Genomic DNA, 56,733 nt, shown 5'->3' with positions numbered 1-56,733 from the left:
GATAGGTCAATTGCCGTCCCGTCTGGCGGATCACGCCGTACCCGGTGACGCGCGAACCCGGATCGATACCGAGAATGATCGCCATTATGCGTCTCCGGTTACATGCGTATTAATCAGCGACATTAGAGTGTCGCCGCAACCTCATCAGAGATCTCACCGTTGTGATAAACCTCCTGCACGTCGTCGCAATCTTCCAGCATATCGATCAGACGCAGCAGTTTCGGCGCGGTTTCCACGTCCATGTCGGCTTTGGTTGACGGGATCATGGAGACTTCAGCGTTGTCCGCTTTCAGGCCCGCAGCTTCCAGTGCATCACGCACTGCGCCCATCTCTTCCCACGCGGTATAAACGTCGATTGCGCCATCGTCAAACGTCACCACGTCTTCAGCACCGGCTTCCAGTGCTGCTTCCATAATGGTGTCTTCGTCACCAGCTTCGAAGGAGATCACCCCTTTTTTGCTGAACAGATAGGCGACAGAACCGTCAGTACCGAGGTTCCCACCGCATTTGCTGAAAGCATGACGCACTTCCGCCACGGTACGGTTGCGGTTGTCACTCAGACACTCCACCATCACCGCCGTGCCGCCAGGACCATAACCTTCATAAATGATGGTTTCCATGTTCGCGTCATCATCACCACCCACACCACGTGCGATAGCGCGGTTTAAGGTGTCGCGGGTCATGTTGTTAGACAGCGCTTTATCAACCGCCGCACGCAGGCGCGGGTTAGAACCGATATCGCCGCCGCCCAGGCGAGCAGCCGTTACCAGTTCACGGATGATTTTGGTAAAGATCTTACCGCGTTTAGCATCCTGTGCCGCTTTGCGGTGTTTGGTGTTGGCCCATTTACTATGACCTGCCATAAAAAACTCTCCAATAAAGCCTTTTCCCGGCGGCTTTCAGCCCTCTGGTGCGTTGGCTGCTCCCGTTCGCACCCGTTGCTTACCACAGTAAGCACCTGGCGACGCGGGGGTTGCCACCTTCCTGAGAACTGAAATTCCAGGGAAATTAGTCGGCGTTAATAACAAATTCTTCAATCGCCTGCCGGTTGCTCCACGACTTGGTTAATGCCGCCGCTGCCGGGGCATCAAGCCAGCGGTACGCCAGATGTTCAGTAAAAACAATCTGGCGTTCATGGGGCAGCGCAAGACAAAACCAGGATTCGGTATTGTGCGTAACGCCCGGCGCATAGCGATGACGTAAATGACTAAATATTTCAAACTCCACCGTGCGCTGACAGTCGATTAAGGTCAGTTGCTCGAAAGCAATATCGATCTCGACCTCTTCCTTTACTTCACGCATGGCGGCTTGCGACGCTACCTCTCCTGCTTCAAGACTGCCGGTCACCGACTGCCAGAAATCAGGATCGTCGCGTCGCTGCAACATCAGCACCCGTTTCGTGTCCTCGGCGTAAATCACCACCAGCACAGAAACAGGGTGCTTAAAGGCCATCTTATTTATTCTCCGGCGTCTCTTTTTTGACGACAGAAATACCCAGCTCAGCCAGCGACGCCGGGTTGGCGAAACTTGGCGCTTCCGTCAGCAGACAGGCCGCAGCTGTGGTTTTCGGGAACGCAATCACGTCACGGATGTTATCGGTGCCGGTCAGCAGCATGGTCAGACGATCCAGACCAAATGCCAGGCCCGCGTGCGGCGGCGTACCGTACTTCAGCGCATCCAGCAGGAAGCCGAACTTCTCACGCTGTTCCTGCTCATTGATACCCAGAATGCCGAACACTGTCTGCTGCATTTCGCCGTTATGGATACGCACCGAACCGCCGCCCACTTCATAGCCGTTAATCACCATATCGTAGGCGTTAGCCACAGCGTCTTCCGGCGCCGCTTTCAGCTCGGCGGCGGTCATATCTTTCGGCGAGGTGAACGGGTGGTGCATCGCGGTCAGACCGCCTTCGCCGTCATCTTCAAACATCGGGAAGTCGATCACCCATAGCGGCGCCCATTTGGCTTCGTCGGTCAGGTTCAGGTCTTTACCGAGTTTCAGACGCAGCGCACCCAGCGCATCGGCAACCACTTTTTTGTGGTCCGCGCCGAAGAAAATCATGTCGCCATCTTGCGCGCCCGTGCGCTCAAGGATCGCGCCAACAATTTCAGCGTTCAGGAATTTCGCCACCGGGCTGGTGATCCCCTCCAGTCCTTTTGCCGCTTCGTTGACCTTAATATAAGCAAGGCCTTTCGCCCCGTAGATTTCGATAAACTTGCCGTAGTCGTCAATCTGTTTACGGCTAAGTTGTGCGCCACCTGGCACACGCAGCGCAGCAACGCGGCCTTTCGGGTCGTTTGCCGGGCCGGAGAAGACTTTAAACTCGACGGCTTTCAGCAAGTCGGCAACGTCTACCAGCTCCATCGGGTTACGCAAATCAGGTTTATCAGAACCGTAACGGCGCTCGGCTTCGGCGAAGGTCATAATCGGGAAGTCGCCCAGATCCACACCACGAATTTCCTGCCACAGTTCGCGTACCAGCGCTTCCATTACTTCTCGCACCTGCGGCGCGGTCATAAAGGAGGTTTCCACATCGATCTGGGTGAATTCCGGCTGACGGTCAGCACGCAGGTCTTCGTCACGGAAACATTTGACGATCTGATAGTAACGGTCGAAGCCGGACATCATCAGCAGCTGTTTGAACAGCTGCGGAGATTGCGGCAGCGCGTAGAATTTGCCTTTATGCACGCGCGAGGGCACGAGGTAGTCACGCGCCCCTTCCGGCGTTGCTTTGGTCAGCATCGGGGTTTCAATATCGAGGAAACCGTGATCATCCATAAAGCGACGCACGAAGCTGGTGATCTTTGCGCGGGTTTTCAGGCGCTGGGCCATTTCCGGGCGGCGCAGATCGAGGTAGCGGTATTTCAGACGCGCTTCTTCGGTATTGACGTGGTTAGAGTCCAGCGGCAACACGTCGGAACGGTTGATAATATTCAGCTCGGTGGCAAACACTTCAACTTCACCGGTTGCCATATCTTTGTTGACGTTTTTGCCGTCGCGCGCACGCACGGTACCGGTAATCTGAATGCAGAACTCATTACGCAGTTCAGAGGCGAGCTGGAACGCATCCTGACGGTCCGGGTCGAAAAACACCTGCACGATGCCTTCACGATCGCGCATATCAATAAAGATAAGGCTACCGAGGTCACGACGACGATTGACCCACCCACAAAGCGTTACTTGCTGTCCCACATGGGACTGATTGAGCTGCCCGCAATATACTGTACGCATGAGATATCCCTTAATTAGCTGCGCGCGACCCGCCGCCTGCGGGGCAGGCACTCTGGTGGCAGCTATTTTCGTATGTCACAACTGGATGAAAAAAGGGGGCTATTATACTGGAAATTCTGACTGACGATAAGCCCGCGACCGACTGTACGCGCGTTTGCTGCGCGCTTATTGCGCATTCTCACAAAATTTAACAAAATTTGTAAACCGTCCGCAGCTACATAACGCGTAAGGTATCCGCCGACGTCATTCATTTTTCAGGAGTTATTATGCTGGAACTCAATGCTGAGAAAACCGCACTGGTAGTGATCGATTTACAGGAAGGCATTTTACCTTTCGCCGGTGGCCCGCACACAGCGCAGGACGTGGTTCAACGCGCTGCAAAACTTGCGGAGAAATTTCGTGCCAACGGTTCGCCGGTAGTATTCGTGCGCGTTGGCTGGTCAGAGGGTTTCGCCGAAGCGCTGAAACAGCCGGTTGACGCGGCAACAGGCGGTCATACCCTGCCAGAAAACTGGTGGGTTTACCCGCAGGCACTGGGTAAAAAAGCGAGCGATATTGAAGTGACCAAACGCCAGTGGGGCGCGTTCTACGGTACCGATCTTGAGTTACAACTGCGCCGCCGCGGCATTGACACCATTGTGCTGTGCGGCATTTCCACCAATATCGGCGTGGAATCCACCGCGCGCAACGCCTGGGAATTGGGTTTTTCGCTGGTGATTGCAGAAGATGCTTGCAGCGCTGGCAGCAACGAGCAACATCAGGGTAGCCTGAAATATATCTTCCCGCGCATTAGCCGTGTTCGCACCACGGACGAGATCCTCAGCGCGTTATGATGTATGTCGGCTTGCCGCAATGGTCGCACCCTAAATGGGTGCGCCTTGGCATTACCAGCCTCGAAGAGTACGCCCGTCACTTTAATTGCGTCGAAGGCAACACCACGCTTTACGCGCTGCCAAAAGCTGAGATCGTGGCGCGCTGGCGCGAACAAACCACCGATGATTTCCGCTTCTGCTTTAAATTCCCCGCCACCATTTCGCATCAGGCGGCGCTGCGTAACTGCCGCGATCTGACAGACGAGTTTTTTCAACGAATGTCGCCGCTTGCCAACCGGATAGGCCAGTACTGGTTACAGCTTCCGGCAACCTTTGGCCCGCGCGATCTCCCCGCGTTGTGGGCATTTCTGGACGCGCTGCCTGTAGGTTTCACCTATGGCGCTGAAGTGCGCCACCCAACGTTTTTCGCTAAAGGCGAAGAGGAAAAAGTGCTCAATCAGGGCTTACATGCACGCGGCGTGAACCGGGTGATCCTTGATAGCCGACCGGTGCATAGCGCCATTCCCCACAATGAAGCGATCATCGAAGCGCAGCGCAAAAAGCCGAAAGTACCGGTACATGCGCTGATTACCGCCGGTCATCCAATGGTGCGTTTTATCGGCAGCGACAATATGGAACAAAATCGTCAGCTGTTTGCCGTATGGCTGCAAAAACTCCCGTTATGGGAGCAGACCACCACCCCCTATTTGTTTTTGCACACGCCGGATATCGCCCAGGCACCGGAACTGGTAGAAACCCTGTGGCAGGGTTTGCAGACCGCCATCCCGAGCGTTGGCGACGCCCCTTCTCTTCCGCTGCAATCTTCTCTTTTCTGAACGAACCACCTATCATTGTTAAGCGGTCACCAGAGCCTTAAAGGGAGTTAGTATGGTTAGCGCGCTTTACGCCGTGCTGGGTGCATTGTTACTCATAAAATTTTCTTTTGACGTTATTCGCCTGCGCACGCAATACCGTGTTAGCTACGGCGACGGCGGGTTCAGCGAGCTGCAAAGTGCGATACGCATTCACGGCAATGCGGTCGAGTACATTCCCGTCGCCCTTATTTTGCTGCTTTTTATGGAGATGGACGGTGCACAAACGTGGTTAGTGCATGTTTGTGGGCTGCTGCTGATCGCCGGTCGCCTGATGCATTATTACGGCTTTCACCACCGTCTGATCCGCTGGCGTCGTTCCGGTATGGGCGCAACCTTTTGTTCCCTGCTGCTGATGGTGCTGGCAAATCTGTGGTACATGCCCTGGGAGTTGGTTTTCTCCCTGCATTAGCGCACAATACGCCCCTTTGTTTTCCCGGATATTTACACTATGTCTCACCGCGACACGCTTTTTTCTGCGCCTATCGCCAGCCTGGGCGACTGGACTTTTGACGAACGGGTAGCCGAAGTCTTCCCGGACATGATCCAGCGTTCTGTACCGGGTTACTCCAATATTATCTCGATGATCGGCATGCTGGCGGAGCGCTTTGTCCAGCCTGCCACGCAGGTCTATGATCTCGGCTGCTCCCTGGGCGCGGCAACGCTCTCGGTGCGTCGCAACATTCACCACGCTGATTGCAAAATTATCGCCGTCGACAACTCGCCTGCCATGGTGGAACGCTGCCGTCGTCATATCGATGCCTATAAAGCGCCAACGCCCGTTGAAGTGATTGAAGGCGATATTCGCGATATTCACATTGAAAACGCCTCGATGGTGGTGCTCAACTTCACCTTGCAATTTCTGGAGCCAGACGACCGCCTGAAACTACTGCAGAAGGTTTACCAGGGGCTCAATCCTGGCGGCGCGTTAGTGTTGTCGGAAAAATTCAGTTTTGAAGACCAGACCGTCGGCGAACTGCTGTTCAATATGCACCACGATTTTAAACGTGCTAACGGCTACAGCGAACTGGAGATCAGCCAGAAACGCAGCATGCTGGAAAATGTGATGCTGACGGATTCTGTTGAAGCGCATAAAACCCGCCTGCGCACTGCCGGGTTTGAGCACTGCGAATTATGGTTCCAGTGCTTTAACTTTGGTTCGCTGGTGGCACTGAAGGCGGTTGAAGCATGATTGAGTTTGGCCGTTTTTATCAGCAAATTGCCACCGGTACGCTCGCGCACTGGCTGGAAACCTTACCCGCACAAATCTCCGCCTGGCAGCGTGAAGCACTGCACGGGCAGTTTAAGCAATGGAACAACGCGGTAGAATTTCTGCCGACCATCACGCCTGCAAAGCTGGATCTGCTGCACAGCGTCAGCGCGCAGAGCGACGAACCGCTCAGCGCCGGTCAACTCAAAGGTATGGAAACGCTGCTGCGTAATCTGATGCCGTGGCGCAAAGGGCCGTTTTCTCTGTATGGCATTGATATCGATACCGAGTGGCGTTCCGACTGGAAATGGGAGCGCGTCCTGCCGCACCTTTCCGATCTGAAAGGCCGCACAATTTTAGATGTCGGCTGCGGCAGCGGTTACCACCTGTGGCGCATGGTCGGCGCGGGTGCGCAGCTTGCCGTTGGTATCGATCCGACGCAGTTGTTTTTATGCCAGTTTGAAGCCGTGCGTAAATTGTTGGGCGACGATCGTCGCGCGCATCTCTTGCCGCTTGGCATTGAACAGCTTCCGGCGCTGAACGCCTTCGATACCGTGTTTTCCATGGGCGTGCTCTATCACCGCCGTTCACCGCTTGAGCATCTGTGGCAGTTGAAAGATCAACTGGTGAAAGAGGGCGAGCTGGTACTGGAAACGCTGGTGGTGGACGGCGATGAAAATACCGTGCTGGTGCCCGGTGACCGCTACGCGCAAATGCGTAACGTCTACTTTATCCCTTCTGCGCTGGCGCTGAAGAACTGGCTGGAGAAGTGCGGTTTTGTCGATGTACGCATTGCGGATACCAGCGTTACCAGCACCAAAGAGCAACGCCGCACGTCGTGGATGGTCACAGAATCACTGGCCGATTTTCTTAATCCGGCGGATAACAGTAAAACCGTTGAAGGTTACCCGGCGCCAGTTCGCGCGGTGCTGATAGCCCGGAAACCCTGAGTCGCTGCCCCCAGCCTGACGAGGGGGTTTCTACAGACAAAAAAAGGCCCCTGTTAATGGCAGGGGCCTGGTACAAGCAAGCATCATATTGGGCGACATGATGCGCGGTAAAAACTGTTACGGGCGATGGTGCAAAATCATCTCTTTCATCACCGCCACCGCATCGCCATCCACACCGTAGCGGGCATATTCATCCGCACTGGCATCTGACGACATCGATAATCCTGGATTGCGATAGCGCATCGGCGACGCTGTCCAGCGGCCTGCCGAGCTATGCACCTCTTTGATACCCGCATGGAGAAAGGTTTCAAGATTATCCGGACGCACCCCTGCGCCGGCCATAATGATTGGAACACCAGACCGGGCATTTAGTTCCGTGATTAATGAAAGTCCTTTTGCTGCCGACGGCTGCTGACCGGATGTGAGAATACGTGCGATGCCTAATTCCGCTAAATTATCAAACACCTGAAGTGGGTTGGCACACATATCGAACGCGCGATGAAAAGTTACCGCCATCCCCTGTGCGGCCTGCATAATTTCCCGCATGCGCACAATATCGACATCGCCCTCTTCCGTCAGCACGCCGGTGACCAGCCCGGGGAAACCCAGATCACGGAGCATCGCAATATCGCTCAGCATGGAGGCAAACTCATCGCCCCGGTAGCAAAAATCCCCACCGCGCGGGCGCACGATCGGGTGTACGGGAATGGTCACCGCCTGGCGAATCGCTTTTAACGCGCCAAAGGAAGGGGTTAATCCGCCCTCTTTCGGCGCGGCGCAAAACTCAATACGATCGGCGCCATATTGCTCAGCAATCACCGCGTCATCGACGCCATAACAACAGATTTCCAGTAAGGTCATTTCATCTCCCTCGGTTCAGCATGGCTTGTTTTCACAAGCGCTGTCGCCCGTTCGTTTCACTGCTCGCTCGCGACAATCTCTTCAATGGTCCACGGATGAAACTTCACGGTGACTTTGCCATCCGTCACCGCCAGCGTAGGATTGGGCAGCCGTTCACGTTCGCCTTTTGGTGAACTGGTTTTCACCGAAATACCCGGCTGGCTTAAACCCTCATCAGCCAGCAGCGCCAGCGCACGCGCGTTGAGCGTGGCGATATCGCCCGGAAGCACGATTTCAACATGCTCCCACCCTTCGTGCGAGTAGCGCTTTTCACCCGGCCATGGCAACTCGATCACCGTAAACTGCCAGTGGGCGACGCACACCGGCTCGCGCAGTTTGAACAGGCAAATCGGCCGACCATTAATGATGTTTTCCGACAGCAGTTCGCCGCATTGCTCAAAGCCACGCCGCCAGCGCTCCGCCGTGGTGTTCTGGTGACAGCGCAACGAGATGTGATCCGCATTTAAGGGTGCAATATCCAGCCCCAGACGGGTAGTTAAATTTTGCAAATCTTGGGTAAACCGTGGCAAATCTTCCACGATATCCTGCAACTCTTCGATGGTTTGCCAGGTACGCATAACAGTGCTCGCAAGTCATAACAAAGCGCATAATCTACCGTGTTATGCAGTGCTGACGCCACCGGGCATTTGCAGTATACTCCCGCCTTTATTAAACACCCGGACGCCGCCTCAGCGACGCGGTGTCCTAAAAGTAAGGTATCCCGGTGAATATTCAGGCTCTTCTCTCAGAAAAAGTCAGTCAGGCCATGATTGCAGCAGGCGCGCCAGCCGATTGTGAAGCGCAGGTTCGTCAGTCAGCAAAAATTCAGTTTGGCGACTATCAGGCTAACGGCGTGATGGCAGTGGCGAAAAAACTGGGCATGGCGCCGCGACAACTGGCCGAGCAGGTTCTGTCTCACCTTTCTCTTGACGGGATTGCCAATAAAGTTGAAATCGCCGGTCCTGGCTTTATCAATATTTTCCTCGCGCCTGAATTTCTCGCCTCGCAGGTAGATGCGGCGCTGAAATCCGCTCGTCTGGGCGTAACAACACCGCAGCCGCAAACCGTGGTTATCGACTACTCCGCGCCGAACGTGGCGAAAGAGATGCACGTCGGCCACCTGCGCTCAACCATCATTGGCGATGCGTCGGTTCGTACGCTGGAGTTCCTCGGCCATAATGTGATTCGCGCCAACCACGTCGGCGACTGGGGCACCCAGTTCGGCATGTTGATTGCCTACCTTGAGCTGCAGCAGCAAGAGAATGCCGGTGAAATGGCGCTGGCCGATCTTGAAGGTTTTTACCGCGAAGCCAAAAAACATTACGACGAAGACGCGGCGTTCGCTGAACGTGCACGCGCTTACGTGGTGAAGCTGCAAGGCGGCGACGAATATTGCCGTGAAATGTGGCGCAAGCTGGTCGATATCACCATGAGTCAGAACCAGAAAACCTACGAACGCCTGAACGTGACGCTGACCCGTAAAGATGTCATGGGCGAAAGCCTGTATAACCCGATGTTACCGGGCATCGTTGAAGATCTGAAAGCCAAAGGTCTGGCCGTCGAGAGCGAAGGCGCGACCGTGGTGTTCCTGGATGAGTACAAAAACAAAGAAGGCGAACCGATGGGCGTCATCATCCAGAAAAAGGATGGCGGCTACCTGTACACCACAACCGACATCGCCTGTGCGAAGTACCGTTATGAAACGCTGCATGCCGATCGCGTGCTCTACTACATCGACTCCCGTCAGCATCAGCACCTGATGCAGGCCTGGACCATCGTGCGCAAAGCCGGTTATGTGCCGGATTCCGTGCCGCTGGAACACCACATGTTCGGCATGATGCTTGGCAAAGACGGCAAGCCGTTCAAAACCCGCGCGGGCGGAACAGTGAAGCTTTCCGATCTGCTGGATGAAGCGCTGGAGCGCGCCCGTCGACTGGTGGCAGAAAAGAACCCGGATATGTCTGCCGACGAGCTGGAAAAACTGGCCAACGCGGTCGGTATCGGCGCGGTGAAATATGCGGATCTGTCGAAAAACCGCACCACCGATTACGTTTTTGACTGGGATAACATGCTGGCTTTTGAAGGCAACACTGCCCCGTACATGCAGTACGCTTACACCCGCGTACTCTCCGTATTCCGCAAAGCGGGTATTGAAGAGAGCGTGCTGGAAAACGCACCAGTGGTGATTGGCGAAGAGCGTGAATCCCAGTTGGCCGCGCGCCTGTTGCAGTTCGAAGAGACGCTCACCGTCGTTGCACGTGAAGGCACGCCGCATGTGATGTGCGCCTATCTGTACGATCTGGCGGGTCTGTTCTCTGGCTTCTACGAGCACTGTCCGATCCTCAGCGCCGAAAACGATGAAACCCGTTTAAGCCGACTGAAACTGGCACTGCTTACGGCAAAAACGCTGAAACTCGGTCTGGATACGCTGGGTATTGAAACCGTTGAGCGTATGTAATCGCCTCCGTTTTTAGCCGTAAAAAACCACCTGCATAGCAGGTGGCATTGATAGCGCCCCATAGGGGCGTACTAAGTCCAGACTCTGAGAGCCTTCCCTTCACACCTCTTTTAGTGGAAGTTGGCTCTCTTCAACTTCATGCTTTTCCTGGTACTTCACGTACTTTCTTATCATTTCTTCGTTTATACCTACGGTATCCACGCAGTAACCCCGTGCCCAGAAGTGATTGCCCCACAACTTATTCTTCCGTAGATAAGGAAATTTACTGAACAATCGAAGGGCTGTTTTACCCTTTAAGTGACCTATTACATGGGAAATTGAAAGCCGTGGTGGCACTTTTACCAGCAAATGAACATGATCTATCTGGACATTCAGCTCCACCACTTCTATCCCGAGCTGTTCACTTGAGATCCTTATCTGTTTATAGACCTCTTTGCCAACATTGTTCCTCAGGATGCGAAATCGGTACTTGGGTGTCCAAACGATATGATATTGACAACACCAGAGCACATGAGATGCTCTCTGGAATCTACTCATGGTTAAATCCTTATCAGTTATGGGGATAACGGATTCGGATTTTCCCATGAGTAGCATTATTGGCAGAGCCAACTTGTTGCTGACCACCTCCATAGGAGGTGGTGTTCATGCAAGGATAAAAAACCCCGGTTAACCGGGGTTTTTCTTTTATCGCCGCTCAGAAATATTTGCGCAGATACTCCGTCAAACAGAGCATCGCCATCGCCTGGCCATATGGCATTGAGGTCAGCGGGATCTGGCGGTAAAATTCCAGATTACTGCCCATACCGGTACCAAACGACACCTGCAACAACTCTCCTTCCGGCGAGATATGACCCACAATCGCTTTCACCGCTTTCTCTGCCACGTCCGTGTAATCGGTGCTGATATAACGCTTACGCAGCGCTTTCAGAATGCCATAAGCAAACCCGGCGGTTGCCGAGGCTTCCAGATAAGAATCCGGATCGTCGAGCAGCGTATGCCATAACCCGCTTTCATGCTGACACTTCGCCAGCGCGGCGACTTGTGCATTCAACACCTGGACCAGATAACGGCGCACCGCATTGTTTTCCGGCAGATCGACAAGCTCAAGGAAATCCGGGATAACAATGGTCAGCCAGCTATTACCGCGCGCCCAGCGGGCGTTGGCAAAGTTATGGTGACCATCATAATTCCAGCCGTGGAACCACAGCCCGGTTTCCCTGTCCATCAGGTTCTGCACATGCAACAGAAACTGATACACCGCCTCTTCCACATAGTCTGGGCGGTTGAGCAATTTGCCGATTTTCGCCAGCGGCAGCACGGTCATCATCAGCGTGTCGTCCCACATCTGCTGGTGATTCTCCTCCGCCAGCGTAATGTGCTGCATCCCGCCGCAGTCGGTGCGCGGCATCTCGTTCATCGCCCATTCAGCCCAGCTTTCCAGCCATGGCAAATAGCACGGATTGCCGGTCTCTTCATAGCGATACGCCAGCGTCAGGAACGGTGCCATGGTGTTGACGTTTTTAGTGGTCGCGCCTTCGGCAAAACGGTCGGCGAACCAGTTATCAATCACCTCGCGCACGCCCTCTTCCCCGGTCTGGCGGTAATACTGATACATCCCGTACAGGCCCACGCCGTGCGTCCACTCCCAGCCAGCCCAGCCTTTGGTATCAATCACGCGCCCATCGTCGAGACGGAGTAAAAACTCGCCGGTGTTGTCGTGAATATTGACCAGGTTATGCGTCACCTTGCGGATCAACGCTTTCAGTTCATCACGGGCGATAAAACGCTCTGGCTGACGCAGTAACGGGCTGTGTTTGACAGGCCAAACCTTCATGTTCTTAACCTCAGTTGTAAGTCGATTTCAGTGACGCGTCTTTCAGCGATGGCGCGGCAGGTTTATTGCGATTCAGATAGCCGATATTGTTGTTTCCCCACAGGGATTCATAAGGCATGCCCGCCAGCATTTCGACGGTTTCACGCGCCTGCGGAGTAATGCTTTCTGGCATTGCGCGACCGCTCTGGCGCATTTTGGCGGTTTCTTCACGCAGCACACTGTGGGTTTTCAGGTTCAGCTTGAAGCGTAAAGAGACGAGGAAGCCGCAGCACAGCACCGCAATGGTGCCAAAGCACATGATCATCAAAATGGTGTGGCTCACTTCCGGCACCTGCGTTTTCTGCCCGGAGACAAAGCCAGAAGCCTGCATCACAATCCCTACCAGCATTACCGCACCTGCCTGCGAGGCTTTACGAGTCAGCGTCATGATCCCGGCGAAGATCCCTTCACGGCGCTGGCCGGTGACCACTTCGTCAATATCCGCAATGTAGGTATAAGTGTTCCACGGTACGTAGTTGATACCACCGCGTCCCAGACCGGCAACGGCGGAAACCAGCAACAGCAGCGAATAAACATCGCTCAAGCCGGCGTAGTAGAGCACGGCATACGAGGCGGCGCTCAGACCGAACAGCACCACCACCATGCGGTATGACGGCGCAGGACCGAAGCGGATGCACAGCGGGATCATGGCGATAACGGCGATGAACTGGAAAATCGCCATCGTGCCCAGCAAGTTGGAGGCCAGCGAGGCTTCCTGCATCAGCACAAACACCACGTAATAGGTGAATACCGCGTTAAACACGTCCTGCGCAATATAGCCTCCGAGGTACATCCCCAGGTGCTGGCGGAAAATCTTGATCCGCAGCGTGGAGCTGAGCTCAACAAACAGGCGGCGCAAACTTTGCCCAAGCGTGAGACTCTTTTTCTCTTCTTCCGCGCGCAGCGCCGCTTCGGTCCACTCTTCGCGCGGACGCTCCCAGGTAAAGCACCAGACAAACGTCAGCATCAGCGCACAGAGCACCGAGAACACCAGGCTTGCGTAGAAAAAGGAGACCGGGTTGTCTTTTCCAAAGTGTGACAGCAGAACGCCCGGCAGGAACGAGGCCAGAATCGCCGACATCTGCGCCATGGAGATACGCGCGCCGGAAAATTTGGTTTTCTGTTTAAAGTCGTCAGTCATTTCCGGCACCAGCGTTTCGTACGGCACCAGAATCATGGTGTAGACCACATCAAACAGCAGATACGTCAGCAGGTAATACCAGAAACTCATGTCCCCTACCCACATTATCGAGTAGCTGAACACACAAGGAATTCCCAGCATAATAAAGAACTTACGCCGCCCGAAGCGTTTACCAAGCCAGGTCGAACCAAAGTTATCGGTTAAAAAGCCCATCAGCGGGCTGACCACCGCATCCAGCACCCTTGCTGTCGCGAAGATAAAAGTCGCTTCAATAGGCGTCAGGCCGCAAAAGGTCGTATAGAAATAGAGTAACCATGCTGCGGTTAACGCGGTTGTGCCCGCACCCAGAAAATCGCCCGAGCCATAGGCGAGATAATTTGCCAATCCAATTTTTCGTGTTTTCATTGCCGTCAACCCTGTTCATTTTGGGGGACCTTTGACGATCCGGCTTAGCCAAAGGAATTTCTTACACGGCTAAAGTAAGAGGATGTGCAACGGGAAACCTTTCTGTTTCTGCCATCAAAATTACGCGGCTGGCAAAAATGCAAAGAGTGTCGATACGCGCTTCACTGATTTATAAAACAGCGTTTCTTTTGCATCAAAAGGAGCGGTCAAAAATGCGGGCCGGATAGCAAAATCCCGCCATTGCGGCGGGATTTCGGGCGGAAAACGAGCTAACTACTTGAAGCGCAGCGGTTAGTTTTGCTGAGCTGGCTGGCGGTAATTGACCAGCACTTTATTACTACGGACGTCCAGCGGCGGCCATAAACGTCCACCGCCAGGCACTTCCCAGACAAAACGCAGCGATTCGAGCGCCGGGACATCGGTAAAGCCGCGCGTGGTGCCACTCTGCCCATCCAGCTCGACACAGCGCGCCTGTGAGCAGAGTCGAACCACTAACCCGGCAGGCGTCGGGCCATTTAATTCATAGCGCCAGGAGACATCCGTCATCAGCCCGTTTACCGGCTGCGACGGACCAAGCGGTCGCGATGAAGAGACCACGCCGCGGTTATCCAGCCGGATACCGATACTGCTGGCCTGCCACATGCCTTCGCCAATGCCGTTTCCGGCCGCGTGAGCAAACAACGGCAGAGCCACCAACCACGCCAGCAAACGCATTATTTGCCTCCGATGGTCGCAGTCATACGGATGCTGCGGTTATCCGACATTTCCATATTCGACAACACCACCAGTTGCGGTAGGCTGCGGCGCAGGAAGCGCGCCAGCAGTGGACGCAGCGCATGGTTCACCAGCAACACCGGCGGCGCTCCCAACATTTCCTGGCGCGTCAACGCTTCCTGTGTTTGTTCCAGTAAGCGATCGGCAAGACCTGGTTCCAGACCGCCACCGCCCTGCAATGCCTGCAACAGTAAACGTTCAAGCGGCGTATCAAGACCAATCACCTGCACTTCATCATTACCCGGGAACCACTGCTGGGTAATGGCGCGGCCCAGTGCCACTCGAACCACCGCCGTGAGTTCGTGCGGATCGGTTTGCAGTGGCGCATGCTCGGCCAGCGTTTCCAGAATGGTGCGCATATCGCGGATGGGCACTTTTTCGGCCAGCAGGTTTTGCAGCACTTTGTGCAGCGTAGTCAGCGTGACCACGCCCGGCACCAGATCTTCGGTCAGCTTCGGCATCTCCTGGCTCACCCGGTCAAGCAGTTGCTGCGCTTCCTGGCGACCAAACAGCTCCGCCGAGAATTGACCAATCAGGTGGTTAAGATGAGTTGCCACCACGGTACTGGCTTCCACAACGGTGTAGCCCTGGATCTGCGCTTGTTCTTTCAATGCGCTCTCAATCCAGATAGCGGCCAGGCCAAAGGCCGGGTCCACAGTTTGCTCGCCCGGCAGCGTACCCGCTGCCGTGCCCGGGTTAATCGCCAGCCAGCGCCCTGGGTAGGCCTCGCCGCTGCCAATTTCCACCCCTTTCATCAGGATGCGGTAACGCGCCGGCGGCAGATCCATATTGTCACGAATGTGAACAACAGGCGGCAGGAAGCCCATATCCTGCGCAAATTTCTTACGAATACTGCGGATACGACCTAACAGTTCGCCATCCTGCTGGAAGTCCACCATCGGGATCAGGCGATAACCCACTTCCATGCCGAGGGAATCTTCAAGCTGCACATCGTTCCAGGTGGCTTCTACCGCCTGGGTATTTTCCGGCAGCTTCATCGGCGCGGCTTCAGCAGGTGCGGCCTGGTCTTTACCACGCAGCCACCAGGCAAGACCCAGCAGCGCGGCGGTAAACAGCAGGAACACAAAGTTCGGCATCCCCGGCACCAGTCCCAGCAGGCCGAGTACGCCGGCGCTGAGCATCATCACGCGCGGGTTGCTGAACAACTGGCCAACCATCTGCTGGCCAACATCCTGATCGGTGCTAACGCGGGTGACGATAACACCCGCTGCGGTAGAGATAACCAGCGCCGGGATCTGCGCAACCAGACCGTCACCGATGGTAAGCAAGGTGTAACTTGAGGCCGCATCGCCCATCGACAGACCATGTTGCAAAACGCCCACCAGCAAACCGCCGATGACGTTGATAACCATGATCAGAATACCGGCGATGGCGTCGCCGCGAACGAACTTACTCGCACCGTCCATCGAACCGTAGAAGTCCGCTTCTTGCGTCACTTCAGAACGGCGGCGTTTCGCTTCGTCTTCACCAATAATCCCGGCGTTGAGATCGGCGTCAATCGCCATCTGTTTACCGGGCATCCCATCAAGTACGAAACGCGCGCCCACTTCGGCGATACGTCCCGCACCTTTGGTGATAACCATAAAGTTGATGATAACGAGGATGACGAACACCACGATACCGATGGCGAAGTTACCGCCAACGAGGAAGTGACCGAAGGCTTCAACCACCCGCCCTGCCGCCGCCGATCCCGTATGCCCTTCCATCAGGATAATACGCGTCGAGGCGACGTTCAGCGCCAGGCGCAGCAAGGTGGTAAACAGCAGGATGGTTGGGAATGCGGCGAATTCCAGCGTGCGCTGGGTGAACATCGCCACCAACAGCACCATGATGGAAAGTGCGATGTTAAAGGTAAACAACAGGTCGAGGACAAACGCCGGTAGCGGCAGCACCATCATCGACAAAATAAGCAAAATGAGCACCGGCCCGGCGAGAACTTGCCATTGGGTCGATTTCAGATTGCTGGGTAGACGCAGCATTGCTACCAGATTAGCCATCAGTGTCCTTCTCGTTCAAAAAGTCCAGCGCCTCAGGCACCGGGAGATTCTCAGGTTTAACAGGTCGTTGCCCGCCGGACAGACGCCAGCGTTTCAACTGCCATACCCACGCCAGCACTTCGGCAACGGCCGCATACAGCTGGCCCGGGATTTGCTGACCAATTTCAGAATGGCGATAGAGCGCACGCGCCAGCGGCGGCGCTTCGAGGATCGGCACACGGTTCTCCGTCCCCAGTTCACGAATACGCAGCGCAATCATTCCCGCGCCTTTTGCCACCACTTTCGGCGCACTCATCTTATTCTCGTCATATTGCAGCGCGACGGAGTAGTGCGTCGGGTTGGTTACAATTACATCTGCTTTTGGCACATCGGCCATCATGCGACGGCGCGCCGCTGCACGCTGCATCTGGCGGATGCGGCCTTTAATGTGCGGGTCGCCTTCGCTCTGTTTAAATTCGTCGCGGATGTCCTGGCGGGACATCCGCAGTTTTTTCAGATGGCTGTAGATCTGCCAGAAAACGTCAAACCCCACCATCGGGATAATGCTCAGCGCCACCAGCATGGCGCACAATCCGGCCAGATTGAGGGCGCTCGCCATTGCGGTCAGCGGCGATTCGCTCATCAGGCGCATCATATCCGGCCAGTGATGCAATAAAAAAAAGCCTGCGACGCTGCCCATTAGCAGCGCTTTCATCAATGCTTTCACCAGCTCCGCACCCACTTGCGCGGAAAACAAACGCCCCAACCCGCTGAGCGGGTTGAGTTTGGAAAATTTAAACTCCAGCGATTTGGTGCTGAACACCAGCCCACCCAGCATCACCGGCGCGATAAGCGCAATGATCACCACGCCCGTCAGCAGCGGCAACATGCCGATCAGCACGTTTTTTAACATCACGATGATCTGCCCGAGGATCAGGTTCTGGTCACTGATAATCTTGTGGTCAAAACGCAGTCCGGATGAGAGCGCCATCGATAACCTGCGACCAAACGCTGCACCGCCAAACCACAGAATGCCGATACCGACCAACATGATCAGTAGCGATGTCAGTTCTTTGGATCGGGGGACTTGCCCTTCTTCGCGCGCTTTCTCTAGTCGGTGCGCTGTGGGGGCTTCTGTTTTGTCGTCGTTGTCTTCAGAGGCCACGGCCAACACATCCACGGGTTACAGGTTTGATGACATATTGCCAGAGTCAAGCCTGTCCAATGGGCAGAGTAAGGCATAAAAACAGAGGGTTTTCGCCATTTGAGTTGTCGCGTCATGTTCAACCCCGCATGCTGAAACGCAGACCAAACGGCAACGTTATTGCGAAAATCCTGCCTAAAGGCCATTTTTTATCGACATATCCTGATTCTTAATCGCAGAACAGAAATGCCAGCGCTCTCCTTTATAATGGTCGGCTTCGCGTATTTATCGGCACGGACGTTATTTTTTATGCCACGACATCTGGACAGAATCTCGCACACGGCAATTTGCATCGCGGCGTTTGTTATCTATTACAGCCTCTTTTATTTAGCCTTTTTTATTCCCGGTTTTATGACGCTTTATCGAAATGGTCTTGCCGCGCCGTTTCTCAGCACCGCGCTGTTATTACCTTGCTCGTTACTACTCTGGCGCTATTACGCGCGCCGTTTTGACGGGCTGTTGCCCTTTGGCACACTGGCACTGCGCAACGTAACGGTGCCGCTGCTGGCGCTGGTGGTGATGCTGGTGATGGAAAAACTGTTTCAGCAGCCTGAACCCTGGCTTGATTCGCTGCGCGATTACACCGGGTTGACCCGCTGGGCGTGGATTTTAACGGCGTGCCTGGTAGCACCCGTGAGTGAAGAGATTATCTTTCGTGGCTTTTTACTCAATGCCAGTCTGGGGTGGGGAAAAGTGCCGCAGCAAGTGGGGATTGTGCTGACCTCATTGCTGTTCTCCGTCATCCATATGCAGTATCACGCGCCTATTACCTTCGTTCAGCTCTTTATTTTTTCTGCGGTGCTGTGTGTGGTCAGGCTCGGCACGGGCGGCTTGATTGTCCCGATTGTGCTGCATGCGCTGGCAAACACCTTCTCAATTGGGGATATTTTCCTGCAATAAAAAAGGGAAGGTTTCCCCCTTCCCTTTTCATTGTCAGGCCTGCACCTTCAGGCGGGCTGAAGGTGCAGGTACAGACAGATCAGAAGCCCAGGCTGTCGAGCAGATCGTCGACCTGATCCTGGCTTGCCACTACGCCCGCTTTGGTCGCGTCGAGTTGTGGGCCATTGAGCAGGCTGTCGTTTTCACGCTTCGGACGCGCGGACTGATCCGGGATATTCTCCAGCAGCACCATCAGCAGCTGACGTTCGATCTCCTGGATAACATCCATCATGCGTTTGATAACCTGACCGGTGAGGTCCTGGAAATCCTGCGCCATCATGATGTCCAGCAACTGGGCGTTGGTGAAGCTGGTGTGCCCCGGAATTTCGCCAAGGAATTTGCGCGTATCGGTCACCAGTTCACGCGCATCCGCCAGTTCGATCGGGTTTTCAAACCACTCGTCCCAACGTTTGCTCAGTGCTTTCGAACCCTTTTCCATCTCATCCTGGTGCGGCTGAGAAGCTTCAACGCTATTAAGCGCGCGTTCTGCCGCTTGCGCGGTCATCTGCACTACATAATCCAGACGGTCGCGCGCGTCCGGAATGGCTTCCGCCGCTTCGGCAATCGCCTGGTCAAGACCTAACTCGCGCAGGCTATCACGCAACATACGCGTCAGACTGCCGATCCGGGCAATGATGTCGCTGGGTGAATGTTCGTCCGCTGGTTTAATTGAAGGTTGAATCATTAGCCAGTCCTCACATGCCAAGTTTCTCGAAGATCTTACCGAGTTTCTCTTCCAGGGTTGCCGCGGTAAACGGTTTCACCACATAGCCGCTCGCACCGGCCTGCGCCGCCGCGATGATGTTCTCTTTTTTCGCTTCTGCTGTAACCATCAGCACCGGCATGGAGGCCATATTGCTGTCGGCACGAATCGTTTTCAGCAGTTCCAGACCGTCCATGTTTGGCATGTTCCAGTCGGAGATAACAAAACCGAAGCCACCCGTCTGCAATTTGTTTAACGCATCAACACCGTCTTCTGCTTCTTCAACGTTGTTAAATCCCAGCTCTTTCAGCAGGTTACGCACAATTCGACGCATGGTGGAAAAGTCATCCACAACCAAAAACTTAAGCTCTTTATCCGCCATAAAAAATTACTCCTGGTTCAAATACGTATTGCCTGTCCGGCACTGATTTTCGCCAGCATCTGCTGGCTTACCTGGCTAAGATCGACCACTTCGCTGACGCCACCCATATTGATGGCCTCACGCGGCATGCCGAACACCACACAACTTGCTTCATTTTGCGCAATCGTCCAGGCGCCAGCCTGGTGCATTGCTAACATTCCGGCCGCGCCATCGTTGCCCATCCCCGTGAGAATTACCCCCACGGCGTTACGCCCCGCGTGTTTCGCCACCGAATTAAACAGCACGTCCACCGACGGTCGGTGCCGGTTAACCGGCGGTCCGTCGTGGATCTTAATTTGATAGTTCGCCCCGCTACGCGCCAGCTCCATATGCCGATCGCCTGGTGCAATATACGCGTGTCCGGGTAATACACGCTCGCCATCTTCTGCTTCTTTGACGCTGATCTGACAGAGCTTATTCAAACGCTCAGCAAATGAGCGGGTAAAGCCCGGCGGCATATGCTGAGTGATAAGAATACCCGGACTTGAGAGCGGCAATGGCTGGAGTACATGCCTAATTGCCTCTGTTCCTCCGGTTGACGCGCCAATTACCAGCAGTTTTTCCGAGCTGAGTAACGGCCCGGCTTTCAACATGGCCGGTGCTTCCATCGGTTTATGTGCCGCGATACGCGCGCGTGACGCGGTGCGTACTTTTTCAGCAATCATCTCGCTGTAAGCCAGCATGCCTTCGCGAATGCCAATCTGCGGCTTGGTGACAAAATCAATTGCCCCCAGTTCCAGCGCGCGCAGCGTCACTTCGGACCCTTTCCCGGTCAGTGAAGAAACCATCACCACCGGCATCGGGCGCAAACGCATTAATTTTTCAAGGAAATCCAGCCCGTCCATGCGCGGCATTTCCACATCCAGCGTTAACACGTCCGGGTTGAATTTTTTAATTAAATCCCGGGCAACCAATGGGTCTGGCGCCGTCGCCACCATTTCCATATCGCTGTGGCTATTGATAATTTCTGTCATGATCTGGCGCATCAATGCGGAATCATCGACGGACAACACCCTGATTTTACTCATGCTTTATCCTTACTCAGCGCATAAACTGTTTGCCCACGAAGGGTAAACTCACGCACGAGGTTGCTGAAGTTCTCCGAATGCCCGGCAAACAGTAATCCGTCTGGCTTAAGCAGCGGAGCGAAACGATGCAGAATGTCCTGTTGCGTCGTTTTATCAAAATAAATCATTACGTTACGGCAAAAAATTGCGTCGAAAGGCCCCGGAACGTTGTACTGCTTATCCAGCAGATTAACCGTGGTGAAATCGACGTAGTTCGCCAGTTCCTGCCGTACACGCACCAGCCCGGCATGCGGGCCAGTACCGCGCATAAAGTAGCGTTGCATCTGCTGGGGCGAGAGGGTTTTCAACTCGTCCTGGCGGTAGATGCCGCTACGTGCTTTTTCCAGCACTTCTGTATCGATGTCGCTGGCGAAAACTTTCCAGCGACCCGGTGCCATACCCAGCGCATCAGCGAGGGTAATGGCAAGAGAGTACGGTTCTTCGCCTGTCGACGCCGCCGCGCTCCATACCCGGTATTCCCCCGTGCGCTTGCGCGCATGGTCCGCGAGAACCGGGAAGTGGTGTGCTTCCCGGAAAAACGCGGTGAGATTGGTGGTCAGCGAGTTAATAAACGCTTGCCACTCGGCGCTGTTCTGGTTCGCTTCCAGCATGCTCAGATAGCGGCCAAAATCATCTAGCCCAAGCGTGCGTAAACGGCGAACAAGGCGGTTGTAAACCATGTCGCGTTTATGATCCGCGAGGACAATCCCCGCACGCTGGTAGATCAATTGACATATCCGACGGAAGTGCGCGTCGGACAGCGCCAGGCGCTGTGTCATCTGTTGCAATATTGATGACGTTTGCCCGTTAGGCATGGATGATGTCATAGCGCCTTCTCATACTAGGTTCAGGATGCAACGGGCACTGCCTTAGGCGGTGCCACTTCGGGTATTGCGACATGCTCTTCAATCTTAAATACGGCCACCAGCGCGGTAAGATTATTTGCCTGGTTAGCCAGCTGGTCGGTGGCGGAAGCTGCCTCTTCTACCAGTGCAGCGTTCTGCTGTGTCACCTGATCCATCTGTGTTACTGCCTGAGCCACCTGCTCTATCCCGCGCCGTTGTTCATCGGACGCGGAGGCGATCTCGCCCATGATATCGTTGACCTGAGTGACAGAGCGGACGATTTCCGTCATCGTCTGCGCGGCGGTATCCACCAGCGTGGAACCCTGCTGAACGCGGGAAACCGACTCTTCAATCAGACCCTTAATCTCTTTTGCCGCCTGCGCGCTGCGGCTTGCCAGGTTACGCACTTCACCGGCGACCACGGCGAAACCACGTCCCTGTTCACCGGCGCGAGCCGCTTCAACGGCGGCGTTCAACGCCAGAATATTGGTCTGAAACGCAATGCCATCAATCACACTAATGATGTCGCCAATTTTCTGCGAGCTGCCGGCAATCTGCTGCATGGTACTTGCCACGCTCGTGGTCTGCTGCCCACCTTTTCTCGCCGTTTCCGCCGCACTCTGCGCCAGTACGGAAGCCTGACGCGCGTTATCGGCGTTCTGGCTTACCGTCGACGTTAACTGCTCCATGCTGGCAGCGGTTTGCGCCAGCGACGCCGCCTGTTGCTCCGTTCGCGACGATAAATCGTTGTTGCCCGCCGCGATTTCCGAGATGCCGGTATGCATCGCGTAGCTGCCCTGACGGACATCGCTTACCGTGGTGCGTAACGCAGTTTGCATCTTTTTCAGGCTGGTAAAAATCGCCGAGATCTCGTTACGCCCGTCAACGGCAATCGGTCGCGCCAGGTTGCCTTCGGAGATGCTGTCAAAGTGGCTGCTGACAACTGCCAGCGGCTGGACAATCATCTTGCGCGACCAGAACAGCGCGGCGCTGGTCAATAACGCGGCGAGAATAACCACCACGACAAAAATCACTGCCGAGCGGTGATAATTACTTTCACCATCCGCTCTCGCCTGTTCAGTAAAGTGGTTAATGTGTTTCTCCCACGCACTGAAACTGGCATCAAACTTATCCTGCGACTCCTGCACCGGCGCGGTCATAAAGTCTGACAGCTGGTTGTTTTCAAGCCAGGTCGCCTGGTGCTCCAGGTCACCGCGCCAGGCGGTGTAACTGGCCTGCGTGATTTCCTGTAATTTTTTGCCTTCCGGTGTCATCACCTTCAGGCCAAGAAACTCTTTTTCTACCTCAGCCGACTGCTTGAGGCTAGCTTTCGCCTGGGTCATCAGCGCTTTGATGTCATCCGGCGGATAACTGAGCGCCGTTAACGTCCCGGCTTTGTTCAACGCGGTGCTGGCCTGAAGCAGCGTGGCCCGCATCTGCATTAATGCGCTGCGCTGGTGTGTACTGTTTTCTACTTCTTGTAAATGTGAAGTGCTCTCTTTAAATGCCCAGAAAGACAACCCGTTACTGCCAACCTGTAAAATGCCACACACGATCAAAATCAAAAAAAGTGTTGTCGAGATGCGAATACGATTTAACATTAACGCCCCATCTGGCGGAAAAAGTCCGCGGTTAAGAACAGCTAAAATGTTTCCCAGTTATCTTCTTGTCCGGTTACAAGTTGGCGACTCCGCGCCGGGGTCTGAGCGCTGCCTGCTGCCGGAGTTGTAGCACGCGACGCCGGTTTGCCGGATACAGAAGAAAGGCGGAAAGCAGATACCGCCTGCGTCAACAAACTGGCTTGTTCTTCTAAGGCGGCCGCTGCGGCTGCCGATTGTTGTACCAGTGACGCGTTTTGCTGCGTGACGCGATCCATTTCGGATACCGCCAGCGCAACCTGATCGATGCCGCGACTCTGTTCATCAGAAGCCGAGGCGATCTCACCCATAATGTCGTTCACCCGTGTTACCGCGTTAACGATGTCCGACATCGTCTCCCCTGCACTCTCCACCAGCACAGAACCGGTATCGACACGGGAGACAGAATCTTCAATTAAGCCTTTAATTTCTTTCGCCGCCTGCGCACTACGGCTGGCAAGATTGCGCACTTCTCCGGCAACCACGGCGAAACCACGCCCCTGCTCACCTGCTCGCGCGGCTTCCACCGCGGCGTTAAGCGCCAGAATATTGGTCTGGAAGGCAATGCCGTCAATCACACTAATAATATCGGCAATTTTTTGCGAACTGCCCGCAATTTCGTGCATGGTTTTTACCACGCTGTTCACCACTTTACCGCCGCGCTCTGCCGTTTCCGACGCACTCTGCGCCAGTAATGAGGCCTGACGGGCGTTATCGGCGTTCTGTTTCACCGTGGCGGTCAACTCTTCCATACTGGCGGCGGTCTGCTCAAGGGCGGACGCCTGCTCTTCGGTACGGGAAGAGAGATCGTTGTTGCCGGCGGCGATTTCGCTGGTACCGGAGTAGATAGCATCAGAACCCTGGCGAACGTTGGTCACCGTTTCGATTAGTGCGTTCTGCATATGGTCAACGCTTTGCGCCAGTTCCGTCATTTCGCTGCGACCCGCAATGGTCAGCGAATGCGTCAGGTTGCCACCGGCGATTTCACGGATGTGGGCAATGACCGATGATAACGGCGACAGCAGAATACGGCGAATGCCATACCAGACGCCGGCCAGCACGATCACCAGCGCCAGCGCCAGGATCGCCATCTGCCATTTGGCGAAGGTGTAATCACTGACGCTCTGTTCCCAGGCATTGCGATACAAGCCTTCACTCAAATCCGCGTATTTCTTCATCGCGTCGCCAAGGGCGTTTTGCATGCCTTGCGTCGGCTGCGCCATAAAGCCGTTAATATTGCCGCCTTCGAGGAACTGTACCAATTCTGCCAGCGCGGCATTATAAGTGCGGTATTTCTCATCCAGCGTCTGGCGCGCTGCGTCAGTTTCCGGCAGCGATGGCAGCGCGCGGAAGGCATCGTAATGTTTTGCCGCATCGGCAAGCGAGGCTTTGGCGCTATTCAGCAAATCGGTTTTCGCACTGCTCTGCTGGTTGCTCGGATCCAGCAACATCCGCGCTGAAGAACGGCTCAGGTTGATACGCGTTTGCAGCATCAACTCCCAGGCTTTACCTAATTCCGTCTGTTGCATGCGCAGGTCATTGGAGACCGCAAAACTTTGCTGGTTTTGCTTAAGCGACGAAAAAAACAGGCCACCAGAGACAAGCTGTAACAAGGCAAAGACCACCAGCACGCTCATAAGCAGAGTAACGACGCGGATACGGTTCAACATGCAACACCTTCTTGATAAGTTCTTAACGGTGTTATCGGCATGCGGCCACGGAACTTTACATTTGCGAAAGGGAATTAAATTATGACTTAAAACGCGATATCCACAGTTAAGGTATCGCTATAAGTTCCCCCCGGCGGCGTGGTCTGCGACGTCAAAATTTGCGCGGTGTAATTGTAGGTTCGCAGCAGGCCATCGCTGCTCACCTGAGATGACACGCCGCTCGACCAGCGCTCCGCACCAGCGCTGCCCCAGCGGTTGGTGGTGGCCCCTTTGTAAATCTCATAACTGAGCCGGTTGCTGCCGCTGGCCATATTCCGCGCGCTGCCGTTGTAGTAGCCGCCGTTGTTAATTCCGACGGTGTACACCATGCCTTTCGTGCAGGTGATGGCAACAGATTGCGAAATGGTCGGGAAGTTGCGCACCAGCGGTGCACTGCCAAAATTGACGTTCGGCGCGCTGATGGTGGTGCAGTCGTTGGTCACCGTACCGTTAACTTGCAGACTGGTGGTCGCCGTGCCCGTTTGTGCTGTCGAACATGATCCTAAAACCCCCACCGAACAGACGTTGTACGCAACGCTAAAATTGAGCGTCACCGTATAAGGCCCGGCGCTGACGTTTTGCCCCGGTACGGTGAGGAAATAGAGCGGCAAGGTATAGGTTCGGGTACCCAGCAACGCCAGCAAGACGGCACCGCTCCAGGTGTAGCTGTTACCACTGATAGTCGCTTCGCTATTATTGGCGCAGTTGGCCTGGCCGCAGACGCGGATCGGGATCGCATCCGTCACGGCGGCGTTGTCAGAACGTTTCATCACGCCCCGGTTGGAGGCGGTGGCGCTCGCCCCGGTCAGCGTCAGAGTAATGGAGTCGTTGGTGAGCAGGTTGAGCGCCGCGTCGCAGCGCACAATCAGGCTGGCGGTGGTGTTTTGCGCCGTGGCGTTAAGCACAAACGAGGTCACCGAGCCGAACGCCCCATTGGTCGTGCTGACCGTACAGGCCGACCACGCTGGCCCGCAACTCAGGAGTAATAACAGAAGAAGTAGACGACGCATTAAGGGTTCCTCCGGCAGGTCAGTGGCCCGTAGGTTTGCAATTTATGGTCAGGATTGGCGAGCAGCGTGAAGCGGGTGTCACAGGTTTTGCCATCCGGCAAACGGACATGCAGCGCATTGGCCTCCTCCAGGTTCTCCAGCCACGCAATGCCGTCATAACCGACAATTGCCGTGGCTTTACCCGCCCGGTCAACTTCGCTGGCAAGCGGAATCGCTTTGCCGTTTTCATCATGCAGGATCACGCTGGCGACGCGCTCCTGCACCATCGGAAATTCCACCAGATAGCCGCTGCGCCGACGCAGCGAGATCTTGCGCTCAGTATCTTTCAGCTGTGTATCTGCCGGTAAGTTCAGCGTATCAATGCTGTAACTGGCCGGGTAATAGGCAGATACACCGCTCACCAGCAGATAGCCGTCACGGTTGGTTTCACCGACGGGCTGATTTTCATAATTCACCGGCACACCGCCATGACCGCCGGTGCTGATTACCGCAAACGCGTCATTAATGCGGTTGGCGGCAAACAACTGGCCATCCATCAACACCAGCGAACCCAGCGCTTCGCCCCACCATGTCATCATGTCGCTTTCGCCGTAGCCGCCGCCCTGCAACTCGACATTGTTATTGCGCCAGCCCAGCGCGCCCTGCTGGTAATTTTTCGCCTGCGACTGGTGCGCAAAAGCCATGTTCCAGCTAAAACCGCCATCGGTCGGCATGGCGTGGTTATAGTTGATACGCTCAGTGGAGCCGTTATCGGGGGTTCGATCCATACTCACTGCCGCGCTATCCATGTCGCCAATCGGTATTTGCAGCGACAGGGCAAATGTCCAGTCGCCCTGCTGGTTGTCACGGCTCGCCGCCAGATAAAGGCTACTGGTGCCCCACAAATTACGGCTCCAGGAGAGGTTGAGTAGTTCCGTCTTTTTATTATCAAAGCTGCGCACACCGATCCATGCCGCGCCCACGTTGCCGAAATCACCCATATTAACCGTCAGCGCATATTGGTCCGTGTTGCGACTCAGGCTGGCGGCAGGCCGTTGCCCGTTAGTTTGCTCGTTGTTGTAGAGGTTGCGCTGGTCGTAAAGCGCCAGATTGCCAAAGCCGCGATCGCGTCGGCTGTGCTGCGTGTTAACGCTAAACAGACGGGTGTTGTACTGATAACCCCAGGCAAGCTGGCTGCCGTTATCACCCAACATGCGGCTTTGCGTCCATGCGCCGTTGACCACACCGAGCCGCCCGAGCTTAAGCACCGCGCCTGCACCGCCGAGCGTCAGCGACTGCGCCGCTTCACCGTGCCCTTCGAGGGTTAAATAATCGCTCAGGCCGTAGCGATACGATCCGCTGCCCGCCAGCGTCCCGTAGTCAACATTCTCGATGCCGTAATTGCGCCGCAGCGCACCTACGGTAATCGCTCCGTCGCTTAGACCTGATTTGAGCAAATCGCTGGCGACATAAAAAGGCAATGTCGTGCTGACCTGCTTCCCCAGTGCGTCCGTGGTAACCAGTACGGCATCTCCCGCGCCGTTGATATAGGGCATATTGGTGAGCGTGAAGGGGCCGGGTTGTAGCTGGGTGTTCCCGGCGCGATAGCCGTTAATAAACACATCCACTGAAGTCGGCACAGCCGCTTCGCCGGAGAAGGCAGGTAGCGGCCAGGTGACCAGATCCGGGCGCAGAGAGAAATCGCGCCCGTAACTGACGCCGCCGATACGCACACTGCTGCTCCAGGTTAATGCATCGGAAATAACATCGCCCACGCTCCACTGCGTGGCGTCATCTTCATCGGTAAATGTGAGGGTGGTGTCATAACGCATATACCCTTCCTGCTGCCTGAGGCTGCCGGAAAGTGTCTTACGCAGTGAACCGGTTGAGGAGAGCACGCCGTTGCCGTTGAAGTAGCGAAACTCGTGCCACAGCGCAGCCTGCCCGCCGATGTGTTCGGTGGTGCTGGTATAGACATCGTAATTGAGTAACGCGCCCTGACCATATTTCGGCGTCGTGCGCCGTAGACCCGAATTAAACGCCGTCACACGCTCCGGCACCCATTCGCCGGGCACCGAAAGCAGCAGACGCTGACCCGCACTGTCATAGTCGGCGCGCACATTCTCCAGCGCCGACACATTGACCTCTCCTTGCGGTATATGCTCAGCGGGAAGCCCGGCCTGCAGAAGATCGGCGCTGGAGACAAAAAAGGCGTTCTGTTGCCGCGTCACGGGCACCACCCGCTGGGTATCGTAATGGTTAATCACCAGGCTTAAATGGAACACAGCGTGATCATTGATGGCGTGCGCATCGGGCGGCGGCGGGAGCATATCATCGCCCTGCTGTGCCCATGCTGAACTCCCCAGCAGCATAAAAGTGACCGGCACAATCAGTTGCCTGCGGACGACTGCCATTCGCTTTCCCTGGCATTGATTGTCGCTTTCATCTCCACTGGATTGCTTATGCCCGTAGGTAACGGCCAGCTACGTACGCTGTGCGGCAAAACATAACCGAGTAGTCCTTCAGCAACCTGCCGCGTTTGCCCGCCTTGCCGAACAGTGACTCTGCTTAAGCGGACATGGACATCGCCATTATTGCGCACTTCAAGCGACGGTTTGCCGTTGTCGCGGCTTATGCGCCAGCGTAGATCTTTAGTATCCACCCACGCATGATGCGCACCGCTGGTGTGGGTTTCGATGCCGGTGCCATAGACAAAGAGCGGAATCGAGTAGCGCATTTGCAATTTGAGGCCAATCTGTGGTTTGTCGCTGTTTTCCGGTTGCGGGATCTCATCGACGATGATGCGATAAGCCTGTTCAACTCCCGCCGGAATTGACGCCTGCTTGATCAGGCGAATCAGTTGTTTACTCTCTTTTTCGATTCTCACAATCGGTGGGCTGGCAACGATCTCGTTTTGTTGCTGGTAGCGTTCAAGCCCCTTTTCCTGCTGCCAGCGGACAATGCGCACCTGCATGGTAGTGGGCGCTTCACCCTGGTTCTGGATCCATAATTCGGTCGCGTTGCTGGTGGCACTGAGCCACGGATCGATGGGCCAGAGCAGAATGGTGGCCACCGCAAAGGCGTTGTTCGCGCTAAGCGTCAGCGCACTGGTCCACAGCAAACCCGCCACGCGTCCAGTCGAAATGACCTTCATCTCCTTCTCCCTTGTTACCATGACAATGTCACAGTGAGTTGATCGGTATAAGTGCCCGCCGGGCTGAACCCGGTTAGCTGCGCCGCGCCGAAAATCGCCAGCGAAATAGTATTGCTATTGCTGTACGCGACGGAGACGCTCTGGTTAACGCCGATCTCGGTATTGGCCGCCAGCGTGCTGCTGGTATAGAGGCGATAAGGCACGCGATCTGTACCGCCGCTGCGTTGCATGTTGCGCACGTTGGCCACGTTGGCGTAGTTCTGCCCGCCGTTGATACTCATACTCAGCGCCACGCCGGGTGTGCAGCCCAGCGAGAACGACGCACCAGGCACGAAGCTGGCGGTAACCTGTCCGCTCTGCACGCCGCTGCGGGTGCCAAAATTGAGTGAGCCGAGTGCCCCGCCGCTGCCGCTCACCACCGAGCAGCCAGGCGCGATGGTCGCCCCCACGGTGAAGGTTTGCGTCGTCACCGCAAAGGCACCCTGAGAGGCCATCATCCCGAACAGCATCAGCCCAGAAATGACGCGCAGAGATCCCCGGTTTCCCCGCAGGGAAACACGCATGCCGCCAGGCATCATATGGGGAGGTTTAGTACGTCACGCTCACATTGATCGTATCGGTATAGGTTCCCGGTACGACGCTGACGCTGTTGCCGCCGCCGGAAATCCGCCCATAGAGTGTGTAGTTATCAACGCCACCGGCTGTTGAAGCGCGAGGAATGTTGGTGTTGTTCGTGATGACGTTGCTGAAGCCACTATCGCTATAGAGGCTGTAGGCAACACCTTGCGTGGTATTGGCCGCGTTGACCAGGTAACGGGCAGGCGTTCCCGGTGTGCCAACGACGGTGCCAGGTGCGGTAGAGTTGGTGTTGCCGGTTACCTGCACGGTGTAATCGGTTGTCGTGCATTGAATACCGAAGCTGTTACCACCGCCTGCGTTGGTGAGTTGCGTGGTGAGCTCTGAAAATGTTGCCGGATGCGTGCCAAAATCGAGCGAACCAAAATTGATACCGTTCTGGCTTGGCGAGCCGTTAATCAGGCAGCCGTTAGTCAACGTCAATGTCGCGCCAATCGTCCCGCTACTGGTAACCGCACGCGCATTTTGCCCGGCCATCACCAGCACACCGCTTGCCAGCACATAAAGTAATTTTCTGTTCATGTTTCCACCTCCAAAAATACCGCGTGCTGTTTATTCCACGTGCAATTCATTGGCCACCGAAATAAGGAAAACACGCAAACAAGTAAAGCAGGAATAACAGAAATTTAGTTTACGCTGCGCGCTTCAACCACTTAAACGTAACGGCGCAAAATTCATGGGCAGGGATGATTTAATACCTTTAAATCATTTAGTTAGCGAATGACAAATGACTAAGCCATTAATTTTTTGAAAGATATATACCTTGATTCGTGATAAGCATCACAATATATGACCAGTGGTAAAGAGAAGTAAGAGGGTTTTATGAAATATAAATTAAGCGGACATGAAGGATATATATTATAGCGGCAGAAAAAAGACAAAAATAAAGGCGGATGAAGCAACTTCACCCACCTTTATTATTTCGCAACTGGCGTGATTATTACGCTACGTGCGAGGCTGCAATGTCAAGCAACGCCATCTCTTCACTGTTGAGCAGTTTTTCAATATTTACCAGAATCAGCATACGGTCGCCGAGCGCGCCGAGGCCTGTCAGGTATTCGGTCGACAGCGTGACCGCGAATTCCGGTGCCGGGCGGATCTGGTCAGATGCCAGCGACAGGACGTCGGAAACACCATCAACCACAATCCCCACCACGCGCTGACCGAGATTCAGCACGATAACGACCGTGTTTTCATCATACTCGACATCGCCCTGGCTGAACTTCACACGCAGGTCGACAATCGGCACAATCACACCGCGCAGGTTGGTGACGCCTTTGATAAAGTCGGGGGTATTGGCGATTCGGGTCACCTGATCATAGCCACGAATTTCCTGCACTTTGAGAATATCGATTCCGTATTCTTCATCGCCCAGAGTGAAAACCAGGAACTCCTGACCTGATGGCTCGCCCGCCAGTTTTGCTACATTACTCATACCGGTCATGTTTTATACCTTCTTAACTAAATCAGGCGGCTGTGTGCGCCATACGATGTTCACGATTCAATCCCTGCAACGCTGATACGTCAACGATCAGCGCAACGCTACCATCCCCAAGGATAGTGGCAGCGGAAATACCCGGCACTTTGCGATAGTTGCTTTCCAGGTTTTTCACCACCACTTGATGCTGACCAATCAGTTGATCAACCAGCAATGCATAGCGACGACCCGCGCTTTGCAGAATAACGACAATCCCCTGCGTGGCCTCGGTTTTCGCGCCCATAACGTCAAAGACTTTCCACAGTTCAACCAGCGGCAGGTATTCACCGCGCACTTCCAGCACGCGCTCACCACCGGCCAGCGGATGCAGATCTTCTTCACGCGGTTGCAGCGATTCCATTACCGCGTTTAACGGCAGGATAAAGACTTCGTTGTTCACTTTTACTGACATGCCGTCGAGGATCGCCAGCGTCAGCGGCAGCAGGATACGAATGGTTGTGCCAGTGCCCTGCTTAGATTTGATTTCAACGTGACCGCCCATCTCCTGGATGTTACGTTTCACCACGTCCATCCCCACGCCGCGTCCGGAAACATCAGTTACCTGCTCAGCGGTGGAGAAGCCCGGCGCGAAAATCAGCATGCCTACTTCTTCGTCGGTCATGTTCTCGTTCACGGCCATCCCCTGCGAAATCGCTTTCGCCAGGATACGTTCACGGTTCAGGCCGGCACCATCGTCGGTCACTTCAATACAGATGTTCCCGCCCTGGTGTTCCGCCGAGAGGATCAGGTTGCCGATAGGCGACTTCCCTGCTTCCACACGTTTTTCCGGCGTTTCGATACCGTGGTCGAGGCTGTTACGCACCAGGTGCGTTAACGGGTCAATAATGCGTTCGATCAAGCTCTTATCAAGTTCGGTTGAGCTGCCCTGCAGCGTCAGCTCTACTTGTTTATCAAGCTTGCTCGCCAGATCGCGAACCAGGCGCGGGAAGCGGCTGAAGACATATTCCATCGGCATCATACGGATGGACATCACCGATTCCTGCAGGTCGCGGGCGTTGCGTTGCAGTTGGCTCATGCTGGTTATTAAATCACCGTGCGTTACCGGATCCAGCTCGTTAGAGCGCTGCGCCAGCATGGACTGGGTGATAACCAGTTCGCCAACCAGGTTGATCAACTGGTCAACTTTTTCAACCGCAACACGGATACTGGTCGATTCACTGGCGCGGGCTGCCGGTTTTTCACGGCCAGCCGGTTGCTCTTTCGCTACCGCTTTCAGTGCAGGTGCAGGAGCCGCCTGCACCGCCGGGACAGCCGCTGCTGCCGGCGCTTCAGCCACTTCCGCCGGGGCTTCAACAGCAGTTTCTGCTGCCGCGGGCGCGGGTGCCGCTTTTTCGAAAGCAATTTGGTCCGCTTCGATAACAAAACACAGCACCGCGATAATGTCGTCTTCGCTCACGCCACCGTCGATCGTCACGCTCAGGTTATTTTTCCCCTTCACGACATCGCTCAGCGTGCCGAGGTTGCCCAGCTCTTCTTCGAGTAAGTCAACTTCACTCTCTTTCAGGCGAGAAAGGACAATTCGCAGTTTGCCGTCGTTTTCAGCGGCGGGCGCGGTCGCTTCAGATGCCAGTGCGGTCTCTACAACAGAGAGTTTTGCCCCATTCGCAGCGGCAGGAACGACCTCTCCTTTTGCCTCCAGCGCCAGCTGGCGCAGGGCATTGCAGATGTATTCGAAGCTTGCGGCATCTGGCTCTGACGAGCTTTTATAGGCATCGAGCTGTTCCTGCATAATATCTTTGGTTTCCAAAAACAGGTTGATAATGTCGGTGTTGAGCTGCATCTCGCCACGCCGAGCCTCATCAAGCAGGTTCTCCATCAGGTGGGTTGTTTCCTGCAAGATGGTAAAGCCAAATGTACCCGCACCGCCTTTAATAGAGTGAGCAGCACGGAAGATGGCGTTGAGCTGTTCTGAATCCGGCGCTTCCGGCACCAGATCCAATAAATGTTGTTCCATATCGGCCAACAGTTCGTCGGCCTCATCAAAGAATGTTTGGTAAAAATCACTAATATCCATGCTCACGCTATCACCTCGGATTGGCTTGTGGCGACGTAGGAACTGCTGCCGGAGACGAGGCTGCTGGCGCGGGTGCTGCCGCTGCCGCTGGCTCTGGCTGTGTAATCGCGCTTATTGGCGCACTCTGACTTTCGGCGTTCTCATGCAGAATGGCCGCTTCTGCTTGTTTGTTCAGCACCAAAAGACTAATTCGGCGGTTGATGGCTTCATCCGGGCCGCGGTTGACCAGGCGCATGGTTGCCGCCATGCCAACAACGCGCATCACTTTGCCATCATCCAGGCCACCGGCAACCAGCTCGCGGCGCGACGCGTTAGCGCGATCGGCGGAAAGCTCCCAGTTGCTGTACCCTTTATCGCCGTTAGCATAAGGGGCATCGTCGGTGTGACCGGAGAGGCTCACTTTGTTCGGAATACCATTCAGTACTGGCGCAATCGCCCGTAAAATATCGCGCATATAAGGTTCGACTTCCGCGCTGCCGGTTTTAAACATCGGCCGGTTCTGGCTATCGATAATCTGTATGCGCAACCCTTCCTGTACCAGGTCGATTTTCAAATGCGGGCGCAAGGCGCGCAATTTGGGATCGGCTTCAATTAACTGGTCCAGATCGCCGCGCAATTTACTCAAGCGCGACTGCTCCATGCGTTTTTTCAGGTCGTCAATATTGGGCTGTTTTTGTACTTCGCCCTGTTGCTGTGTGTAGTCATCGCCACCGCCCGGAATGGGGCTGTCGCTATTCGAAATTCTCGGCCCACCCGTGACCGCAGTTGCCAGCGGCGTGCGGAAATACTCCGCAATCTGGATAAGCTCTTTCGGGCTGGAGATGGAGATAAGCCACATCACCAGGAAAAACGCCATCATCGCCGTCATAAAGTCGGCATAGGCAATTTTCCAGGAGCCGTGTCCGCCGCCACCGTGACCTTTATGTTTTTTTCGTCTAACTACGACGATCGGATGGGACTGGTTTTTCATGCGTCCTCAGTCGTCGTCTGTTGGTTAGGGTTTCTGACCGCACGAACATGTTCGTCCAGTTCGATAAACGACGGGCGCTCGCTGGAGTACAGTGTTTTACGACCAAACTCAACCGCGATCGGCGGCGCATAACCGTTCAGGTTCGACAGCAGGGTTATCTTCACGCACTGCATCATTTTGGCGGTCTCCGCACTCTTCTGGCGAAGTACGCTTGCCAGCGGAGAGATAAAACCGTATGCCAACAAAATACCGAGGAAAGTTCCCACCATCGCATGCGCAATCAGCGCACCCAACTCCGCCGCCGGACGATCCGCTGAGGCCAGCGCATGGACCACACCCATTACCGCCGCCACGATACCGAACGCCGGAAGTGAGTCACCGACCATCGCCAGCGCGTTCGCCGGGACTTCGGCTTCACTTTCATGGGTCTCAATCTCTTCATCCATCAGCGCTTCAATTTCGAAGGTATTCATGTTGCCGCTGATGATAAGTCGCAGATAATCCACGATAAATTCAAGCATCGTCGCATCCGCGAGAATGCGCGGGTAGCTGGCGAAAATCTCGCTCTCTTTCGGGTTTTCAATATCCCGTTCCAGAGAGAACATCCCTTGCTGACGTGATTTCGCCATCAGGCGATACAGCAGCGCCAGCAAGTCCATATACATACTTTTGGTGTACTTCGAACGGCGAAACAGCAAAGGCATCGCTTTCAGCGTTCCTTTGATGGCTTTACCGTTGTTGCCAACGATGAATGCACCTACCCCCGCGCCCCCGATGATGATCAGTTCAGACGGTTGATAAAGTGCCCCAAGTTCTCCGCCGGTCATCATATAACCGCCAAAGACTGCACCAAGAACAACCAGGTAACCTAATACGATAAGCACGACATCATCCTTCTGCTAATGACTAAGGCTCGGGATAAACATTTCAAAGGGTTAACACGAGTGACAGGTAAAAAAAAAGCAGCGGCATAACTGCACCGCTGCTGGAGTGTTTCCACCTGTATTCGGTTAAACAGCCTGATCGATCTGTTCATCCAGCAGTTGTGGAATAATATCGGCAGCATCCTGGGAAAGTTTACGTCTTTTTACCGCGCGGGACGGCGGCTGGCATAAACTGCAGGCAAAGCTACCAACAGGCTGATGTGCGTGAGTAATAAAATTACCACCACAGCAATTGCAGCGAGACAACTCCAGCATTCCGCTTTCCACGAAGCGAACCAACGTCCAGGCACGAGTCAGCGCCAGCAGCGGTCCTTCCTCAGCATGAGGGCATTGTTCGAGGTAAAGTCGGTATGCTTTGATGACTGCGTCAACGCCGCTGCAAAGGCCTGTTTTCAACAAAAATTGCCATGCGTTACAGAACATAGACGCGTGGATATTTTGTTCCCAGGTCATAAACCAGTCGGTGGAGAATGGCAGCATACCTTTCGGCGGCGGGCTACCACGCAACTCTTTGTAGAGTTTGATAAGACGGCCGCGGCTAAGCTGCGTCTCACTCTCCAACATTTGTAAACGCGCACCCAGCGTAATCAGTTCCATTGCTAACTGAATATCGCGTGCTTCCTGAACAATGCTTTTTTCGCTCATCTTTACGCCCTTTTCTTCCGGGCCGCGTCGCCAGTCTGTGAAGACTCATTCAGCAGGCGGGTTGAAAGTAAAATCCCGGTGTGAACTTGCTGTAAATCGTCCACGCGTGACTCTTGGGTCAGACGAGTGATGGTCTGATGATTGTCAAAACGGAACTGGCAAATCAGCTGATTGGTTTCAGCCAACTTCACCATTTGCGGAAGGGTTAACTCAACCAGTGTGGTCGCCATCTCTTCATTAATACCAAGACGGAACATGGCGGACGCTTTGTCCTGGCTGATCAAACGCTGAGCAAGAAGTAAATACGACAAATTAATGTCATAAACATGTTTCAGCAACTCGGATGTATGCATTTTTCCCATCCCGAATAACCAACTTGTATCTTATGCGGCTAAGCCGCACCCCGTGATGTCGCCGGGAAAAAACCCGGTATAAAAAAGAAAGGCTAAATGCATAACTGACTAGGATCTTGCGATAAGGCGCTTCGCTCAAATGTTAATTGCCTTACAACGTTCTTAATCATTTCTTACAAAGAACTAAGATTTTTCCTAATTCGACGCAACTGTACTCGTAGGTGCTGCCACATACAATCTGACCAGTGCGGAAATTTGAAATTTTTGTGATCCACGTCACATAATTTACGCGAATATGGACAATAAATCTATCAGTCTCGCTTGTGATTTGGTGTTTTTTTGAGCGATCAACCCCCTTTTCTATTCCAATTGTCCGAATAGGCATGCAAAACGCCCTCTCACCCACGTTAACTGGTCGGAGGATTAGGATGCTGCCCTATTTACATTTGACAATATGTATCTACTGAAGAAACAAATATAAAAAGTGATATAAAACAATATATTATGGTTTAAGTGATCTTAATTAATCACCCGAAGTAACCATTGCACTTTTGTTAATCATTGCGGTTGATAATTTAACAATTCGATCTTAAATTCTCTTAATTTTAGTTAAGCTTTTAAAATCGGTTAAGGTGATTAAAGCGCGAGCATACCGTTACGTAAGAATAATTAATGAATATTTATGATAACCTTCACATCCCTGCCATATTCACAGGTTGCACTGGTTTAAGAATCGGAGTAATGGTGAGAAAAATTTGATTCAATCGGGGAGTAAAAATGGCTTATGCACATCTTTTGGTCGCCGTAGCCGTTACGCCAGAAAGCCAACAATTGCTGGCAAAAGCGGTCGATATCGCCCGCCCTTCCAGTGCCCGTATCACACTGATTACCTTAGCCGCTGACCCGGAACTGTATAACCAGCTTGCAGCACCGATGATGGAAAACGTCCGTGAAGTGTTGCAGGAAGAGACACAGCAGTTTCTGGATGAGCTGGTGCGCAACGCGAATTATCCCATCGAACAGGCGCTGATCGCCTCCGGCGAGCTGAGCAAGCATATTCTTCATACTTGTCACACCCAGGATGTCGATTTAGTGGTGTGCGGTAATCACAATCAGACGTTTTTCTCGCGCGCCGTCTGCTCGGCGAAAAGCATTGTCCAGGCCAGTGAAGTTGATGTGCTGTTAGTGCCGTTAAGCGCGTAGAACGCCCCCGCATGAGCGGGAGCGTTGTTACCTCAGGCTAACTTCTGAAAGGTCGCCACTTTGCTTTGTAGCTGGCTTTGTGCGCTACGTGGCGTGATGCGCTTTAAATCGCTGAGAAACCTCTGCTGCCAGTGATGGATATCATTCTCCTTGATGACTTTGAGCATCTCCGCATGACGCGAAATACGCTCCGCCAGCGGCATCCTTAATGCCCTGTCCATCGCCGCCGCGACATCATCGCGATCGTAAGGGTTAACGATCAGCGCCGATGTCAGCTCGTTCGCCGCACCGGCAAATTGCGAAAGAATTAGCACACCCGGGTTTTCAGGATCCTGGGCCGCTACGTACTCTTTCGCCACCAGGTTCATCCCGTCACGCAGCGGCGTCACCAGCCCGACTTCCGCATAGCGGAATACCTTCATCAACACTTTGCGATCAAAATGCTGGTTGAGGTAATAGAGCGGCGTCCAGCCAAGCTGACCGTATTTACCGTTGATGCGCCCGGCTTCGGTTTCCAGTTGATGACGAATATCCTGGTAGGCCTGCACTTCGCCACGCGAGGTGGGCGCAATCTGCGTATAACGGATCTTACCGTGGTGCTGAGGGAACTTCTCAAGCAACGTTTCATACGCCAGGAAGCGTTCCGGCAAGCCTTTGGAGTAATCCAGACGCTCTACCGAGAAGATGTTTTTCACATTCTTCAGCTCATTTTTCAACTGCGCCAGTTTGGGCGGCAGCGGCCCTGCGGCCTGCTGCGCGATTTCTTGCGGCTCAATACCTATTGGATAGACTTCAGTGCGGAAGTTTTTGCCCCAGGCAACATGCTCTTTGCCACCACGCGTGGTGAGCCTTGTTTGCATCGACAAACTATCGAGGAAGGCCAGACGATCGCTTTCAGTCTGGAAGCCCAGCAAGTCGTAATCACACAGTTGCTCAAGCAACTCAGCGTGCGGCGGCAAGGCATTGAAAATTTCCGGCGTCGGGAAAGGAATATGCAGGAAGAAGCCGATCTGGTTGTTAACACCGCGCTTACGCAGTTCGCTGGCAAACGGCAACAGGTGGTAATCATGGATCCACAGAATGTCGTCGTCTTTAATCAGAGGCAGCAGCTTGTCTGCCAGCAGCGCGTTGACATCCTGGTAGCCTTCCCAGGCCTCGCGCTGGAACTTCACCAAATCCAGACGATAGTGGAAAGCGGGCCACAGCACCGCGTTGGAAAATTGCGAATAATACTGCTCGTAATGATCTTCGCTGAGGTTAAAAGAGGCCCAGGTAATATTCCCTTTCGTGACCTTTTTTAGCGGTTGATCCTCGTCACCGATCTCCCCGCTCCAGCCAAACCACAGCCCACCGGTCGCTTTTAGCGCTCCGAGGATCCCTACAGCCAGCCCGCCAGCGCTGGATTTTTTATCATCAGGCGGAGCAATACGATTAGATACTACGACTAAGCGACTCATAGCCATCTCTCCTGTTTGTTAGCGCCCGTTGTTCTTGTTGTTGATGGTCGACAAGTTTTTCAAGCCATTGATAGACATCATTTACGCCAGCCAGACGCCACTTTGCCTGTGTTGCGCCAGGGCCAACTTTTATCGATATGCCGCCAAGTTTATTAACGGTTTTAAACCCATGTTCGTCAGTCAAATCGTCGCCAAGAAACACCGGTTTCTTGCCGAGAAAGGGTGGCGTTTGCATAAACGCGTCAATAGCGGCGCCTTTATGAATGCCAGAGGGTTTCAGCTCGACCACACATTTTCCCGGCTGCATTGCCAGCTGTGGGTAGTGTGCGATGAGTGTTTTTGCCAGGGCAAAGACCGCCTCTTCATGCTGCGGTGCCTGGCGATAATGCAGTGCAAATGCCATCCCCTTGGTTTCAAGTTCAACGCCGGTTAGCGGCGCAATGCCATGCCGGAGTTCACGTTCCAGCGGTTGTAAAACCGACTCCGGTAACGTCATTCGTTCGGTTCGACCATTGATATCGCGGCGCTCCGCCCCATGTACCCCGGCCAGCGGGAAACGATACGGTTTGGCGAGCTGTTCCAGCTCAGTAATTGAACGCCCTGAAATCAATGCCAACGCCCTGTCATTTAGCTCAGCAAGCAATGAAAGTCTGGTCAGCACATCTTCAGGGATAAAAACATCATCCGGGTGCGGTTTGATGTCCGCAAGGGTGCCATCCAAATCGAAAAAAAAGGCAAAATTTCCGGAAATGAGAGGCGGTATAGATAGTGCGTCTTCCACCCTGGTTTCCTCCTTACAGTGTCAGATGAGAGCCGTTTTTCATTAACGTCTCATTATCATTAGCCATGTAAGTATAGACAGTGTGACGCTGCTCGCCATTTTAAACATGACTTACCAGCCGGATTAGCGGCTGGTAAGGTCTGGAGTTAAACTATAAGGTTGTGTGCAAAATTTAATCAAAAAGCATCAAACTGTGCGTTTGGCCTTTTGTTTGTAGCGGTCGAAAATCACCGCCGCCAGCAGGATCAAGCCGCGCACAACGTATTGCGAGAAGGGAGAGATATTCAGCAGGTTCATGGCGTTTTCCACGGTCCCCAGAATCAAAATCCCGGCCACAACGTAGGAAATCTTACCGATGCCACCTTTCAGCGACACGCCACCCAGCACACAGGCTGAAATGACAATCAGCTCATAACCGATCGAAGTCATTGGCTGGCCGCTGGTCATACGTGAAGCAAGAATAATCCCCGCCGCCGCTGACACAAGGCCTGAGAGCACAAAGATAATGATCTTGGTTCTGACTACCGGCACACCCGCCAGTCTCGCCGCCTCTTCGTTACCGCCAATCGCCAGTGTATTGCGACCAAAGGTGGTTTTATTGAGCAGGAAACCAAAAATAATCAGGCAGCCGACCGTCAGCCAGATAGGCGCAGGCAGGCCGAGCCAGTTGGCATAACCGAGGGTGAAGAAGCGCTCATCTTCGATCCCCACCGCTTTACCATCGGAGATGATATAGGCCAACCCGCGCACAATCTGCATGGTCGCAAGTGTGGTTATCAGAGCATTGATTTTCAAACGTGCGATGACAAATCCGTTAATAAAACCGCTCACCACGCCAAGTAGCAACCCGGCAAATACGCCAATCCACAGGCTTTCGCTAAGGTTGATCACTACCGCCGTGGTCACCCCGGCACAGGCAATCACAGACGCCACAGAGAGGTCGAAATCGCCGGAGGCCAGGCAAAAAAGCATGCCGCAGGCCACCATGCCGGACATGGATATCGCCAGCCCCAGCCCTTTCATATTGACGAAAGAGGCAAAGTTCGGCACGAAAACAGCGCAACCAATGAACAGGACGGCGAACACCACCAGCATGCCGAACTGATCCCAGATGCGCCCGAAGCTGAACGCCGATTTCGGCGCGCGAGACGTAGTTAAAGATGACATCGTATTCTCCTCACTCAGGCGACAGCCTGGCTCACTTTCGGCATCGCAAGGCTCAGCGCCTGCTGTTCATCGCCCTGACCGTGTAACAACTCACCGGCTATTTCGCCTTCACGCATCACCACAATACGGTCGGCGACGCCGAGGACTTCCGGCAAATCACTGGAGGCAAACAGCACCGCCACGCCACGTGCCGCCAGCGCATAAATCACGTTGTAGATTTCATGTTTCGCCCCGACGTCAATCCCACGCGTAGGCTCATCGAGCAAGATCACCTTCATCTCTTCCGATAACCAGCGGCCAAGAATGGCTTTCTGCTGGTTACCGCCGGAGAGATTCATAATCAGCTGATCCGCGCCCGGCGTTTTGATATTGAGCGAGCGAATGTGGTGCTCGGCGTTTTCGCTCTCCCAGCCGTTGTTGATGAGACACCCTGCGCGAATGTATTTGCGCCGGGCGCTGATGTTGATGTTCTCCTGCACCGAGTGCACCGGAATAATGCCTTCGGCTTTGCGATCCTCCGGGCACAACATCATGCCAGCACGAATAGCGTGAGCAGGTTTGTGAATATTGACCAGCTCGCCGTCAATAAACACCTGCCCTTCGGTGATCTGTGTTCCGCCAAACAGCCCTTTCATCAACTCGCTGCGACCGGCACCGACCAACCCAAACAGGCCGACGATTTCCCCGCTGCGTACACTCAGGCTAATCGGCGTACGTACGCCCGGCGCTTTCACCTGCTCCAGGCGCAGACGTTGCTCGCCATATTCGCGCGGCTGCCAGCCGTAAATATCGCCCAGCTCGCGCCCTACCATCGCCTGCACTAGCTGGTCATGATTGATCTGCTGCATATCAGTAAAGGTGCGCACATAGCGACCATCTTTGAACACCGTAATGGCATCGCTGAGGGCAAATATCTCTTCCATGCGATGCGAGACATAAAGGATGACACGCCCCTCTTTACGCAGCTCGCGGATCACGCGAAACAGGTTGTCGATCTCACGCGCGGAAAGGGAACTGGTTGGCTCATCGAAGGCGATAATTTTGGCGTTACGCGCCAGTGCCTTGGCAATTTCCACCATCTGCCATTGACCAATGGAGAGGTATTTCAGCGGCGTTTGTGGGTCGATATCCAGCCCCAGATGTTGAAGCTGCAAACCCGCTTCATAGTTGAGCAGGGAGCGGTTCACAATGCCGCTTTTATGCGGCAACTGACCCAGGTAGATGTTCTCGGCGACGGTCATTTCCGGCACCAGATGCAGCTCCTGGTAAATGATGGCCACCCCGGCATTCAGCGCGGCGGTCGTATCGGCAAAGGAGACCTCTTCTCCTTTTATTGCCAGCGTACCGGTTGTCGGCGCGTAGTTGCCGCTGAGGATTTTAAGTAGCGTTGATTTACCGGCACCGTTCTCGCCCATCAAGGCGTGAACCTGCCCGGCGTAACAATCAAAACTGATCTCGCTGAGCGCTTTCACACCGGGGAATGTCTTGCCGATGCCGCGAAACGAGAGGTAAGGAGTAGACTGTTGCATAACGTCTCCGCAAAACAGTTCATTGTACGTCTGGCTCCCCGCTTAGGCGGGGAGCGCAACCAACAGAGAATTACAGTCCTTTTTTCGCCAGCTCTTCTTTGAAGTTATCGCGGGTGATCAACACCACATCCGTAACGGCGGTGAATTTTGGCGGTTCTGCGCCTTTGGTCACCCAGTTGTACAGCATCTCACTGGTTTTATAGCCGTGAACATCCGGGCTTGGCAGCAGAGAACCGAAGAAGCCCGTCGCCTGTGCTTTGGACAGCTCGCTTACTGCATCCACGCCGTTAATGCCGATACCGATAACATCTGCCGCTTTAAAGCCCTGCCCTTCCGTGGCACGCACACCGCCAAGCACGGTGTTGTCATTCATGCCCAGCACCAGCCAGTGTTTCACTTCCGGATGCTGTACCAGCAGGGAGTTGCCGGCATCAAATGCACCGGGGATATCGTTCGATTTTGTCGGCACCTGATAGATCTGTTTTTCCGGGAAACCGGCTTTTTTCAGCGCGTCCATGGAGCCAGTGGTACGGCGGCGAGCGGTATCCAGCTCGTTAGCGGTAATCGCCATCACGCCGGTCTGTTTCACATCCCAGCCGCGTTTTTGCATCTCTTTATAAAGCTCTTGCCCCTGACGTGCGCCAATCTCGCTTGCCGCCATCATGACCAGCGGCACAGAGGTCATCGGCTCGCCTTTCGCATTGACGAACTGGTCATCGACAGTGATGACTTTCATGTCGTACCCACGGGCTTTGGCAACAATTGCCGAACCCAGTTTCGGGTCGGGAGTACAGATAACAAACCCTTTCGCGCCGCTGGCCGCCAGGCTATCAATGGCGTTCAGGGTTTTCTCGCCGTCAGGAACGGCGATTTTGATCACTTCAAAACCTAAATCTTTGCCTGCCTTGTCGGCGAATCTCCACTCCGTCTGGAACCATGGCTCTTCCGGTTGTTTAACCAGAAATCCGAGCTTCATGGTTTCAGCGATAGCGGATTGTGACATAACGGCAGCCAGGCCGATGGCCGCCAACGCTTTAGTGAATTTGTGCATGGTAAACTCCAGCTTTAGCATTCTTTTATGTAGGGAAAACAACTCATCAGGTCTTTTAAAAGTTCATAAAACAAGGCATTAGAGTCCATACGTCACTGGAGCTCTGTGCTGGAAATAGTTTTAGCGGGAAATTGATTCTCCATAGGAGAGCGGCATCACACGGCTGAATTACAGTAATTCCGTACATAAATTCAGCGATTTATCACATAAAATCAGCCGTTTTTGTCTGACAAATAAGAGGGGTAAAAGCAGGATAATCCATAACGTCAGCCAGCTTATCCTTGTGCCCGGATACAGGGTGCATCCGGGCAGAAAAATCACCAGCTATAGTAGATATGCTCGGCGTGATCTCGCGCCGCGATTTCGCTCCCTTGCAGGCGCGCGGCTATCGTTAAAGCAAAATCGAAAGCCAGCCCCAGACCTTTGCCGCTGATCAGGTTGCCATCTTCCACCACCGGTGCATCAACGTATTCGCCGTCACGCACGTTTTCATATAAATCGCCGGAGCAAACATAGCGGCGACCTTTCAGTAAGCCGTTCGCGCCCAGCACGCGCGCGGCGGCCGAACAGATTGGGCAAATGAATTTGCCTGCCGCGTCATGATGTTCAACAAATTGCAGCACCGCCGGGTTGGCGGCGAGGTTGACGCTGCCCTGCGGACCACCGGGCAGCACGATGGCGTCATACAGCGTCTGCTGCCGCTCGGCCAGCGTGCTGTCTGCCACCATGGGGATATTATGATAACTGACCACCGCGCGGGATTCCGCACAAGCCAGCGTTTCGACCTCAATCTGCAAGCGGCGCAAAATATCAATGGTGATAATCGCTTCCGCTTCTTCAAAACCGGGCGCCAACAACACCGCCACTTTTTTCATTCCCGACTCCTTTTGTGCAAGGTTGGTTGAATTCAGTGGCGTTATTGTTGATCAAAACAACGTTTCAAAATCTCCGTTGCGTCACAGACCGGCAGGCGTAACACAGCAAGAATAAAATCAGTGCGCTTCGCCCTGCGGGGTGAATTTCAGTTCAATCAAGGCAATCGCTTTTTGGATAGCGCGGCGCGTCACCGGATCGGCGGCTGCCGGATGGGTGGAAAAATCGATGCTTTTTAACTGGTTCGCCATTTTCTCACGCACTTCAACCGGCGCGATAACGTCTATAACATCGAGGATTTGTTTAATAACCAGTTGACAGGCTACGACATCAGAGACCAGTTCCTGGTCAGCAGAAAGATTTTGCGACATATGAAGCTCCTTTACTAAAGGGCGTCATAGTAGCGGGAAATATCAGGCAAGAGTAGTTTTGTCCCCTTTTGCCGTCGAATTGCGGGCATAAAAAAACCTGCTCACGGCAGGTTTTTTTATCATCAGAACATAGCGCCTGGCGGTACGTCTTTGAAAGTCTTGCAATAGGTTTCAAACATATGCTTGAGGATTTTACGCAGTTTCATTTGTTACTCCGGCGATGTGTTATGCAGGTGTTACGTCTCAATGCGCATATAATATGACCCACATCACAAAAAGCAAGTTCAATGTGATGGAAATCACGTTTCAAAAATCAAAAATGCAGTAACTTTGTTAAAAATCCAATTATAAATCCTGCGGTTAGCGCGCTAAAATATTTTTTAGCATCCTCAATTATTTTTGCAAATGGCAGCCCCACAATGCGTGAAAGCACCCTTTCGCGAAAGACAGGAGGTCTTTCTCCCGCTGCGCTACTGGTAGCCGGCGCTTTCTTTATGGAGTTTATCGACGGCACGGTGATCGCTACGGCGTTGCCGGATATGGCGAAAACCTTTGGCGTGGAAGCCGTCGCGCTCAATATAGGTATTAGTGCCTACTTAATAACGCTGGCCGTGCTGATCCCCGCCAGCGGCTGGATTGCCGATCGCTTTGGCGCGCGCAATGTCTTCTCGCTGGCGCTGGCTATTTTTACCCTCGCCTCGGTGCTTTGCGGGCTTTCAACCAGCGTTGATATGTTTGTCTCGATGCGGATTTTACAGGGTATCGGCGGTGCGTTAATGGTGCCGGTCGGCCGCCTTGCGGTGTTGCGCACCACACCGAAACATCAGCTCATTACCGCTATTGCCACGCTGACCTGGCCCGCGCTGGTCGCCCCCATTATTGGCCCACCGCTCGGCGGTTTTATTACCCACTACGCCAACTGGCGCTGGATCTTCTTTATTAATGTGCCGCTGGGCCTGCTGGCGATTGCGCTGGCGTTACGCATTATCCCCCCTATCCGCGAGGAGGAACGACGCCCCTTCGATTTGCCGGGTTTTATTGCCACGTCTGTGGCGATGATAAGCCTGGTGTACGCCATGGAGGCACTGGGTTCTGAACATCCGCAAGGCGCACTAACGTTAGGTTTGCTGGTGCTCGGCGCGATAACACTTGCTTTTACCTTGCGCCATTTCCAGCGCGCAACATGGCCAATGATCCGCCTCGACGCCATGAAAGTGCCAACATTTCGCGTGACCATGTACGGCGGTTCACTGTTTCGCGCCTCCATCAGTGCAGTTCCGTTTCTGTTGCCGCTGCTGTTTCAGGTCGGATTTGGCATGGATCCATTCCATGCCGGGTTGTTAGTGCTGGCAGTGTTTGCCGGGAATCTTTCCATCAAGCCGGCAACCACACCGCTTATCCGCTGGCTGGGTTTCAAAAAGCTGCTGTTAATCAATGGCGCGCTCAATGTGCTGGCGCTGTTAGCCTGCGCATTATTGACGTCACACACACCGGTGTGGCTGACATTTGTGATCCTTTATCTCGGCGGCGTATTCCGTTCGGTGCAGTTCACCGGCGTCAGCACTCTGGCGTTTGCCGATGTACCTTCGCCGCAAATGAGTTATGCCAACACCTTATTCAGCACGGCAACACAATTAGCGGTGGGTTTAGGTATTACGCTGGGCGCAATTGGTATTCGCATTGGTGAGCATATCAGTACGTGGTTGCACATAACCGCCGTTGAGGGGATCAGCTTTCGACTGGCGTTTGTATTTATTGCGCTGATTTGCCTGGTGGGCATGATTGATACGCTGCGGCTAACAAATGATGCGGGTAGCGCCGTATCACGTAAACAGGACACCTGAGGCAGGAAAGGGAAAAGAAAAATAGCCGCAACAAACGTTGCGGCTATTTATTATCAGGCGAGGACTTCGCGAACGAAGGCTTCAATCTCTTTATTCTGGCAGTTTTCAAAGAAGCACTTCTGGAAACGTTCACCAGAAACGGCGGTTTTCACCAGCTCACGGTCGATAGCACGCAGCGTATCGAGATAGTTCTCTTTTACCACCGCCGCTTTGACCTGGTTAAGAATACCCGCGTTGCGCACCTGCGGTTCTTTGCGCTCCGGCGGGTAACCCTCCCCTTTGCGGCCAGTAAAGGCTTTTTCAAAGATAAAGCGCACGTTCAGTTCCGCGCCCCAGCCAAAACCTTTCGCGAACGGGAGCGCCAGTGCGTTACCGTTGTTGATCTGCGCGAACAGGAAAGCATCCGCCGGATCGATACAGTAACCGCACACCACACCCGGGTGGATATTCAGTGACATCAGTGCGCCCTGGCCAGTGCCACAGCCGGTTACCACGAAATCCACTGCTTTGGCATTCAGCAAAATACTGGCCATAATACCAAGGTGGATATAGGTCAGATGGTGGTCGTTCTCATCGCTCATCCCGACGTTAAATACCGGGAAATCTTTCTCATCGGCAACCGTCTTCAGCTCTTTGAGGATGATGGCGTTTTTCGCCGCCTGGCTGTTTTCCATCATCAGTGCAATTTTCATTTTAGATCTCCTGTGACATGCTTCAGATAGCAAAGGTTGGGTAAACCTTACTACCTGGCAAACATACTTTCAAATTTAATGAAAAATGGTTTTAAAAATCAGAAGCAGGCTCACAGTTTTTGCTCTTCGTGCAATGTCGTCGCGATTAGTAGAGGCTGTTCGGCGGGTTATTCTGTCGATTGCCTGCAAATCAACGCGATAAGATGAGATCATGCCAAAATGAAACAGAGTGATTTCATGAAGAGAATAGTTGTAGCCGCCTCGCTGCTCCTGCTCGCGGGATGCACGATGACGAAACAAGCGGAAGTCAGTAGCGTGGATACCATCAGCGGTCTGGTACGCCTGAGCTATAACCAGTCGATGATGCAAACTGCAAAATACGACACCTATACCGCGCAGGGGACTGCTAATAAACAGTGCCAGCAGATGGGTTATGCCACCGCTGTACCTTACGGTCAGCCAGTGCAAACCTGCAGCCTGATTAGCGGATCGGTCTGTATGAATACGAAAGTGACCATTCAATACCAGTGCCGTGGCGTGGCGTTTACACAAACCAAACCGACCTGGTAAATTCTTAAGCCAGTATAATTCTACTGGCTTATTTTTTATTAAAAACAAAAACAATTCTCATTTATTTAATTAATTCCCGCCAATGCGTGTTATTCTCATTCTCTTCTTAAAACATTTATTTTTTATTTTACCTTTTGCAAATAATTAAATAACAAATTATAGTGAGCGCTCCTTTCGTCTGATAATTATATTTATGGAGCCGCGCCATGTTAAAAGCAGAGATGATCGAAAAATTAAATGAACAAATGAATCTGGAACTGTTTTCTTCCCTGCTTTATCAGCAGATGAGCGCCTGGTGCAGCTACCATAGTTTTGAAGGTGCGGCCGCGTTCCTGCGCCGCCATGCGCAGGAAGAGATGACGCATATGCAACGCCTGTTTGATTATCTGACTGACACCGGCAGCCTGCCACGTATCAATACCATTGAATCGCCGGTGGCTGATTATGCTTCGCTCGACGTTCTGTTCCGCGCAACGTACGAACATGAACAACTTATCACGCAGAAAATTAACGAACTGGCACATGTCGCGATGACCACTCAGGATTATCCAACATTTAATTTCCTCCAATGGTATGTGGCGGAACAACATGAAGAAGAAAAACTGTTTAAATCAGTGATTGATAAATTAACACTGGCAGGTAAAAGCGGCGAAGGTCTCTATTTTATCGATAAGGAACTGGCGACGCTGGACACACAAAACTAATATTACGGGCGGTAAAGAAGATTCTTTACCGCCTTTTTATTAATGCCTGCAGATTTTACTTTCGTGAGTCGAAAAACCCTCTTCCGCCGGAATAAACTTCCCGCGAGATGCCAGAAATACGACCAGTTCAGCCGCCGTCATTCCTTCCGCTGAGCAGGTATGAAAACGCGCCGCTTCGCCAAACCGATGAATAATTGCAGCCGTCAGACTCTCGTTTGAGTAGCGCTCGCCTGTTTCAATCATCATATTCATCACTTCATGGCCGTGAATGGATGTCATAGATCCTCCCCGAAAAAGATGCATTATAAACTCAACATTTCAAGCGAGTGTTGCGCTAAAACAGGTTTACATGCATCCGGCACAGCTTGTACAACGCCAGTCCTGCTTATTCACGGCATGGTAAAAGTAGCGATAATTTACCGTTTCCAGCGGGATGACGTTTGCGTAAAACAGATCGGTCAGCCAGTCGACGTTGGCAATAATCCACTCATCTTCCGGCAAGCCCTGAGCGAAGGTTTCATCATCCGGGTCAATGATCGAATAGATTGCCCACGTCCCCATATCCTTTTCCTGGCGCGACTCTGGCAATGTTATCTCTGCCCCTTGCCAGCTAATTACCCAGTGGCCGTGACAAAGCAGGTTTCCGCTGCGCGACCATCGTGCTGTAAAGGGATTAGTACCCGGCATTGCCAACCCTCAATATTTTTGAAAATTTATAATATTTTTTAAGTTACGCTCAATTGTTACGTAAAAACATCCTCCTGATGAAGTAGGCAAATCCGACAATTTCTCTGTGCAGGCGCCCTAAAAAACCATCGTAAAGAAATAAATACAGCATTTGTAACGGTTATTTGACGAAACCACTGAATTGCCTTACTCTGCGCCGCATCTTGAGCTAGCAGTGTGTTTTATTACAGAGGAAAGCGTGAAGAATCGAACACTGGGTAGTGTTTTTATCGTCGCCGGAACAACCATCGGCGCGGGAATGCTGGCAATGCCGCTGGCAGCGGCAGGTGTAGGTTTTGCGACCACTTTAGTTTTACTTTTCGCTTTATGGGCAGTGATGTGTTACACCGCCCTTCTTCTGCTGGAGGTTTATCAGCATGTTCCGGCAGATACTGGGCTTGGATCGCTGGCCCGGCGTTATCTGGGGAAATATGGCCAGTGGGTGACAGGCTTTAGCATGATGTTTTTGATGTATGCGCTGACGGCGGCATATATTAGCGGCGCAGGCGAATTGCTGGCAGCAAGCATCAGTTCGTGGCTTAACTTGTCGCTTTCGCCCATTACCGGGGTGTTGCTGTTCACTCTCGTTGCCGGTGGCGTAGTGTGCGCAGGAACCTCGCTGGTCGATCTGTTTAACCGTTTTCTGTTCAGCGCCAAGCTCTTGTTCCTGGTAGCGATGCTGGCGCTGCTAATGCCGCACATCTATAAGGCGAATTTGCTGACCATGCCGCTGGAAAAAGGTCTGGCGCTGTCTGCCATTCCGGTCATTTTTACCTCGTTTGGTTTTCACGGCAGCGTCCCAAGCATCGTCAGTTATATGGGCGGAAATATTCGTAAACTGCGCAGAGTGTTTATTACCGGCAGTGCCATCCCGCTGGTGGCCTATATTTTCTGGCAACTGGCAACGCTTGGCAGTATTGATTCTTCGACCTTTATCGGGCTGCTGGCCAGCCAGGCCGGGCTTAACGGTCTGTTGCAGGCATTACGCGAAGTGGTGGCGTCACCACACGTTGAGTTAGCGGTACATCTGTTTGCCGACCTGGCGCTTGCAACCTCTTTCCTTGGTGTATCGCTCGGTCTGTTTGACTACCTTGCCGATTTGTTCCAGCGTCGCAACACTGTCGCAGGGCGTTTACAGACAGGCGCTATCACTTTTCTGCCACCGCTGGCGTTCGCACTGTTTTATCCACGTGGCTTTGTAATGGCGTTGGGATATGCCGGTGTTGCACTTTCCGTGCTGGCGCTGTTATTGCCTTCAATGCTGGCATGGCAAAGCCGCAAGCATTATCCGCAAAGCGGTTATCGCGTACTCGGCGGCAAACCGACGCTGTGTCTGACTTTTGCCTGCGGCATCGCGATTATTGTTATTCAGTTCTCTATCGTCGCCGGGTTGTTGCCGGAAGTCGGTTAATCACCGCCATCAGGTGTGAGTGCTGGCATGTTCAATGTATACGCTCACACCGTTCTTCCCCTCGTTAATAGCTCAGCATCTTGTTCAATCCTAAAGACGTTTTTGCAGAACAGAAGATTGCCTTCACACAAGTACGGTGAAGCTTACTCGCACCAGCAGACGCACTAACCCGGTTACCGCTGCGAGAGAAACGCGGAATGAGTGTGGGAAATTCAGGACGTAAAAACGTTGAACAAACTTCGCGGCATGACCGCAAGATTGCTGTCATGCCGTCGCTGGAAGTCAGAAAAATATTACGAAGTGATATTATGAAACACGGAAAACAGACATAAAAAAACCGCCTTTAAGGGCGGTTTCACGACACTGCTTATCATTGATTTTATTCTTGATTTCCCATGGTACCCGGAGCGGGACTTGAACCCGCACAGCGCGAACGCCGAGGGATTTTAAATCCCTTGTGTCTACCGATTCCACCATCCGGGCTCGGGAAGGAAATTGGAGGCGCGTTCCGGAGTCGAACCGGACTAGACGGATTTGCAATCCGCTACATAACCGCTTTGCTAACGCGCCTGAATACTAAAGGTTTTTCAACCCACACCCGCTAATGTAGCCGGTGCGTTAAACTGGAGCGGGAAACGAGACTCGAACTCGCGACCCCGACCTTGGCAAGGTCGTGCTCTACCAACTGAGCTATTCCCGCATTATCAAGATTTGTTGTAATCTCTTGATTTTACAATCATCTGGCGAGCTACGCCGCCTTCCGATGCGTTGCATTCTACTTACCTGACGCACTGAGTCAACGATATTTTTCAAAACCCGGATCGTTTGCTGAAAATTGCGACGAAACGATCACGGTTCAAGCAGATCGCCACGCGCAGCGTTGAGGTATTGCAGCATTGACCACAGCGTCAGCACTGCGGCAACGAAAAACAGCGCAATGCCGGCATATTCAACCCAGATATTCGGACGCCAGAGGAGCCATACCAGGGCGACCATCTGCGACGTGGTTTTGACTTTACCAATCCACGAAACGGCCACACGACTGCGCTTACCCATTTCGGCCATCCATTCACGCAACGCAGAAATAATGATCTCACGCGCGATCATCGTTGCCGCAGGCAGCGTCACCCACCAGCTGTGATAGTGTTCTGCGACCAGCACCATCGCAATCGCGACCAGCACTTTGTCAGCAACAGGATCGAGGAAGGCACCAAAACGGGTGCTTTGATTCCAGCGACGCGCCAGAAAACCGTCAAACCAGTCGGTCACCGCAGCACAACAGAAAATCAGCGCACAAACAAACGGCGCCCACGGAAAAGGAAGATAAAACGCCAGCACGAAAAACGGGATCAGGATGACGCGAAATAGGGTGAGCAACGTAGGGATATTAAATCGCATAGTGGCGTTAACTGTCTGTTGTCCGTAAATATTCGCTCTATGGTGCTACAGAGCCCTTAATGTTTCAACGAGTAGTAGATCTTTTCTGCCAGTCCTTGCGAGATCCCCGGCACTTTTGAGATTTCATCAATACTTGCATTGAGTAAACCTTGTAACCCGCCCATATATTTTAACAACATCTGACGTCGCTTCGGCCCGACACCTTCAATGGTTTCCAGTGAACTGGTGTTTTTCACCTTCGCGCGTTTTTTGCGGTGTCCGCTGATCGCGTGATCGTGCGACTCATCGCGAATATGCTGGATAACGTGCAGCGCTGGTGAATCCGGCGGCAGGCTAAAGCCCTCGCCTTCAGGCTCAAAGAACAATGTTTCCAGACCAGCTTTGCGATCGGCCCCTTTCGCTACGCCCAGCAGCAAAGGTTTATTTTTATCCCACGCCACGTCCAGTTCAGCAAAAACGGCTTTCGCCTGTCCTAACTGCCCTTTACCACCATCGATAAGGATCACATCAGGGATTTTGCTCTCTTCGATTGCTTTACCGTAGCGGCGACGCAGCACTTGATTCATCGCTGCGTAATCATCACCCGGCGTGATTCCACTGATGTTGTAGCGTCGATACTCCGCCCGCATCGGCCCATTGGCATCAAACACAACGCATGAGGCCACGGTTTGTTCACCCATCGTGTGGCTGATATCGAAACACTCCATGCGTTTCACTTCCGGCAACTCCAGCACGCTGGCCAGCGCAGCAAGCCGCTGATGAACCGTTGATTGCTGAGAAAGTTTGGTTGCCAGCGCCGTGGCGGCGTTGGTACGCGCCAGCTTAAGGTAACGCGCACGATCACCGCGCGGTTTGGTTTGCACATTCACCCGCCGGCCAGCGAGTTCGGACAGCGAGTCGCTCAGCAGCGTTTTATCGCTCAAGTTGAAATCGAGCAAAATTTCACCCGGCAAGGTACGCATCTGGCTACCCTGCAAGTAGAACTGACCAACAAAGGTTTCCACTACTTCGCCAAGCTCGGTGCCACCCGGCACTTTCGGGAAATAACTGCGACTGCCAAGCACTTTTCCCTGACGGATAAACAGCACATGCACGCAGGCCATTCCGGCATCAAAAGCCACGCCGATAACGTCCAAATCGTCGCCAGTATTAGAAACAAACTGTTTTTCCGTTACACGGCGCACGGCCTGAATCTGGTCGCGGACACGCGCCGCTTCTTCAAACTCCAGCGCCTGACTGGCTTTTTCCATGCGAGCGATAAGCTGAGTCAGTACCTGATCATCTTTACCGGCAAGAAAGAGGCGCACATAGTCAACCTGCTGCGCATACTCCTCTTCACTGACCAACCCGGCGACACATGGACCAAGGCAGCGGCCAATCTGGTATTGCAGGCAGGGGCGAGAACGGTTGCGATAGACACTGTTCTCGCACTGGCGAACAGGGAAAATTTTCTGCAGTAGCGCCAGCGTCTCGCGCACGGCATAACCGTTCGGGAAAGGCCCGAAGTACTCCCCTTTCGCATGCTTAGCGCCGCGATGCATGGAAAGACGAGGATGCGTATCGCCGCTAAGAAAAATAAACGGGTAGGATTTATCGTCACGCAGCAGCACGTTATACCGGGGCTGGTAGAGCTTGATGTAGTTATGCTCAAGCAACAGCGCTTCGGTTTCCGTGTGGGTAACGGTGACATCAATCTGTTGGATCTGTGCGACCAGCGCTTCCGTTTTGCGCGAGGCAAGGTTGCTGCGAAAATAGCTGGAAAGCCGCTTTTTCAGGTCTTTCGCTTTACCGACATAGATAACAGTTCCACCGGCATCATACATACGATAGACGCCGGGTTTACTGGTAACCGTTTTGAGAAATGCTTTCGAATCAAAAACTTCAGTCACTGACTTATTAACGTCTCCGCATTGCACAACCCATGGCGAATAGCGAGGTGCGTCAGTTCGACGTCGCCGTGAATGTTCAATTTGCTGAACATACGATAGCGGTAGCTATTCACCGTTTTTGGGCTCAGATGTAGCTGTTCTGAGATCTCATTGACCTTCTGGCCTTTGGTGATCATCAGCATAATCTGCAATTCACGTTCAGACAAACTGTCGAACGGCGAGTCCGTTTTTTCGGGTTCGATTTGGCTAAGCGCCATTTGCTGAGCAATGTCAGAAGCGATATAGCGCTGGCCAGACTGCACGGAGCGGATAGCGTTCACCATTTCCTGCGGCGCGGCGCCTTTGCTGAGATATCCTGCTGCGCCCGCCTGCATCACTTTCGCGGGCAGTGGGTTTTCAGTGTGGACAGTAAGCATAATCACTTTGGTATCAGCACTACCACGCGCGATTTTCCGCGTCGCTTCGAGGCCGCCGATACCGGGCATATTCATATCCATCAGAACGACATCAACCGTATTGGCCCGACACCATTTAATAGCATCTTCCCCACAGTTGACCTCGCCGATAACTTTTATGCCCTTAATGTCTTCAAGAATGCGTCGTATCCCTGCGCGCACCAGTTCATGGTCATCAACAAGTAGTACGTTGATCAATGGAGTATCTCCGGAATAGGGATAACGCGACAAAAGTCTAATTCAACGTATATTAACTTTTTTTCATCTAACAGTGAAAGGTTAAAAAACCAGTAACTTTCGATTTTGTTCGCGTTTTTGGAAATTAAGTTGTACAGAGTGCGGAAACTTTCGCGAGCTTTTCAAGCGCAGCGCTAAAAAAGTTTTAGCGCCGTTTTTCAAAAAGTTACTAAAAATTGTGTTTGCAGATATGACTATTAGCACGCTTCGCATGTAACAACAATTAACTGCCTCTAAACCTTGCTTAAACATATATTCTTCGATAATTAAAAACAGCACGGCTTATTACCGTCAGGTTTAATTTAATAAACTGAAAAGAATGATCAAAAAACAACCACTGATTTCTTTTGCCAGCATTATGGTATACTCCGCCGCTTTGACAGTGTTCGTCGCGCAGATGCGCGACACCGTAACGAGGAAAATAAATTGAGCACACCTGATTTTTCCACTGCTGATAATGCAAAGGAACTGGCGCTGGAAGTCTCCTGCCTGAAATCAATGATTACGCTGATGCTGCAAGCCATGGGCCAAGCAGACGCCGGACGCGTTATCCTTAAAATGGAAAAGCAAATCGAACAAATGGAAGATGAAGCTCAGGCGGCGGTATTTTCCGGTACTGTTAAGCAAATTAAACAAGCCTATCGCCAGTAAATAATAACCGGCTGCCAAAATAACTTTGTCAGCTGGCTATCTTTGCCGGGCAAAACATAAGGGATAATTAAATCATCCCTGTTGCCGCTGCGTAGCATGCGATCTGTGTTTTGTTCGGCGCATTAAATTTCTTCTGCATATTTTTTTGATGAAAATTAACGGTGTTTTCGGAGATGGATAAAATCATCGCGATCTCTGCAGATGTTTTACCTTCCGCCGTCCACTTGAGAATTTCACGTTCACGCTTACTGAATTTCATTTCAGGCGCCAGCACCATCTGATCTTCCAGACGCGTTAATGCCAGCAGGCTTAACTGCACCAGCGTCTGCAGACGCAATTCAATTTCATCATCCGACATCATTTTGCCAAACAGGCTGGTGCGCGACACGGACAAAAATCCCATCGCATGATTGGGCAACATCAGGCACTGCGAAATACCTTTGCGCAATCCGTGATCCCGCGCGGCATCCCACAATACCGTGGCATCGCGAAAGAGTTTGTCATTCCAGGGAAGATGTCCCTGAATGAAGTTTTCAGCCTTCAGCACCGGGTCAATAGCAAAATAGTTCTCTGCCTGATAATGCTGCATCCACGCTTGTGGATAAGAGCTTTCAACGCTCAACTTCGGCCGGGTAAAAGGCACCGGGTGGCGAACGCAAAGCGAAAAATAATCAAATTCCAGCAGCTGTGTCTGCCGCTGTAATTCGGAATAAACATCCTGAGATGTTGTCATCTCCTGGAACCGCGACATCATGTCACGACGCCAGGTAAAGAATTCTGTATCCTGCATACCGACCGGTAATACCCCTGGTTTTAATAATCATTATTTTGTATACAATAAGCTAACACATAAAACTTAATTATAAATATAAAATATCGATACATTTGGAAATAAGTTGCGTTTAACGCCAGCGTTAACGGCATCTTCAGGAAGGAATAACTGGCTGGCGTTTCAGCCGCACGGCAGAAAGTCGGGAAATATCCCTGCAAAATCTGTATGTAATAAAAGCAGTGAATCTTAACTTAAGTAAAATTAACGCGATTCAGCCAATTTGTGCGCTGAACCGCGTAAGCATTACTGCATGAGGAATTTTTCCAGAAACTGGCGCGTACGCGGTTGTTGCGGGTCAGCAAACAACGCTTTCGCTGGTCCTTGTTCTACAATACGCCCCTGATCCATAAATATTGCCCTGTCCGCCACGTCACGTGCAAAACTCATCTCATGCGTGACAATCACCATCGTGCGCTTTTCCTGCGCCAGCTGGCGAATGGCATTAAGCACTTCGCCCACCAGTTCAGGATCGAGTGCGGATGTCGGCTCGTCAAAAAGGATCACATCCGGGCGCATCGCCAGCGCGCGGGCTATCGCCAC

59 protein-coding genes and 3 tRNA genes (2 of these 62 cut by a window edge) are annotated in these 56,733 nt (G+C 53.3%); 14 read left to right on the top strand and 48 right to left on the bottom strand.

The features are described 5' to 3' along the window. From ruvC to aspS, 4 genes are all read right to left on the bottom strand, one after another. Positions 1 to 85 carry the start of a crossover junction endodeoxyribonuclease RuvC gene (gene ruvC / locus C813_RS32290; protein ID WP_017456929.1) on the bottom strand. Its footprint begins 437 nt before the window's first position, so only the first 85 of its 522 coding nucleotides appear in the window; its start codon is at positions 83 to 85; its stop codon lies beyond the left edge, outside the window. A gap of 37 nt (positions 86 to 122) precedes the next feature. Continuing rightward, the gene (locus C813_RS32285) at positions 123 to 863 is read right to left on the bottom strand and encodes a YebC/PmpR family DNA-binding transcriptional regulator (RefSeq protein WP_017456928.1); all 741 of its coding nucleotides are present in this window, start codon (positions 861 to 863) and stop codon (positions 123 to 125) included. 145 nt (positions 864 to 1,008) lie between these two features. Beyond that, positions 1,009 to 1,452 (bottom strand): dihydroneopterin triphosphate diphosphatase, encoded by a 444-nt coding sequence (gene nudB, locus C813_RS32280; RefSeq protein ID WP_017456927.1) that lies wholly within the window; start codon positions 1,450 to 1,452, stop codon positions 1,009 to 1,011. A gap of 1 nt (position 1,453) precedes the next feature. Continuing rightward, the gene (gene aspS, locus C813_RS32275) at positions 1,454 to 3,232 is read right to left on the bottom strand and encodes an aspartate--tRNA ligase (RefSeq protein ID WP_017456926.1); all 1,779 of its coding nucleotides are present in this window, start codon (positions 3,230 to 3,232) and stop codon (positions 1,454 to 1,456) included. Positions 3,233 to 3,498: 266 nt separating this feature from the next. Here aspS and C813_RS32270 point away from each other — a divergent pair, with 266 nt between their 5' ends. From C813_RS32270 to cmoB, 5 genes are read left to right on the top strand one after another with little or no spacing between them, the layout of a single operon-like run. Continuing rightward, on the top strand, positions 3,499 to 4,065 hold the full coding sequence (locus tag C813_RS32270; RefSeq protein WP_017456925.1) for a hydrolase: 567 nt from the start codon (positions 3,499 to 3,501) through the stop codon (positions 4,063 to 4,065). Then, positions 4,062 to 4,880 (top strand): DUF72 domain-containing protein, encoded by an 819-nt coding sequence (locus tag C813_RS32265; protein WP_017456924.1) that lies wholly within the window; start codon positions 4,062 to 4,064, stop codon positions 4,878 to 4,880. The genes C813_RS32270 and C813_RS32265 overlap by 4 nt, the downstream gene beginning before the upstream one ends. Before the next feature lie 52 nt (positions 4,881 to 4,932). Further along, on the top strand, positions 4,933 to 5,328 hold the full coding sequence (locus C813_RS32260) for an MAPEG family protein (RefSeq protein ID WP_017456923.1): 396 nt from the start codon (positions 4,933 to 4,935) through the stop codon (positions 5,326 to 5,328). 39 nt (positions 5,329 to 5,367) lie between these two features. After that, the gene (cmoA, locus tag C813_RS32255) at positions 5,368 to 6,108 is read left to right on the top strand and encodes a carboxy-S-adenosyl-L-methionine synthase CmoA (protein ID WP_017456922.1); all 741 of its coding nucleotides are present in this window, start codon (positions 5,368 to 5,370) and stop codon (positions 6,106 to 6,108) included. After that, positions 6,105 to 7,076, top strand: a complete 972-nt coding sequence (cmoB, locus tag C813_RS32250) for a tRNA 5-methoxyuridine(34)/uridine 5-oxyacetic acid(34) synthase CmoB (protein ID WP_017456921.1) — start codon at positions 6,105 to 6,107, stop codon at positions 7,074 to 7,076. The genes cmoA and cmoB overlap by 4 nt, the downstream gene beginning before the upstream one ends. A 117-nt stretch (positions 7,077 to 7,193) precedes the next feature. On the opposite strand, the gene cutC is transcribed toward cmoB, so the two are convergent. Beyond that, the gene (cutC, locus tag C813_RS32245; RefSeq protein ID WP_017456920.1) at positions 7,194 to 7,937 is read right to left on the bottom strand and encodes a copper homeostasis protein CutC; all 744 of its coding nucleotides are present in this window, start codon (positions 7,935 to 7,937) and stop codon (positions 7,194 to 7,196) included. 56 nt (positions 7,938 to 7,993) lie between these two features. After that, positions 7,994 to 8,554, bottom strand: coding sequence for a VOC family protein (locus C813_RS32240; protein ID WP_017456919.1), 561 nt, complete (start codon positions 8,552 to 8,554; stop codon positions 7,994 to 7,996). Positions 8,555 to 8,700: 146 nt separating this feature from the next. Between C813_RS32240 and argS the strand changes: the two genes are divergently transcribed. Then, complete coding sequence (argS, locus tag C813_RS32235; RefSeq protein ID WP_017456918.1) at positions 8,701 to 10,434, top strand: arginine--tRNA ligase; 1,734 nt, start codon at positions 8,701 to 8,703, stop codon at positions 10,432 to 10,434. 99 nt (positions 10,435 to 10,533) lie between these two features. Here argS and tnpA read toward each other — a convergent pair whose 3' ends face one another. From tnpA to flhB, 6 genes are all read right to left on the bottom strand, one after another. Then, entirely contained in the window at positions 10,534 to 10,971 is a 438-nt protein-coding gene (gene tnpA / locus C813_RS32230) for an IS200/IS605 family transposase (protein WP_025263572.1), read from the bottom strand. 157 nt (positions 10,972 to 11,128) lie between these two features. Beyond that, on the bottom strand, positions 11,129 to 12,268 hold the full coding sequence (gene bglB / locus C813_RS32225; RefSeq protein ID WP_017458299.1) for a beta-galactosidase BglB: 1,140 nt from the start codon (positions 12,266 to 12,268) through the stop codon (positions 11,129 to 11,131). Between the two features lie 10 nt (positions 12,269 to 12,278). Beyond that, positions 12,279 to 13,853 (bottom strand): MFS transporter, encoded by a 1,575-nt coding sequence (locus C813_RS32220; RefSeq protein ID WP_017458300.1) that lies wholly within the window; start codon positions 13,851 to 13,853, stop codon positions 12,279 to 12,281. A 291-nt stretch (positions 13,854 to 14,144) separates the two neighbouring features. Continuing rightward, the gene (gene flhE, locus C813_RS32215) at positions 14,145 to 14,567 is read right to left on the bottom strand and encodes a flagellar protein FlhE (protein WP_017458301.1); all 423 of its coding nucleotides are present in this window, start codon (positions 14,565 to 14,567) and stop codon (positions 14,145 to 14,147) included. Continuing rightward, a complete protein-coding gene (flhA, locus tag C813_RS32210) occupies positions 14,567 to 16,645 on the bottom strand; it encodes a flagellar biosynthesis protein FlhA (protein ID WP_017458302.1) in 2,079 nt (692 codons plus the stop codon). The genes flhE and flhA overlap by 1 nt, the downstream gene beginning before the upstream one ends. Beyond that, a complete protein-coding gene (gene flhB / locus C813_RS32205) occupies positions 16,638 to 17,789 on the bottom strand; it encodes a flagellar biosynthesis protein FlhB (protein WP_025263571.1) in 1,152 nt (383 codons plus the stop codon). The genes flhA and flhB overlap by 8 nt, the downstream gene beginning before the upstream one ends. A 288-nt stretch (positions 17,790 to 18,077) precedes the next feature. Between flhB and C813_RS32200 the strand changes: the two genes are divergently transcribed. Next, entirely contained in the window at positions 18,078 to 18,728 is a 651-nt protein-coding gene (locus C813_RS32200) for a CPBP family intramembrane glutamic endopeptidase (protein ID WP_025263570.1), read from the top strand. 79 nt (positions 18,729 to 18,807) lie between these two features. Here C813_RS32200 and cheZ read toward each other — a convergent pair whose 3' ends face one another. The 17 genes from cheZ to flhD all read right to left on the bottom strand — a co-directional run bounded on the left by cheZ (position 18,808) and on the right by flhD (position 36,352). Further along, the gene (gene cheZ / locus C813_RS32195) at positions 18,808 to 19,452 is read right to left on the bottom strand and encodes a protein phosphatase CheZ (protein WP_017458305.1); all 645 of its coding nucleotides are present in this window, start codon (positions 19,450 to 19,452) and stop codon (positions 18,808 to 18,810) included. A gap of 10 nt (positions 19,453 to 19,462) precedes the next feature. After that, positions 19,463 to 19,852, bottom strand: a complete 390-nt coding sequence (gene cheY, locus C813_RS32190; protein WP_007371559.1) for a chemotaxis response regulator CheY — start codon at positions 19,850 to 19,852, stop codon at positions 19,463 to 19,465. Positions 19,853 to 19,869: 17 nt separating this feature from the next. After that, the gene (locus C813_RS32185) at positions 19,870 to 20,919 is read right to left on the bottom strand and encodes a protein-glutamate methylesterase/protein-glutamine glutaminase (RefSeq protein ID WP_017458306.1); all 1,050 of its coding nucleotides are present in this window, start codon (positions 20,917 to 20,919) and stop codon (positions 19,870 to 19,872) included. Continuing rightward, positions 20,916 to 21,785: a protein-glutamate O-methyltransferase CheR gene (cheR, locus tag C813_RS32180; RefSeq protein WP_017458307.1), complete on the bottom strand. Its 870-nt coding sequence runs from the start codon at positions 21,783 to 21,785 to the stop codon at positions 20,916 to 20,918. The genes C813_RS32185 and cheR overlap by 4 nt, the downstream gene beginning before the upstream one ends. 20 nt (positions 21,786 to 21,805) lie before the next feature. After that, a complete protein-coding gene (tap, locus tag C813_RS32175; protein WP_017458308.1) occupies positions 21,806 to 23,404 on the bottom strand; it encodes a methyl-accepting chemotaxis protein IV in 1,599 nt (532 codons plus the stop codon). A gap of 41 nt (positions 23,405 to 23,445) precedes the next feature. Continuing rightward, entirely contained in the window at positions 23,446 to 25,110 is a 1,665-nt protein-coding gene (gene tar, locus C813_RS32170) for a methyl-accepting chemotaxis protein II (RefSeq protein WP_017458309.1), read from the bottom strand. 86 nt (positions 25,111 to 25,196) lie between these two features. Further along, positions 25,197 to 26,159, bottom strand: a complete 963-nt coding sequence (locus C813_RS32165) for a Csu type fimbrial protein (protein ID WP_017458310.1) — start codon at positions 26,157 to 26,159, stop codon at positions 25,197 to 25,199. Continuing rightward, positions 26,159 to 28,552: a fimbria/pilus outer membrane usher protein gene (locus tag C813_RS32160; RefSeq protein WP_017458311.1), complete on the bottom strand. Its 2,394-nt coding sequence runs from the start codon at positions 28,550 to 28,552 to the stop codon at positions 26,159 to 26,161. Before C813_RS32160 ends, C813_RS32165 begins: the two co-directional genes overlap by 1 nt. Beyond that, positions 28,528 to 29,292 (bottom strand): fimbrial biogenesis chaperone, encoded by a 765-nt coding sequence (locus C813_RS32155; RefSeq protein ID WP_017458312.1) that lies wholly within the window; start codon positions 29,290 to 29,292, stop codon positions 28,528 to 28,530. Before C813_RS32155 ends, C813_RS32160 begins: the two co-directional genes overlap by 25 nt. Before the next feature lie 14 nt (positions 29,293 to 29,306). After that, positions 29,307 to 29,801 (bottom strand): Csu type fimbrial protein, encoded by a 495-nt coding sequence (locus C813_RS32150; protein ID WP_017458313.1) that lies wholly within the window; start codon positions 29,799 to 29,801, stop codon positions 29,307 to 29,309. 79 nt (positions 29,802 to 29,880) lie between these two features. After that, complete coding sequence (locus C813_RS32145; RefSeq protein WP_017458314.1) at positions 29,881 to 30,450, bottom strand: Csu type fimbrial protein; 570 nt, start codon at positions 30,448 to 30,450, stop codon at positions 29,881 to 29,883. A gap of 418 nt (positions 30,451 to 30,868) precedes the next feature. Continuing rightward, positions 30,869 to 31,372 (bottom strand): chemotaxis protein CheW, encoded by a 504-nt coding sequence (gene cheW, locus C813_RS32140; RefSeq protein WP_017458315.1) that lies wholly within the window; start codon positions 31,370 to 31,372, stop codon positions 30,869 to 30,871. Positions 31,373 to 31,394: 22 nt separating this feature from the next. After that, complete coding sequence (cheA, locus tag C813_RS32135) at positions 31,395 to 33,446, bottom strand: chemotaxis protein CheA (RefSeq protein ID WP_017458316.1); 2,052 nt, start codon at positions 33,444 to 33,446, stop codon at positions 31,395 to 31,397. Positions 33,447 to 33,450: 4 nt separating this feature from the next. After that, on the bottom strand, positions 33,451 to 34,410 hold the full coding sequence (motB, locus tag C813_RS32130) for a flagellar motor protein MotB (RefSeq protein WP_017458317.1): 960 nt from the start codon (positions 34,408 to 34,410) through the stop codon (positions 33,451 to 33,453). Continuing rightward, complete coding sequence (gene motA / locus C813_RS32125) at positions 34,407 to 35,294, bottom strand: flagellar motor stator protein MotA (RefSeq protein ID WP_017458318.1); 888 nt, start codon at positions 35,292 to 35,294, stop codon at positions 34,407 to 34,409. The genes motB and motA overlap by 4 nt, the downstream gene beginning before the upstream one ends. A 126-nt stretch (positions 35,295 to 35,420) precedes the next feature. Then, positions 35,421 to 35,999 (bottom strand): flagellar transcriptional regulator FlhC, encoded by a 579-nt coding sequence (flhC, locus tag C813_RS32120; protein ID WP_017458319.1) that lies wholly within the window; start codon positions 35,997 to 35,999, stop codon positions 35,421 to 35,423. 2 nt (positions 36,000 to 36,001) lie between these two features. After that, on the bottom strand, positions 36,002 to 36,352 hold the full coding sequence (gene flhD, locus C813_RS32115; RefSeq protein WP_017458320.1) for a flagellar transcriptional regulator FlhD: 351 nt from the start codon (positions 36,350 to 36,352) through the stop codon (positions 36,002 to 36,004). A 777-nt stretch (positions 36,353 to 37,129) separates the two neighbouring features. Here flhD and uspC point away from each other — a divergent pair. Then, the gene (gene uspC / locus C813_RS32110) at positions 37,130 to 37,555 is read left to right on the top strand and encodes a universal stress protein UspC (protein ID WP_017458321.1); all 426 of its coding nucleotides are present in this window, start codon (positions 37,130 to 37,132) and stop codon (positions 37,553 to 37,555) included. A gap of 32 nt (positions 37,556 to 37,587) precedes the next feature. Here uspC and otsA read toward each other — a convergent pair whose 3' ends face one another. From otsA to azuC, 8 genes are all read right to left on the bottom strand, one after another. Beyond that, positions 37,588 to 39,012 (bottom strand): alpha,alpha-trehalose-phosphate synthase, encoded by a 1,425-nt coding sequence (gene otsA, locus C813_RS32105; RefSeq protein ID WP_017458322.1) that lies wholly within the window; start codon positions 39,010 to 39,012, stop codon positions 37,588 to 37,590. Next, positions 38,987 to 39,793 carry a trehalose-phosphatase gene (otsB, locus tag C813_RS32100; protein ID WP_017458323.1) on the bottom strand — a complete coding sequence of 269 codons (807 nt, stop codon included), beginning with the start codon at positions 39,791 to 39,793 and terminating at the stop codon, positions 38,987 to 38,989. Before otsB ends, otsA begins: the two co-directional genes overlap by 26 nt. Before the next feature lie 186 nt (positions 39,794 to 39,979). Continuing rightward, on the bottom strand, positions 39,980 to 40,960 hold the full coding sequence (gene araH / locus C813_RS32095; RefSeq protein WP_017458324.1) for an L-arabinose ABC transporter permease AraH: 981 nt from the start codon (positions 40,958 to 40,960) through the stop codon (positions 39,980 to 39,982). Between the two features lie 14 nt (positions 40,961 to 40,974). After that, complete coding sequence (gene araG, locus C813_RS32090; RefSeq protein ID WP_017458325.1) at positions 40,975 to 42,489, bottom strand: L-arabinose ABC transporter ATP-binding protein AraG; 1,515 nt, start codon at positions 42,487 to 42,489, stop codon at positions 40,975 to 40,977. Positions 42,490 to 42,559: 70 nt separating this feature from the next. Continuing rightward, complete coding sequence (locus C813_RS32085) at positions 42,560 to 43,540, bottom strand: arabinose ABC transporter substrate-binding protein (protein ID WP_017458326.1); 981 nt, start codon at positions 43,538 to 43,540, stop codon at positions 42,560 to 42,562. Positions 43,541 to 43,857: 317 nt separating this feature from the next. After that, entirely contained in the window at positions 43,858 to 44,415 is a 558-nt protein-coding gene (locus C813_RS32080; protein WP_017458327.1) for a DJ-1 family glyoxalase III, read from the bottom strand. A gap of 117 nt (positions 44,416 to 44,532) precedes the next feature. Then, on the bottom strand, positions 44,533 to 44,784 hold the full coding sequence (locus C813_RS32075) for a DUF2766 family protein (RefSeq protein WP_017458328.1): 252 nt from the start codon (positions 44,782 to 44,784) through the stop codon (positions 44,533 to 44,535). A gap of 122 nt (positions 44,785 to 44,906) precedes the next feature. Next, complete coding sequence (gene azuC / locus C813_RS46945) at positions 44,907 to 44,990, bottom strand: stress response protein AzuC (protein ID WP_017458329.1); 84 nt, start codon at positions 44,988 to 44,990, stop codon at positions 44,907 to 44,909. 213 nt (positions 44,991 to 45,203) lie between these two features. Between azuC and C813_RS32070 the strand changes: the two genes are divergently transcribed. Continuing rightward, positions 45,204 to 46,628: an MFS transporter gene (locus C813_RS32070; RefSeq protein WP_017458330.1), complete on the top strand. Its 1,425-nt coding sequence runs from the start codon at positions 45,204 to 45,206 to the stop codon at positions 46,626 to 46,628. 53 nt (positions 46,629 to 46,681) lie between these two features. On the opposite strand, the gene C813_RS32065 is transcribed toward C813_RS32070, so the two are convergent. Further along, on the bottom strand, positions 46,682 to 47,320 hold the full coding sequence (locus tag C813_RS32065; RefSeq protein ID WP_017458331.1) for an RpiB/LacA/LacB family sugar-phosphate isomerase: 639 nt from the start codon (positions 47,318 to 47,320) through the stop codon (positions 46,682 to 46,684). Between the two features lie 237 nt (positions 47,321 to 47,557). On the opposite strand from C813_RS32065, the gene yecR reads away from it, so the two are divergent. Both yecR and ftnA read left to right on the top strand, forming a co-directional pair. Beyond that, on the top strand, positions 47,558 to 47,890 hold the full coding sequence (gene yecR / locus C813_RS32060) for a YecR family lipoprotein (RefSeq protein WP_025263568.1): 333 nt from the start codon (positions 47,558 to 47,560) through the stop codon (positions 47,888 to 47,890). A gap of 206 nt (positions 47,891 to 48,096) precedes the next feature. After that, positions 48,097 to 48,594, top strand: a complete 498-nt coding sequence (gene ftnA, locus C813_RS32055) for a non-heme ferritin (protein ID WP_017458333.1) — start codon at positions 48,097 to 48,099, stop codon at positions 48,592 to 48,594. A gap of 39 nt (positions 48,595 to 48,633) precedes the next feature. Here the strand turns inward: ftnA and C813_RS32050 are convergent, their stop codons facing one another. Both C813_RS32050 and C813_RS32045 read right to left on the bottom strand, forming a co-directional pair. Then, the gene (locus C813_RS32050) at positions 48,634 to 48,873 is read right to left on the bottom strand and encodes a YecH family metal-binding protein (RefSeq protein ID WP_017458334.1); all 240 of its coding nucleotides are present in this window, start codon (positions 48,871 to 48,873) and stop codon (positions 48,634 to 48,636) included. A gap of 66 nt (positions 48,874 to 48,939) precedes the next feature. Then, positions 48,940 to 49,281, bottom strand: coding sequence for a hypothetical protein (locus tag C813_RS32045; RefSeq protein WP_025263567.1), 342 nt, complete (start codon positions 49,279 to 49,281; stop codon positions 48,940 to 48,942). Positions 49,282 to 49,519: 238 nt separating this feature from the next. Here C813_RS32045 and tyrP point away from each other — a divergent pair, with 238 nt between their 5' ends. Beyond that, positions 49,520 to 50,731: a tyrosine transporter TyrP gene (tyrP, locus tag C813_RS32040; RefSeq protein WP_025263566.1), complete on the top strand. Its 1,212-nt coding sequence runs from the start codon at positions 49,520 to 49,522 to the stop codon at positions 50,729 to 50,731. 396 nt (positions 50,732 to 51,127) lie between these two features. On the opposite strand, the gene C813_RS32035 is transcribed toward tyrP, so the two are convergent. The 6 genes from C813_RS32035 to uvrY form a co-directional block, all read right to left on the bottom strand. Further along, a tRNA-Leu gene (locus C813_RS32035) sits at positions 51,128 to 51,214 on the bottom strand. Between the two features lie 13 nt (positions 51,215 to 51,227). Next, positions 51,228 to 51,301, bottom strand: a tRNA-Cys gene (locus C813_RS32030). A 54-nt stretch (positions 51,302 to 51,355) separates the two neighbouring features. Then, positions 51,356 to 51,431: transfer RNA gene (locus C813_RS32025), tRNA-Gly, on the bottom strand. 149 nt (positions 51,432 to 51,580) lie between these two features. Next, complete coding sequence (gene pgsA, locus C813_RS32020) at positions 51,581 to 52,129, bottom strand: CDP-diacylglycerol--glycerol-3-phosphate 3-phosphatidyltransferase (protein ID WP_017458337.1); 549 nt, start codon at positions 52,127 to 52,129, stop codon at positions 51,581 to 51,583. A 56-nt stretch (positions 52,130 to 52,185) separates the two neighbouring features. Continuing rightward, the gene (gene uvrC, locus C813_RS32015) at positions 52,186 to 54,018 is read right to left on the bottom strand and encodes an excinuclease ABC subunit UvrC (RefSeq protein ID WP_017458338.1); all 1,833 of its coding nucleotides are present in this window, start codon (positions 54,016 to 54,018) and stop codon (positions 52,186 to 52,188) included. Next, a complete protein-coding gene (uvrY, locus tag C813_RS32010; protein ID WP_017458339.1) occupies positions 54,015 to 54,671 on the bottom strand; it encodes a UvrY/SirA/GacA family response regulator transcription factor in 657 nt (218 codons plus the stop codon). Before uvrY ends, uvrC begins: the two co-directional genes overlap by 4 nt. Before the next feature lie 358 nt (positions 54,672 to 55,029). Here uvrY and C813_RS47735 point away from each other — a divergent pair, with 358 nt between their 5' ends. Both C813_RS47735 and C813_RS32005 read left to right on the top strand, forming a co-directional pair. Beyond that, entirely contained in the window at positions 55,030 to 55,140 is a 111-nt protein-coding gene (locus tag C813_RS47735) for a hypothetical protein (protein ID WP_017458340.1), read from the top strand. Beyond that, a complete protein-coding gene (locus C813_RS32005; RefSeq protein ID WP_017458341.1) occupies positions 55,137 to 55,361 on the top strand; it encodes a DUF2594 family protein in 225 nt (74 codons plus the stop codon). The genes C813_RS47735 and C813_RS32005 overlap by 4 nt, the downstream gene beginning before the upstream one ends. 67 nt (positions 55,362 to 55,428) lie before the next feature. On the opposite strand, the gene sdiA is transcribed toward C813_RS32005, so the two are convergent. Then, positions 55,429 to 56,151, bottom strand: a complete 723-nt coding sequence (sdiA, locus tag C813_RS32000; protein WP_017458342.1) for a transcriptional regulator SdiA — start codon at positions 56,149 to 56,151, stop codon at positions 55,429 to 55,431. A gap of 285 nt (positions 56,152 to 56,436) precedes the next feature. Beyond that, positions 56,437 to 56,733, bottom strand: partial view of an L-cystine ABC transporter ATP-binding protein TcyN gene (tcyN, locus tag C813_RS31995; protein ID WP_017458343.1) — the final stretch only. 456 nt of this gene lie beyond the right edge of the window; the window shows 297 of its 753 coding nt (coding positions 457-753); its start codon lies beyond the right edge, outside the window; its stop codon occupies positions 56,437 to 56,439.

Source organism: Kosakonia sacchari SP1, assembly GCF_000300455.3.
GTDB classification, from domain to species: domain Bacteria; phylum Pseudomonadota; class Gammaproteobacteria; order Enterobacterales; family Enterobacteriaceae; genus Kosakonia; species Kosakonia sacchari.
Note: the sequence above shows the minus strand (reverse complement) of the source record. Positions and strands in the feature narration are given on the sequence as shown.

Excerpts from the sequence above, each read along its gene's own strand:
- C813_RS32285 (WP_017456928.1), bottom strand. The coding sequence starts at position 863 with ATGGCAGGTCATAGTAAATGGGCCAACACCAAACACCGCAAAGCGGCA.
- nudB (WP_017456927.1), bottom strand. The coding sequence starts at position 1,452 with ATGGCCTTTAAGCACCCTGTTTCTGTGCTGGTGGTGATTTACGCCGAG.
- aspS (WP_017456926.1), bottom strand. The coding sequence starts at position 3,232 with ATGCGTACAGTATATTGCGGGCAGCTCAATCAGTCCCATGTGGGACAG.
- C813_RS32270 (WP_017456925.1), top strand. The coding sequence starts at position 3,499 with ATGCTGGAACTCAATGCTGAGAAAACCGCACTGGTAGTGATCGATTTA.
- C813_RS32265 (WP_017456924.1), top strand. The coding sequence starts at position 4,062 with ATGATGTATGTCGGCTTGCCGCAATGGTCGCACCCTAAATGGGTGCGC.
- C813_RS32260 (WP_017456923.1), top strand. The coding sequence starts at position 4,933 with ATGGTTAGCGCGCTTTACGCCGTGCTGGGTGCATTGTTACTCATAAAA.
- cmoA (WP_017456922.1), top strand. The coding sequence starts at position 5,368 with ATGTCTCACCGCGACACGCTTTTTTCTGCGCCTATCGCCAGCCTGGGC.
- cmoB (WP_017456921.1), top strand. The coding sequence starts at position 6,105 with ATGATTGAGTTTGGCCGTTTTTATCAGCAAATTGCCACCGGTACGCTC.
- cutC (WP_017456920.1), bottom strand. The coding sequence starts at position 7,937 with ATGACCTTACTGGAAATCTGTTGTTATGGCGTCGATGACGCGGTGATT.
- C813_RS32240 (WP_017456919.1), bottom strand. The coding sequence starts at position 8,554 with ATGCGTACCTGGCAAACCATCGAAGAGTTGCAGGATATCGTGGAAGAT.
- tnpA (WP_025263572.1), bottom strand. The coding sequence starts at position 10,971 with ATGAGTAGATTCCAGAGAGCATCTCATGTGCTCTGGTGTTGTCAATAT.
- bglB (WP_017458299.1), bottom strand. The coding sequence starts at position 12,268 with ATGAAGGTTTGGCCTGTCAAACACAGCCCGTTACTGCGTCAGCCAGAG.
- C813_RS32220 (WP_017458300.1), bottom strand. The coding sequence starts at position 13,853 with ATGAAAACACGAAAAATTGGATTGGCAAATTATCTCGCCTATGGCTCG.
- flhE (WP_017458301.1), bottom strand. The coding sequence starts at position 14,567 with ATGCGTTTGCTGGCGTGGTTGGTGGCTCTGCCGTTGTTTGCTCACGCG.
- flhA (WP_017458302.1), bottom strand. The coding sequence starts at position 16,645 with ATGGCTAATCTGGTAGCAATGCTGCGTCTACCCAGCAATCTGAAATCG.
- C813_RS32200 (WP_025263570.1), top strand. The coding sequence starts at position 18,078 with ATGCCACGACATCTGGACAGAATCTCGCACACGGCAATTTGCATCGCG.
- cheZ (WP_017458305.1), bottom strand. The coding sequence starts at position 19,452 with ATGATTCAACCTTCAATTAAACCAGCGGACGAACATTCACCCAGCGAC.
- cheY (WP_007371559.1), bottom strand. The coding sequence starts at position 19,852 with ATGGCGGATAAAGAGCTTAAGTTTTTGGTTGTGGATGACTTTTCCACC.
- C813_RS32185 (WP_017458306.1), bottom strand. The coding sequence starts at position 20,919 with ATGAGTAAAATCAGGGTGTTGTCCGTCGATGATTCCGCATTGATGCGC.
- cheR (WP_017458307.1), bottom strand. The coding sequence starts at position 21,785 with ATGACATCATCCATGCCTAACGGGCAAACGTCATCAATATTGCAACAG.
- tap (WP_017458308.1), bottom strand. The coding sequence starts at position 23,404 with ATGTTAAATCGTATTCGCATCTCGACAACACTTTTTTTGATTTTGATC.
- tar (WP_017458309.1), bottom strand. The coding sequence starts at position 25,110 with ATGTTGAACCGTATCCGCGTCGTTACTCTGCTTATGAGCGTGCTGGTG.
- C813_RS32165 (WP_017458310.1), bottom strand. The coding sequence starts at position 26,159 with ATGCGTCGTCTACTTCTTCTGTTATTACTCCTGAGTTGCGGGCCAGCG.
- C813_RS32160 (WP_017458311.1), bottom strand. The coding sequence starts at position 28,552 with ATGGCAGTCGTCCGCAGGCAACTGATTGTGCCGGTCACTTTTATGCTG.
- C813_RS32155 (WP_017458312.1), bottom strand. The coding sequence starts at position 29,292 with ATGAAGGTCATTTCGACTGGACGCGTGGCGGGTTTGCTGTGGACCAGT.
- C813_RS32150 (WP_017458313.1), bottom strand. The coding sequence starts at position 29,801 with ATGCTGTTCGGGATGATGGCCTCTCAGGGTGCCTTTGCGGTGACGACG.
- C813_RS32145 (WP_017458314.1), bottom strand. The coding sequence starts at position 30,450 with ATGAACAGAAAATTACTTTATGTGCTGGCAAGCGGTGTGCTGGTGATG.
- cheW (WP_017458315.1), bottom strand. The coding sequence starts at position 31,372 with ATGACCGGTATGAGTAATGTAGCAAAACTGGCGGGCGAGCCATCAGGT.
- motB (WP_017458317.1), bottom strand. The coding sequence starts at position 34,410 with ATGAAAAACCAGTCCCATCCGATCGTCGTAGTTAGACGAAAAAAACAT.
- flhC (WP_017458319.1), bottom strand. The coding sequence starts at position 35,999 with ATGAGCGAAAAAAGCATTGTTCAGGAAGCACGCGATATTCAGTTAGCA.
- flhD (WP_017458320.1), bottom strand. The coding sequence starts at position 36,352 with ATGCATACATCCGAGTTGCTGAAACATGTTTATGACATTAATTTGTCG.
- uspC (WP_017458321.1), top strand. The coding sequence starts at position 37,130 with ATGGCTTATGCACATCTTTTGGTCGCCGTAGCCGTTACGCCAGAAAGC.
- otsA (WP_017458322.1), bottom strand. The coding sequence starts at position 39,012 with ATGAGTCGCTTAGTCGTAGTATCTAATCGTATTGCTCCGCCTGATGAT.
- araH (WP_017458324.1), bottom strand. The coding sequence starts at position 40,960 with ATGTCATCTTTAACTACGTCTCGCGCGCCGAAATCGGCGTTCAGCTTC.
- araG (WP_017458325.1), bottom strand. The coding sequence starts at position 42,489 with ATGCAACAGTCTACTCCTTACCTCTCGTTTCGCGGCATCGGCAAGACA.
- C813_RS32085 (WP_017458326.1), bottom strand. The coding sequence starts at position 43,540 with ATGCACAAATTCACTAAAGCGTTGGCGGCCATCGGCCTGGCTGCCGTT.
- C813_RS32080 (WP_017458327.1), bottom strand. The coding sequence starts at position 44,415 with ATGAAAAAAGTGGCGGTGTTGTTGGCGCCCGGTTTTGAAGAAGCGGAA.
- C813_RS32075 (WP_017458328.1), bottom strand. The coding sequence starts at position 44,784 with ATGTCGCAAAATCTTTCTGCTGACCAGGAACTGGTCTCTGATGTCGTA.
- azuC (WP_017458329.1), bottom strand. The coding sequence starts at position 44,990 with ATGAAACTGCGTAAAATCCTCAAGCATATGTTTGAAACCTATTGCAAG.
- C813_RS32070 (WP_017458330.1), top strand. The coding sequence starts at position 45,204 with ATGCGTGAAAGCACCCTTTCGCGAAAGACAGGAGGTCTTTCTCCCGCT.
- C813_RS32065 (WP_017458331.1), bottom strand. The coding sequence starts at position 47,320 with ATGAAAATTGCACTGATGATGGAAAACAGCCAGGCGGCGAAAAACGCC.
- yecR (WP_025263568.1), top strand. The coding sequence starts at position 47,558 with ATGAAGAGAATAGTTGTAGCCGCCTCGCTGCTCCTGCTCGCGGGATGC.
- ftnA (WP_017458333.1), top strand. The coding sequence starts at position 48,097 with ATGTTAAAAGCAGAGATGATCGAAAAATTAAATGAACAAATGAATCTG.
- C813_RS32050 (WP_017458334.1), bottom strand. The coding sequence starts at position 48,873 with ATGACATCCATTCACGGCCATGAAGTGATGAATATGATGATTGAAACA.
- C813_RS32045 (WP_025263567.1), bottom strand. The coding sequence starts at position 49,281 with ATGCCGGGTACTAATCCCTTTACAGCACGATGGTCGCGCAGCGGAAAC.
- pgsA (WP_017458337.1), bottom strand. The coding sequence starts at position 52,129 with ATGCGATTTAATATCCCTACGTTGCTCACCCTATTTCGCGTCATCCTG.
- C813_RS47735 (WP_017458340.1), top strand. The coding sequence starts at position 55,030 with ATGATCAAAAAACAACCACTGATTTCTTTTGCCAGCATTATGGTATAC.
- sdiA (WP_017458342.1), bottom strand. The coding sequence starts at position 56,151 with ATGCAGGATACAGAATTCTTTACCTGGCGTCGTGACATGATGTCGCGG.